The following is a 57671-nucleotide window of genomic DNA, read 5'->3' as shown; positions in this document are numbered from 1 at the left end:
TCGGCGTCTCGACCGGGGATGGCCGGGCGGTGTCCCAGGCTTGCCAGAGGGTTGGCCGAGCACACCCCATAGGGTATTGGTAAGGAGAACAAACAAATAAGCCGCCGCCATCACCCAAGGGGCCGCACCATGGCGCAGCAGTTCACTCCCACCTCGCAGGACAAGTTCACCTTCGGCCTGTGGACCGTCGGCTGGCAGGGGCGCGACCCCTTCGGCGACGCCACCCGCCCGGCGCTCGACCCGGTCGAGTCCGTCGAGCGCCTGGCCGAGCTGGGTGCGTACGGTGTGACATTCCACGATGACGACCTGATCCCCTCCGGCTCCTCGGACGCCGAGCGCGAGGCGGTCGTCAGGCGTTTCAGGGCCGCGCTGGAGCGCACGGGTCTCAAGGTGCCCATGGCGACCACCAACCTCTTCACGCACCCCGTCTTCAAGGACGGCGGCTTCACCGCCAACGACCGTGACGTGCGCCGCTACGCGCTGCGCAAGACCATCCGCAACATCGACCTCGCCGTCGAGCTGGGCGCCACCACCTATGTCGCCTGGGGCGGCCGGGAGGGCGCGGAGTCCGGCGGCGCCAAGGACGTGCGGGTCGCGCTCGACCGGATGAAGGAGGCTTTCGACCTGCTCGGCGAGTACGTCACCGAGCAGGGCTACGACCTGCGCTTCGCCATCGAGCCCAAGCCCAACGAGCCCCGCGGCGACATCCTCCTGCCGACCATCGGCCATGCCCTGGCCTTCATCGAGCGCCTGGAGCGCCCCGAGCTGGTCGGCGTCAACCCGGAGACCGGCCATGAGCAGATGGCGGGCCTGAACTTCCCGCACGGCATCGCGCAGGCACTGTGGGCGGGCAAGCTCTACCACATCGACCTCAACGGTCAGTCCGGCGTCAAGTACGACCAGGACTTCCGCTTCGGCGCGGGCGACCTGCGCCAGGCGTTCTGGCTCGTCGACCTCCTGGAGACCGCCGGCTACGAGGGTCCGCGGCACTTCGACTTCAAGCCGGTGCGTACCGACGGCTTCGACGGGGTGTGGGAGTCCGCGAAGAACTGCATGCGCAACTACCTGATCCTCAAGGAGCGCGCCGCCGCCTTCAGGTCCGACCCAGAGGTCCAGGAGGCGCTGGTCGCGTCCCGGCTGGACGAGCTCGCCCTGCCCACCGCCGCCGACGGCCTCAAGGGCCTGCTCGCCGACACCTCCGCCTACGAGGACTTCGACGTGCAGGCCGCCGCCGAGCGTTCCATGTCCTTCGAGCGCCTCGACCAGCTCGCCTTGGAGCACCTGCTCGGCGTGCGCTGACCAGGTCGACCGGGAAGCGGTGCCCCGAGGGGTCACGGACGTCGTCCATGATGCGTACGTCGCACAAGATGTGTACGCCGCATGATGCGTACGTCGCACATGAGACGGAGCTGTCCTGTCGGGGACAGGTAGGGAGTGAGTACGTGTCACAGAGCGCCGCCGCCGCAGCGGCCGGCCCACCAGGGCCGGCCCCTGTCGACCTGGCGGCGATGCGCCGCGTCAACCTCGGCCGCGTCCTGGCCGAGGTCCGCTCGGCGGGCCCGCTGTCCCGGGCGACGGTCGCCCGGCACACGGGCCTGACCCGTGCCACGGTCTCCAGTCTCGTCGCGGAGCTGATCGAGCGCCGGCTGCTGCGGGAGACCGACTACCAGCAGGACGGCACCGTCGGCCGCCCCGGACGGCGTCTGGAGATCGACGGACGGTCGGTGGCAGCACTGGGCCTCGAGGTCAACTCCCGTTACCTGGCTGCCTGGTCGATGGACCTCGCGGGCCGGCAACTGCAGGAGCGGCGCCTCGTGCACGATGCGGCACACGAGGATGCCGAGGACACGATCCGTACGCTCGCCGCGCTGGCCACCGAGCTGATGGAAGCCGCCCGCCGGGCCGGGGTCCACACAGCGGGTGTGGGCGTGGCCGTCCCCGGCCCCGTGGACATCGCCACCGGTCGCGTGTGCTCCGCGCCGAACCTGCACTGGCGGGACGTTCCGGTCGCCGGGCTGCTGCGCGATCTGCTGGGCGTGCCGGACGACGTCAGCGTCGCCGTCGACAACGAGGCCAACCTGGCCGCCCTGGCCGAACGCGGTCACGCCCGGTCCAGGGCCGCCGACCTGGTCTACGTGACCGGGGAAGCGGGCATCGGTGCGGGCATCGTCGCGGGCGGCACGCTGCTGCGCGGCGCCGGCGGCTTCACCGGCGAGCTGGGGCACCTCCAGGTCGATCCCGCGGGCGAGAGGTGTGCCTGCGGGCGCACCGGCTGTCTGGAGACCAAGGTCGGCCTCTCCGCCGCGATCCGCACCACTGCTCCCGACCTGGCGGGAGAGGAGGCGTCCGGCGCCGCGTCCCACGACCCCGAGGAGCAGGCCCAGGAATTGCTCCGCCGTGCCACAGCAGGAGACCCACGGGCGCTGGCCGGCCTGGACGAGATCGGCCGCTGGCTCGGCATAGGCCTGTCGATCCCGGTGAACCTCCTCAATCCTGAGGTGATCGTGCTCGGCGGCTACTTCGCGACAGTCGCCCCCTATCTCGTGCCCGCCGCCATGCGCGAGCTGCGCGAACGGGCCGTGGCGGGCGATCCGGCGGTCTGCCGGGTGACCGGCTCGGCCCTGGGCTTCACCGCGGCGGTACGCGGGGCCGCGGGCATCATCGTGGAGGAGATCTTCGCCGACCCGGGCCGGGTGGCTGTGCGCGAGGGCACCCCTGACCCGTGAGGACCGGCTGACGTACGCCGTCGCCCCACGCGCCGCCGCCCCATGGCCGGGTGGACTGTCGTACACCGGGGTCCGGCTGGCTGCGCCGTGCAGGAGTTCACATGCGCCTCCCAGGCCGGGTCGGGCGGAAAGCATCCGTCCGCGCTCCGCATCTGGCCGTTCGCAGCGCACTACGCGGGCATGACCGCCTGGATCCGGGACAAGGTGAAAACCCGGTCGTCCTCGCGCAGATGGCAGTACGCGTAGAGGTGCGGCGGGTCGAAATCGATGCCGCTCACCGTGCGGACGGTCCGGCCGCCCGAGGCCGCGACGTACTCGATCGTGATGGGCTCCTCCTCGTTGATGGCGTGGGCGAGTTGCCGGATGTCCGTCAGAGTGAGGGCCGTCGCGTAACCGGCGACGATCTCCTCGGTGTCGGACGCGAAGGGGATGCCGCGCTCCGGGTCGGGGTGCGGTTCCCGGTCCGGGGCCAGGAGCAGACGGCCGGCCAGTCCGCCGGCCGAACCGTCGGCCGGTCCGTCGGCCGGTCCGCCGGGCTGGGCGCCCTGCCGCGGGCGGGGGAACGGCCGCGCCGCGCGGGGCCGCTCGGGCCGCTCGACACGGACCGAGCCGTCGTCCGCCTCTGCCACGGGGGCGTACCCCTCGGCACGCAGGGCCTCCAGTGCCTCGGGCAGCGGTGTCCGGCAGAGCAGCACGGTCGGGGCGAGCCTGCGCAGGCCCAGGTGTGCCAGTGCGCGATGGGCGGCGATCTCGGCGAGACAAGCCGTGTCCTCGCTGTGGATCACACAGGCCGCCGGCGCGAGGCGCACCCGTCCGTGCCGGCGAGCGGTGTCATGGATCAGATACGTGAGGGCCTGGGGCAGCAGGCCGTCCGCGGCAGCATCGACCAGGTCCGCCTCGATGTCGTCCGGTGTACGGCCCGCGTCCAGCGCGCGTCGCAGGGACGACGGGCCGAACCGCCAGACGGAGGCGGCGCCATGGGCCTCCCGTTCGGCGAGTGAGTCCAGCAGCCCGGCGAGCCGGGCGGTGGGCGTACCGGTCACCACGGCGGTGAGGTCCGCACCGATTCGGGCCGTTGCGGAGGCTCCCGGCAGCAGGCGCCCGGCGTGCTCGTGCAGCAGCACGGAATCGTCGTGCAACAGCGCCTCGCCGAGCGGGGACAGCGCGCCGCGCGCGAGGACGCCCAGCAGCTCGGCCTCCCGGATCAGCGTGGCGAACGGTGAGCTGTCCTGCGGGAGCTCATCGGCGAAGGGCCGGTGCCAGGCCACGAGGGGGCCGAGGTCGGCCGTGCTCCGTACGCCGTGGAAAGGGGGCAGGGCCGCCGCGGCGGCCAGCAGACCCTGACGGGCCGCCAGACAGCCGGAACAGGGCGGCCTCCGGACCGCGGCGGCCAAGGCCTTGCCCTCGTCGTCGCGAGCGGCGGAGGGCGTCGAGCCGAGCCGCCACCACGTCCGGAGCAGCCCGCTGTACCGGTCGGCGGGTTCTTGCCCCGCCCAGTCGTCGTAGGCCTCGGTGACGAGCAGGGACCGGCCTTCGTACGCGAGCAGCCCGGCGGTGCAGGCGCACTCCAGCACCAGGCGCACCACCGGCTCCTCGCACTGAACCGCTTTGCCGATACGGGACAGTTCGCGCACACCGATGCCACCGGACTTCAGGGCGGCCGGAGGGCGGGCCGCGCACTCGGCGAGCAGCGCGGCCGCCTGCCCGGCGAAGGCGGTGGCCGCGGCGGAGGCCTCGCGCTCCACGTCGGCGGCGGTGAGCGCCACGAGCGCGGGACCGGGCGGCGCCGGGTCGTACGGCGCGTGCCAGTTGGGACCGCGCAACGCGCGGGTGACCTCGGCGGGTACGAGCGCGGGCTCGGGCGACCAGGCACGGTCCACCAGCAACGCCCGGTCGAGCAACCAGCGTTCGTCAGGGCTGGAGGTGACCGAGCCGAACATGATGAACGGCTGATCCGGGCCATCCGGGCCGGTACGGCGCTCCAGCAGATCCCGGGCGCCCGGCGGCGCGGAGGCGATCAGCACCTCTAGCCGGTCCGGGTCCGTGTGATGGCCGAGTACGGCTTCGAGGCGCTGCTGCTTCGTCGTGCCAGGCGTCAGGCCGAGAGCCCTCACGATCTTGCGGAGTTCCTCGGACGTCATACCGGGCAGCAGTTCGTCCAGCCCAGGACCCAGCCCGAGCGGGGCCTCCCAGGCGCTCCGCAGAGCCGCCGCCATGTACAGGTCGCCGGCAGGACCGGCCGACCAGACCAGCGCGTGGTCGCCCAGGGCACGGAGCACGGGGTCGAGACCGGCCGCGTCCGTGCCGAGAAGGCTCTCCAGTTCCGTACGGGAGATGGGCGTGCCGGGCGTGCCCAGTGCGGCGAGCGCCTCGGTGGCCTGGAGACAGGGCAGTGACAGCCGGGTCAGGGCCTGTGCGACCGATCCAGGCCGTTGCAACCGGTCGGCGAGCTCCCCGAGGGTGCGCGGCTCCGGCGGGCGAGCACTGTCCGGGCGTGCGTCGAGCACGCGGCGCAGCCGGTCGGCGTCGAGGGTGCGGAGCCAACGGGTCAGCGTCGAACCGCGGGAGCTGCCGATGGGAATCACCTGTTCCGACAAGCTGGTCACTGAACTCGCGGACCACCGTAGCGGTGCTCCCGCCCCCCATCGACCGGACTTGACAACTGTCCGTATCGCCCCGTACGCGCACGGTACGTGCCTCCTGCTGAGGAGCTCTTCGTCGCCGTCCTCAACGGCGGCCCGGTGTGCTCCCCGCACCGGTCACGGCTCCCGGTGCCGGGCGTGCTGTGCGGCCGCGCAGGCGGAACCGGTGCCGCGAGCCTACGGTGGTCTGAGAGCGCCAACGAGCGGCGCGGTGACCGGTCGGCCTGGAGGAGGCCTGATGAAGGAGCACTTCGTCTGGATGACAACGCGCCGCATCAAGCCGGGCATGCTGGCGGAGTTCGAAGGGGCGTGGCGGCCGGAGTCCCACCCGCAGGGCATGGTCCGTGCCTTCGCGTACTGGTCCGAGGACGGGGAGGAAGTGATCGGAGTTTCGCTCTGGGAGTCCAGGGAGGCGTGCGATGCCTGGCGCGGCTCCGAGGCAGAGACGCGTCGGCGTGAGGTGATGGCTCCCTACGTCGTCGAGGAGCGAGAAGCGTTCTATCGCGGCCGCGAACTCGTCATCCCCGAGCGATCGTAGATGGTGTCGTCCTGGAGCTTGGTGCGCTCGGTCGTGCTGGGGCGTGGGCGTGGGCGTGAGCTGTGAGTTCCTGTGAACCGGGGTCAGGCCGCTTGGGCGGCGGCGTACGAGACGAAACCGGACCAGGCGGTGGGGGAGAGGGCGAGCTGGGGGCCCTGCTTGTCCTTGGAGTCCCGGACGTGGACGGTGGTGGGGCAGGTGGCGACCTCGACGCAGTCGCCGTCGCCGCCGCTGCTGTAGCTGGATTTGCGCCAGGAGAGGGCGACTTCGACGCAGCTGTCGCCGGAGCTGCCGCTGTAGCTGCTCTTGAACCAGGCCAGTTCTGTGGTGCTCATACCGCTCCTCGCATCCGCCGCAACAGGCTCACGGACTCTTCCGGGGAGAGAGCCTGTGACCGCATCCTGGCATAACGCATCTGGAGCGTGCTGACCACTTTGCGGTCAGCGATGAGTTGACCGCTTTCCTGCCCCTCGCAGTAGCCGAACAACTTGTTCTCCGGGGTCTCCAGCAACTGCATGGGCCCGTCCACACCAGCGTGGCTCTCCCGCACCAGTGGCATGACCTGGATCTCGATGTTCCGGAGCTCCGCTAGTTCGAGAACGTGATCGATGAGGTCGATGGTGACCTGCAAGCCGCCCGTGCGCCGTTTGAACAAATGCTCTTCGACGATGAAGCTGTACGCGGTGTTCGGCCGCTCCCGCAGCAGCCGCTGCCGTTCCGCCCGCGCCGCCAGCTGGGCTTCGATCTCCTCGTCTCGCAGCGGCGGGAGCCGGTCGGCGAACAGCGTCCGCGCGTACGCCTCCGTCTGTAACAAGCCAGGAATCAGACGGCATTCGTACGTGTACAACGTGATCGCCGTCGTCTCCATCCGCGCCCACTTCCGGAACCACGACGCCAACCCCGGTTGCCGCGACAGATGCTGCGCCGCCCTCCGCAGCGCCCCCGTATTGCCCAGCGCCGCCTCCGCCAGCTCCACGAACTCGTCGTCCGGCATGCGCCGCCCCAGCTCGACCGATGTCACCGTGTGCTTGGAGAACCGCACCAGCGACGCGAACTCCTCCCGGCTGAGCCCCGCGTGCTCGCGCAGGGCCTGGACCACCGCGCCGAACGTCCTCAGACTGTCCGAGGACTCCGGTTCCACACCGTCCGTCATGTCCGGCCACCTCCCGCGCACCGCGCAACCGCCCCGCTGCCCACTCCCAACCGGCCCATCGTCACGCCCAGTTACGCGTACTGTCCACTCGGCGTGCATGTACGCTGACGCCGCGTACACGGCTCCTGCCTGGAGAAACGGGTCCGGTGAACGCCACATTGGGCCCATGGCCTCCCCCGGCACCCACCAACAGCCCGTCACCGTACGTGTGTTCACCCAGCGCTTCAGCTCCACCCCGCGCGGCGCCCGGCTCGCCCGGCACCTCGCGCTCCACCAGCTGGACAGCTGGGGCATCCGGCACGGGACCCAGGTGTCCGACGCGGCCGCGGTACTCGTCGCCGAGCTGGCAGCGAACGCCGTGACGCACGGCCGCGTACCGGGCAGGGACTTCGAGCTGCGGCTCGCCCACACCCCGCCCACGCTCCGCATCGAGGTCTCCGACACCCGCGGCGAGCGCCGCCCGCCCGGCCCCGGGGAGGTCGGCGAGCCGCCGACCGGTTCGGAGGGCGGCCGGGGACTGGTGCTGGTGGCCGCGCTCGCCGACCGGTGGACGGTGCTCGACCGCGTACCCATCGGGAAGACCGTCCGCGCGGAACTGGACCTGCCGTGCTGAACGCGCCCGCGCGTGTACGTCAGGCTCGGATCCGGCCGGGTCCGAGGCGGGCGCGGGCGAGGGCGAGGCGTACGAACCTCGGCAGGCGCGAAGAAGAAGGTGTGGGGGCCGGCTCCCTCACGGACGCCGGAGACGGCGCGAAGGCCAGCGAGGACAGGAAGGACAGGGACGTCAGCGAGGACAGGGAGACCCGCTCGGGCAGGAGGGGCAACCCCCGCATCAGCCGTGTCATCGCGGTCCCATAGGCGATGCCGAAGAGCAGCGAGACGAGCAGCGCCAGGTGCTTCGAGAACCCGTCGATGAGCGGGTAGATCTGCCAGTGCGTCAGATAGATGTACATCGAGCTGGTCGCCACGAGCCCGGCCACCTGGTTGACGCGCTCCCGGCTGGGGAGTGCGGGCACCCACACCAGCAGCGTGAATCCGGCGACGACGATCGCCTCGCGCCCGGGCTCGCCGGGGAAGAACCCCGGCACGGTGGCGATCGCCGCGGCGGTGACCAGCAGCCGCTGCGGCACGGTGCGGGACTTCGCCGCCGCCCAGCCGAGCGCGAACAGCCAGAAGACGGTCACCGCGTCCGTCATCTGTGAGCGGCTCGGGAGGCCGACGAGTTCGTAGCGGGTGAGCAGCCCGAGGCCCGCGAGCGTCACCGGCAGGCCGTACGGGAAGCGCCGCTCCGCACGGTCCACGGCGGGGACACAGAGGACGGCGACGACGGCGATGAGGATGTAGACCAGGGCCTCGATGAACCAGGTGTGGATGCCCGCCCCCATGTCCTGCGGCTTCAGAGCGTTGTGCAGGAGGAACAGATTGGTCAGCGTGTAGTCGTCGCTGATGAGGAGGGCGAATGCGATCCAGGCCATGCTCGGCAGGGCGATGCGGGTGATGCTGCGGCGGACTCGGCGGACGCGTTCGCGCCGTGCGGCGTCGGTGAGGTGGAAGCGGGCGAAGTTGTATCCGGCGACCGCGAGCAACAGATGGGCTCCACCCCTGATCGTGAAGACGCCGATGTGCGAGCCGACGATGCAGAAGATCGCCGCGGCGCGCAGGGCGACGCCGGTCTCCAGCGTGCGTCTTCGGAAGCGGGAGAAGCGGGAGAAGCGGGAGGGTCGGCGCGAGCGGGGCTTCCGCTCGGGCGGCGCGACGAGGTCGCGGATCGGCGTCGTGTGCCAGTCGTGCGGCAGATGGCCGAGCCGGTCCTCGAGGTGGATCGACATCTCCACGTACGACAGCGAGTCGCCCCCGAGGCCGACGAAGGTGCTGTCCTCCGTCACGTCCGTCCGGTCGAGGATCTGCGCGTAGAGCTCGCACAGGGCTTCGGCGCCGTCGCCGGGGGAGAGCCCGGGTGCGACCGGGGTCTCCTCCGAGTCCGGGCGGGTGAGCGCGAGTACCGCCCGGTAGTCGGGCTTGCCGGTGGGCAGACGGGGGAGCTCGTCCACGACCTGGACGCGGACGGCACGGGCAGGCAGGTCGCACTCGTCCGCGACGAGCCGTCTTATCCGCCGTGCGTCGGAGTCGCTGGAGTCGCCGGAGTTGCTGGAGTTGCTGGAGTTGCTGAAGCCGTCGGAGCCGATGGCGGCGACGGCGAGTGCTGCGTCGTCGCCGGTGCAGAGCGCGGTGACGCCGTGCCGTTCGAGCATCTGCTCGACACGCTGCGGGTCGATCCGCAGGCCGAGGATCTTCACGAACCGGCTGCGCCGCCCGACGATCTCGTAGAGCCCCTCGGGGGTGCGCCGCGCGATGTCGCCGGTGCGCAGCTCGTCGACGGTCCGGCCGAGCGCGAGGTCGGCCGGCGTGCGGGCGTAGCCCAGCATGACGTTAGGCCCGGAGTACACGAGCTCCCCGAGCTCCCCGGTCTTCCCGAGCTCCTCGGTCTTCCCGAGCTCCTCGGTCTTCCCGAGCTCCTCGGTCTTCCCGAACTCCCCGGTCTGCGCTCGGGCGTGGTCCCCGACCGGTTCGAGGCGGAACGAGCCGCCGGGGACCGGCACTCCGATCGACGCGGGGTGCGCGGCAGCGAGATCAGGCGGCAGATAGGCCATCCGGGCGGTCGCCTCGGTCTGGCCGTACATGACGACCAGGTCCCAGCCGCGCCGTGCGCCCAGCGCGGCGTAGTGCGCCACCCGGTCGGGCGCCAGCCGGCCGCCGGCCTGCGTGACGTACCGCAGATGGGGCAGGTCCATGTCGGCGAAACCGACCCGGTCGAGCAGGTCGAAGGTGTACGGGACGCCCGCTAGGGACGTACCGCGGGCCCGGCGGAAGAGGTCCCAGAAGCAGGAGTCCGCCACCGACAGCCCGGTGAGGACGAGGCCCGCCCCGCGCAGCAGATGGCTGTGGATGACGGAGAGCCCGTAGCAGTAGTGCATCGGCAGGGTCGTCGCGGCCCGGTCGGTGTCGCGGATGCCGAGATATGTGGCGATCGAGGCGGCGTTCGACTGGAGGTTGTCGTGCGAGAGGCGGACCAGCTTCGGCGACCCGGTCGAGCCGGACGTGCTGAGCAGCAGGGCGAGGTCCGGGTGCATGTCATGGGCGGAGACCGTGCGCCTCTCCTCGATCTCCCACTCCCCCGGCGCCGGCCGCACGACGACATCGGGGTCGTATGCCGCGGTCAGCGACTCCACGGCTTCCGGGTGGTCACCCGGGACCAGGAGCACGGGATGTCCCGCCGAAAGGGCGGCGAGATGAACGACCAGGGCCTCGGCGGTGTTGGCGCCGGGCAGCAGCACGAGCCGCCGCTCGGTTCCCAGGCGCAGGGCGGTGTCGGCGACCCGTGCGGCGAGTTCACGGTAGGACATCTCGCCGTCAGCGGTGATGAGGGCGGTGCGGTCGCCGTGGGTCACGAGGCCGTGGGCGAGGGGCAGCGTTATGCCGCCGATGGGCGGTGCGGGGTGGAGCGTCACGGGGCGCATCGTAGGTAAGCCTTCCCTTATCGGGAAGGGGGTCCGTCGGCTCTCGCAGGGGCGACGGGGGTGGGCGCCCTCCCTGGCGCCCTTCAACTGCCCATGCCTGCACGGACGATGGGCTGTGGGTGCGCCGGTGGCCCTTTCCGCCCTCTGTGCCCGTGGCCAAGCCGTTATGTACGACGCTATTGACTCTTAGGTGAGGTTTACCTTACCAATGCTCCTGTTTGCAGGTTCCTCTCCCCGGCACCGGTCCCGCGCCCCACGCGGCATCTCCCGCGTGACGGCGGTGAGCACGTCAGGAAGGCACTGCCCCTCATGCGACGCCCCTTGGCCCGCAGTCTCGCCGCGTTCGCCGCGGCAGCCCTGTTCCTGCCCACCGTCACCGGCTGCAGCGACGAGCCGGCCGGGCTCGTCATCTACTCCGGCCGGAACGAGAACCTCGTGGCGCCGCTCATCGAGAAGCTGGAGGAGCACCTCGGCACCAATGTCGAGGTCCGCTACGGCACCAGCGCCGAACTCTCGGCGCAGCTCCTCGAGGAGGGCGACAAGGCCGAGGCGGGCCTCTTCCTGTCCCAGGACGCGGGGGCCCTCGGCGCGCTGTCCAAGGAGGGCCGCCTGGCGCCGCTCCCGCAGACCACGCTCGACAAGGTCGCACCGACCTACCGCAGCGCCGCCGGCGACTGGGTCGGCGTCAGCGGACGGGTCCGTGTCATCGCCTACAACTCCCAGAAGGTGACCACGCCCCCGGACAGCGTGCACGACCTGGTGAAGCCCGAGTGGAAGGGCAAGATCGGCTACGCCCCGACCAACGCGTCCTTCCAGGCGTTCGTCACCGGCATGCGCATCCTGGAGGGCGACGACGCCACTCGCACCTGGCTCGAGGGCCTGAAGGCCAACATGCCGAAGGCGTACGAGAGCAACCTCAACGTCCTCGACGCCGTCGACTCCGGCGAGGTCTCCCTCGGCCTGCTCAACCACTACTACTGGTACGAGAAGGCGGCCGAAGAGGGCGCGGACAAGCTCAAGGCCAAGGTGCACTACCTGCCCAAGGGCGACCCGGGCGGTCTGGTCAACGTGGCCGGAGTCGGCCTGATGAAGGGCGCCGGCAAACAGCAGAGCGCGTACGCGCAGAAGGCCGCCGACTTCCTGCTGTCCGCCGAGTCGCAGCGCTACTTCGCCGAGAAGACCAAGGAGTACCCGCTGGCCGCGGGCATCAAGCAGGCCGAGGGCGTGCCGCCGCTGGACTCCCTGCAGCCGCCGAAGATCGACCTGGGCAGGCTCGACTCGCTGAAGGCGACGCTGGCCATGCTCCAGGACGTCGGAATGGTCTGACCGTGACCACACCGGATTCCTCCGTCCGGACGCGCCACGACCCCCGCCCGGCAGGCGCCCCCGCGCCCGCCGGGCGGCGGCGCGCCGTGGCCCGGCCGTCCTGGCTCCTGCTCCTGCCCGCCTGCGTGGCCGCGGCGCTCGCCGTGCTGCCGCTGGGCTACCTGGCCGTGCGGGCACTGGAGCGCGGCCCCGCATTCGCCTGGGACGTCGTCGCCGACGAGCGGACCGGGCTGCTCCTCCTGCGCAGCCTCGGACTCGCCGCCGTGGTCGTCGCGGCCTGTCTGGTGCTCGGCGTGTCCCTGGCCTGGCTGACTGTGCGCACGACGCTGCCCGGCGCCCGCGCCTGGTCGGTGCTCGTCACGCTGCCGCTGGCCGTGCCCAGCTATGTCGCGGCGTTCGCCTGGCTGTCCGCGGCGCCCTGGCTCGCCGGGTTCAGCGGGGCCGCACTGGCGCTGAGCCTGGTCAGCTTCCCGTACGTGTACCTGCCCGTCGCCGCCGCGCTGCGCGGCATCGACCCCGCGCAGGAGGAGGTCTCCCGCTCGCTCGGGCACGGCCCCCTGCGTACGTTCCTGCGCGTCACGCTCCCACAGCTGCGTCCGGCCGCGGCCGGTGGCGGGCTGCTGGTGGCGCTGTACGTCCTGTCGGACTTCGGTGCGGTGTCGCTGATGCGGTACGACACCTTCACCCGCGGCATCTACACCTCGTACCGGGCCAGTTTCGACCGGACTCCGGCTGCCGCGCTCAGCGCCGTACTGGTGATCATGACCGTGGCGCTGGTGGCGGCCGAGGCCCGCACCAGGGGCCGCGCCGGGCACGCCAGGACGGGCAGAGGCACCGCACGCCCGGCGGTGCCCGTCGCCCTCGGCCGCCTGCGGCTGCCCGCACTCGCCTGGTGCGGAGCCGTCGTCACCGCCGCCGTCGGCTTCCCGCTGGGCGTGCTCGGCTACTGGCTGGCCGTCGGTTCCTCCGCCACCTGGGAACCCGCCACACTCACCGACACCGCGCTCACCACCCTCGGCGTCGCCGCTGCCGGCGCCGGGCTCACCACCCTGCTCGCCCTGCCGGTCGGCGTGATCGCGGCCCGCCACCGCGGCCGGACCGCGCGTCTACTGGAGCAGGCCGCGTACGCGGGGCACGCCCTGCCCGGCATCACCGTCGCCCTCGCGATGGTGTTCTTCGCCGTCCGCTACGCCCGCCCGCTCTACCAGGAACTGCCGCTGCTGGTCTGCGCCTACGCGGTGCTGTTCCTGCCGGTCGCGGTGGCCGCCACCCGGGCGGCCGTCCTCCAGGCCCCGCCCGTGCTGGAGGACGTCGCCCGCTCGCTCGGCCGCTCGCCCCTGAGGGTGCTGCGCGAGGTCACCTTGCCGCTCGCCGCGCCCGGTGTCGCCGCAGGAGCCGCCCTGACCTTCGTGGTCTGCATGAAGGAACTCCCCGCCACCCTGCTGCTGCGCCCCACCGGCATGGACACCCTGGCCACCCGCTTGTGGACGGAGACCGGCGCCGGCTCGTTCGCAGCCGCGGCCCCCTACGCGGCCGCGCTGATCCTCCTCGCCGCCGTCCCGTCCTACCTGCTCGGAAGGCACCGAACATGACCGACCTTCAGATCTCGGGACTGGCCAAGGCGTACGGCCCCGGCGCCACGGTTCTCGAAGACCTCCACCTGACGGTCCCCGGCGGCGCGCTGGCCGCCGTCCTCGGCCCCTCCGGCTGCGGCAAGACCACCCTGCTGCGCATCGTCGCCGGCTTCCTGCGCGCCGACACCGGCACCGTCACGCTCGGCGGACGCACCCTCAGCGCCCCCGGCGTGCATCTGTCGCCGGAGCGCCGACGCATCGGCATCGTCCCCCAGGAAGGCGCCCTGTTCCCGCACCTCAGCGTGGCCCGCAACGTTGCGTTCGGCCTGACCGGCCTGGACCGGGGCGGGCGTGGTCGCCGCGTCGGGGAGATGCTGGAGCTGGTCGGGCTCGGCGGCTACGGCGACCGTATGCCGCACGAACTCTCCGGCGGCCAGCAACAGCGCGTCGCCCTCGCCCGCGCCCTGGCTCCCGAACCCCAACTGGTGCTTCTCGACGAGCCGTTCAACGCCCTGGACAGCGCCCTGCGCGCAGGGGTACGGGCCGATGTGCGCGCCGCCCTGCGGGCCACCGGCGCCACCGCTGTCCTGGTCACCCACGACCAGCAGGAGGCCCTCTCCACGGCGGATCTCGTCGCGGTCGTCCGGGACGGCCGCGTGGCCCAGTGCGCCGCCCCCCAGGAGCTGTATCACCGACCCGCCGATCCCTGGGTGGCCGCGTTCGTCGGCGACGCGGTCCTCGTCACCGGCGCCGCGGAGAACGGCACAGCGACCACCCCCCTGGGCCGCATCGCCCTGGCCGGCCGGCCCGGCGGGCTGCGCGAGGGCCTGGTGCTGCTCCGTCCGGAACAGCTCCAGCTGACGGATACCGCCTCGGCGGACATCCGGGGCACGGTGACCGCTGTCCGCTTCTACGGCCACGACGCCATGGTCAGCGTCGACGTCGACGGCATGGACGGGCCGGTCGACGTCCGGGTCCCCGGCCCGGTGCCCGTGCGCACGGGCGGGCAGACCGGTATCCGCGTGACGGGAGAGGCGACACTCCACCCGGCGACCGGTTGACGGGGGCGGGCCGGCGGGCAGGCGGGCAGGCGGCTGTTCCTTGACGTGGCGCCGACTGCCTGGCGGGGTGACCGTTGGCCGACCGGCTGGCTGGCGGGGTGACCTGTGGGCCGACCGGCTGGCGGGCCGCCGCCTTTCGACGTGGCCGACCGGCCGACGAGGGCGCCGCGTGCGGGGCCGGACCCTGGTGGTCCGAGCTCTCGCGGGCGGATCGTTTCACACGTCGCGACCGCGCTGCCGCGGCAGCCGCGCCAGCGCCCACTTCGCCTCCTGCGCCAGCGGCCCGAGCGCCTTGCGGGACGGCTCGGCGATCTCCTTGAGCAACGTCCTGCCGTGGGACATGGCCTCGCGGGCGAGGCTCGCGTCCCCCGATTCGGCGGCGGCGAGGGCGAGGAGGAGGTACTCCTCGGTGATCAGTCCGCCGAACCGGCGTCGGCGCCGCCAGTCCGGCACGGCGTCCCGGTCCTCGGCGGTGGGCGATTGGAGACCGAGGTCCAGCTCAAGCTGATCAGGACCGGGACCGGGACCCGGAACCGGGCCGTGATCGGAGGCGGAGGCAGAGGCAGAGGCGGAGGCGGTGGCGGCCGGGGCGGGCTCCAGGGCGCCGACGACGCGTTCCAGCGCCCGGCAGGCCCCGGAAAGGTTTCCCGCGCTCCGCTCGTACGTGGCCAGCACCAGGCCCGCCGAGGCCCGGTCCCATGCCGTGTCCTGCAACGATGTGACGTTGTACTGTGCACGCGCGGCCTGGCCGAACTCGCCGAGCAGCGCCAGCTCCGCCGCTGTCCCGCGTAGCCGAGGCGCGTCAGGACCGGTGTCGTCCAGGATCCGGATCAGGGCGACGCGCGCATGGTCGGTACGGCCCTGGCGGCGGGCCAGCGCCACCCACGTCAACTCCGGTGCGGCGGACGGGTCCTCGCCGAAACGCTCCGCGTCGAGCTCGCGCGCCCACTCGGCCAGGGCCGCCGGTTCCTCAGGGAGCCCCAGCAGCGCCCCGCGCAGCAGCGGAACGTCGTCGGCCGACCCGTACCTGCCGACCAGCACTGCCGCGAGGCGAAGCTCGTCGCCGTACCCCGTGTCGGTCGCCTCGCGCTCCAGCAAGTGCCGCAGCAGCGGGAGATCGCTGTCCTGGCGGTCGTACTGGGCGGCCCGCAGCACCGTCGCCCGGCGGACGGCATCAGAGGCCACCTCGTCCCAGGCGCCGCGGTCCGCCGCCCGCATCCGCGCCAGGTCAGCGCGGCCCGGGGCGAGGACCGTTTCCCGGAGCGGGGTCCGCGGATGCGGGTCGAGCAGCTCGTACGCGAGCAACTCGTCGGCATTCAGGAGCAGATGCTCCGGCTCGGTCCGCAGCAGTGCGCGGTGGAACATGGTGAACAGCTCCAGGGCGGGGCGCTCGGGGAGACCAAGGGCCGCGCGCAGCTCGGTCCGGCGGTCGTCCAGATCCGTCATGAACGCCTGGAGTTCGTTCTCGCTCGCCGCGACGGCGGCAAGAATCGCCTCCTCGCCGTCCGCCGGGGACAGCCCCGTGTGGTCGCGCCAGTCCGGCAGTCCGATCACAATCTCCAGGGCCTCACTCACGCTGTCCCCGATCAGCCCGGCAGCCCCCTCCGACGACGCGTACAGCACCGGTCCGTCGGCTCCGCCGCACACGAAGTACGTGCCACCGGCGCCGTCCCCGGCCACCGGCTCCAGCGACGCACCCGAGGCCAGACACACCGCCTCCCCGTGCTCCGCGCGGTCCAGGTCGAACTCGAAGGGATACGCGGCGGCCATCTCGGCGAGGCGAGGTTCCTCGCGGAGCAGCCGGAGCACGGGGTCGGTCATGGCCCGTACGTTACGCGGGCCGCAGCGGCCGGCTTCCGGCCTGCCCGCACAATCCATCCGGAGCAAGCGATCAGCGGGGAGCGGCAAGCTGGCGCTGGTACCGGATGCCGGGGCGCCCGTCGATCCTGATGTCCGCCACGGCCGCGAATCCGTTGCGTGCGAGCACGGTCATGGACGCCTGATTGTCGAGGGTGGTGACCGCCCTGAGAGCGGAGAGGCGGTAGGACGTGGCAGCGAGGCGGCACACCTCCGCGACGGCGGCGGTCGCGACGCCCTGGCCCGAGGCCCGCTCGCCGATCCGATAGCCGACTTCAGCGGCGCCTGCTTCGACATCCACGAGATTGACGCGGCCGACCAGGTCCCCCTGTTCGTCGATGACGACATGGAAGTGACACAGACCGGCGTCCTGCTCGGCGAGCAGGGCACGGTGACGGGAGGCGAACTCGACGAAGTACGCCTCCCCCCGATCCGGCACGGATCGCGCGAAGTACTCCCGGTTCTCCTGCTCGAAAGCCAGCAGGGCGAGCGCGTGGTCACTCCGGAGCCGCTCCAACGTCACCATGCGCGGCAGCTTACGCAGCGATGATCGCGCCCGGCCCACGGCCGGAGTTGGCGCCCCACCAAGTCCGACGCCGAGCGGACCGTCGAATCCGGTGGCCGTGCGTCACGCCGGCTGCAGCAGATCCCAGCGGTTCCCGTACAGGTCCTCGAAGACGGCCACCGTGCCGTACGGCTCATGGCGCGGCTCCTCCAGGAAGCGCACTCCCGCCGCTGTCATGCGCGCGTGATCGCGGGCGAAGTCGTCGGTGTGCAGGAAGAACCCGACCCGGCCACCCGTCTGCGCGCCCACGCTCGCTTCCTGCTGCTCGCCCTTGGCGCGGGCGAGCAGCAGATCGGTACCGCTGTCGGCGCCGCCGGGGCGGACGACCACCCATCTCGACCCATCGCCCCGGTCCGTGTCCTCGACGAGCGTGAAGCCGAGCGCGTCCCTGTAGAAGGCGATGGCCTCGTCGTAGTCGCGCACGACCAGCGCGATCAGGGCGATACGGGGCAGGGGCGCGGCGGACATCGGTTCTCCTTGCTGGCGGGCGCGCCCAGTATCGCCGACGCCGTGCACAATGCCTCGCGTGGACCCGTCGATCGAGCAGCTCACCGACCGTGCCCGGCGCCTCGCCCAGGCCGGTACGCGCCGGATCCTCGGGATCGCGGGGGCGCCCGGCGCGGGCAAGTCCACCCTCGCCGAGGAGCTGGTGACGCGTCTCGGCGGGCGCGCCGTCCTCGTACCCATGGACGGGTTCCACCTCGCCCAGGCCGAGCTGGAACGGCTCGGACGGGCGGACCGCAAGGGTGCTCCCGACACGTTCGACGCGGCCGGGTTCGCGGCGCTGCTCGCCCGGCTGCGCGCGCCCGAGGCGGGGACGACGGTGTACGCGCCCGCTTTCGACCGCGGGCTGGAGGAGCCGGTCGCGGGCAGCATCGCCGTCGCTCCGGACGTCCCACTGGTCGTCACCGAGGGGAACTATCTGCTGCACGACGAGGGGCCCTGGGCGGGGCTTCGCGCGCTTCTCGACGAGGTGTGGTTCCTGCGGCTGGACGACGAGCTGCGGGTGCCCCGGCTCGTCGACCGTCATGTGCGCTTCGGCAAGGAACGTGCGTACGCCGAGCGGTGGGTCAGGGACTCCGACGAGGCCAACGCCCGCCTGGTGGACCGCGGCCGGCACCGCGCCCACCTCACCATCCGGATGGACCCCGACTAGCTGGTTCTCCTACGGGCAGACCTGCTGATGCGTCTGCTCAACAGTCGCCGACCTGATCCGCGTAGCAACACGTCTTTGACCGGCTGTTCTCGACCGGATCGGCCTATGGCCCGCGTTCCGCGAGCTTCTTCAGCGTGAGCAGCTGCTTTCGCATCATCACGAGATCGCCCCAGGCCAGAAGTCTGCGCTGCACCCGATGGATCAGCTTGCGCCGTTTCTCGACATTGACCGCGACAACCAACCGGCAGCCCTGTGCCGTCGGTTCGACAACGTAGGTGACCGCCATGCGTCCGTACCGACGTGCGGGATCCTCCGGGAGCACCACAGTGATGTGCCGGTTGTTCACGAACTGGGCAATGTGGAACACCAGGAAGGGCTGCCCGACCTCGAGGGGTGCAGCGTTCTCCGGCAACCGGTCGGGGCTCTTGCGGCCTCGGAAGTCGATCCAGTCGTAGCTGTAGGGCGCTTCCCGCAGTTGCTCCAGCCACCGAAAGGCGAGGTCGGCCGGAGCGGCCACGTCCACGGCTCGGGCCCAGCGCTCGTACGGAGCGCTCATCAGGTCGTCACAGGGGTAGGCTGCCTGCTTCTCCTGTGCGGTGGCACCCCACACTTTTCCGGTCAGCTCCATACGTGGAGCCTATGACGTGCTCAGGCGCCCGCCGCTTCCGGCCTGTCCGGCGCCTGCTCACGGAGCGGGTGCCGGCCGCGACGGCAGGCCTCCCTGTAACGTCTGCCCGATGGGGGACACGTTGGGCACGGTCGAGCGGATCTGGCGCTATCCGATCAAATCGACGGGCGGTGAGCGGCTGGAGCGAGCGGACGTCGACGTCCGGGGCATGGTCGGCGACCGCCTGTACGCGGTGTTGCGCTCCCGCTACGCCGACGGGGGCGAGGAGCCCGAGCTGCTGGACCCGCAGGGCGCGGCCGTGCCGGATCCCACCGCCTACCTGCGCCACTACCTCGGCCGCGACGATGTCGAAGTCGCCCGGGAGGGAACGGTCTCCCACTTCGACCAGCTCCCTCTCAGCATCCTGACGACCGCCACCCTCGACTGGGTACGCGCGGCCGTCCCCGGCGTTCCGGTCGACGAGCGCCGCTTCCGGCCGAACCTGCTGGTGCGGACCCCGCCGGGCACACGTCCGTTCGTCGAGGACGAGTGGTTCGGGAGCAAGGCCCGGATCGGCGACGTTCTGTGCGTGGAGTTCGTACGCTCCAGCGAGCGATGCGTGATGACCAACCAGGCTCAGCAGGATCTGCCCCACTCTCCGCTGGTGCTGCGGGCCATCGCGCAAGCGCATGACACCCGCCTGGACGCACTGGCCACGGTCGCGGCGCCGGGACCGGTGCGGCTCGGGGACGCCGTCACTCTGATCCAGCCAATAGCTAGTCGGTCTCGGTGACCGCCAGCACGGCGATCCGTGTCCGGCTGGGGTCGAGGACGGCGAACGCGCAGTCCGTGAGGTCGCCGTGGAACCAGTTGCTGGCCCGGCGCGCTGCGGCGAAGCGCAGCCAGCGGTGCTCGTAGGCCCTGCGTACGGCGTCGTGGTGCGAGACATCGGGGTCGAGGTCCATGAGTGCGTACAGACTGCGCCACGTGAGCAGTCTGCTGTACGCGCCTTCGTGGCCCTCGCCCCACAGCCCGCCCGAGAACGCGGCGACGAAGAGATCGCCGGCGACGTCATCGGCGGTGGTGTGCACGGCGGTGAGGGTGTCCCGGGTGAGGTTGTGCAGGCAGGGCGCGTCGAGTTCCGCGAGCAGCGCGGAGTTGAAGTCGGCGGGGTCGAGTGGCTGCGGCAGGGTGTGGAACACGGCCTCGGACTGTGCCAGTTCGGCGAACGGGCCGGTCGCCGCCTCGGCGCGCAGGGCGTCCGGGGACTCCCGGGCGGTGCGGCCGGCGCGGGCGCCGGACTCGGTCGGGGGTATCTCCGGGAACCGGGCCCGCAGTTCGGCCGGGCTCATGGAGCCGAGGATGCTGCCCTGCATCACCGCACCGCTGCGCATGGCGTTTTCGAAGTGCAGAGAGGTGAGCGGCAGCCAGGCGAGGGGATGCCCGAGGTCACGCAGGCGCGCTCCGTACGACACGCAGGGCTCGTCGTCGAGTCCCCAGAGTCCCCAGCGCAGGGCCATCTCGTGCAGCAGACAGGCACGGAATTCCGTCGCCGGGTCGTCCAGGTCCGTGGGCGGCTGCGCGAAGTGAGGCTTGAGGGCCACCGTGCTCGGGCGCTGCACCAGCTGCCACGCGATCCGCCGCATCAACCCGCGCCCGCCCTCCGGGCCTTCGGCGCCCGCCAGGTGCTCCGCGAGGCGGACCGCCCGGTCCGTGGCGGCCTGCGAGTGGTGCTCGGTCAGTACCGTGGCGAGCTTCTCGATGGTGCCGGTGCCCTCGGCGGCCCGGGCCGGATCGGTGGCCAGGTCGTAGAGGCGCTCGGGGTCGGTGACGGCATAGACCTTGAGCGTGGCGTCATTGGGGAGTCCAGGCGGTACCGGCATACGGGCACCTTATGCGGTGCCCCGGCACGTATCGGCGGGCGTCCGGCAGACCCCGGTCCCATGCCGCCCGGACTCGGCGACCGGTGCACGTCCTGCCGCCTGCGTCGCCGACCCGGTGATCGCGAGTCCCGCCAGCAACAGCGCCGGTCCCGACATTTCGTCCCCGGTGCGAGCGGTTGCCGCCCCGACGAGACAGGACCACATCGCGTAACGCGTCTTCATGCGGATCACGTTACGCAGGTAACTCAAAACTGCCCCACATGCGTTACATGCAGTACATTGCCCTTGTGCAGCCCTCGAACGACGACTGGTCGACCCGGCATTCGGTGCTGGCCACCGCCCGGCGCACTGCCGCCCTCATCAATGTCCTGACCGGTGAGAACACGGAAACCGAAGCGGTCGTGGCGGTGCTGCGCGAACACGGCGAGCTCGGCTCCGTCAAACTCTCCGCGAGCGATGTCGCAGAGATGCGCGCCGCCGCACTACTGCTGCGTGAGGTCTTCGCCGCCGATCACGTCGACCTCGCCGCGTCCTGTCTGAACCGCCTCCTGCTGGAGAGCGCAGTGCCGGTCCGCCTCTCCTCGCACGGAGGTCGCACCCCCTGGCACCCGCACCTCGACAGTGACGACGACGCGCCGTGGGGTGAGTGGTTCCTCGCCTCGTCCTGCATGGCACTGACCGTCCTGATCTGGGATCGCCAGCGCCCGCCCGGCGGGCTCTGTGCATCGCCCAGCTGCCGGAACGTCTACCTCACGCAGGGCAGCGGCCCGGCACGCCGCTACTGTTCCCGCCGCTGCGCGACACGGGAAAGAGTGGCGGCCCACCGGCGTTCTCGTCCGTGAGCCCGGCTCCTTCGTCGGGCACCTCCTTCGCCGCAGGCCTCCCGGCCCGGGCAGCCGTCGAACCACTCCCGGGCCTGAAGAGCGCGGCCGGCGGGGAGCTCGGTAGGCTCGAAACCTGAGCGCACACAGGATGAGCGGGGGCTGACGTGGGGCTGTTCCGGCGAGGGCCGAAGCGTGACGGGGACGACGCGCCCCGGGACGCGGAGTTCGCCTTCCTCTCGGTGGGCGAAGGCGCACGCTTCCGCGGGCAGGTCCGGGAAGCGTTCGCCGAGCAGGGACTGGAAGTCACCGTCTACGCCGACGTCGTCACCGACAGCTCCGGACGGCAGTTCGGACTTGGCAACCTCGCCGCGGTCTGCCACAACGACGAGCGCGGCCCCCGGGTGTGGCCCGACGTCATTCGCCAGCATGTCGGCATGGTGCTGCGCACCATGGATGCCCCGTCCGCGCTGGACACCCTCCCGCCCGACCAGATCCGTGCCCAGCTCTACCCCCGGGTGATCGGCTCGGACGGCCTCGACCGGATGACGTTCAGCTACGCCAGGACACTCGCCCCGGGACTCAGCGAGGTGCTCGCCCTCGACCTGCCCGAGAGCGTCATGATGCTCACCGACGAGGCCCTGGAGCCGCTCGGCGACGTACCCGGGCTGCGGGAGCGCGCCCTGGACAATCTGCGGGGACTGCCCGTCGAGGCCCACGAGACCGTCAAGGACGCCGGGGGCATGTGCTTCGAGGTGGTCGTCGGCGACTCCTTCTACACCGCCAGCCGGGTCCTCGTGCTGGACGCACTCGTCCGCCAGGTCACCGGGCAGCACATCACCGCGGACGGGGCGCTGGTCGCGCTGCCGTTCCGGCACCAGCTCGCCTTCCACGTCATCCGCGACACCAGTGTCATCCCGTCCCTCAACGCCCTGGCCGCGTTCGCCGCGTCCGGCTACGCGGACACGCCCGGGGCGATCACCCCGTACGTCTACTGGTGGCGGGCCGGGACGCTGACCCAGCTCAGCGACCGTGACGAGGACGGCGACGGGCTGCGGATCGTCGTCGGCGAGGACTTCCAGGACCTGCTGGAACGGCTCATCGCCGAGAAGCCGGACCAGGACTGACCACCGACCAGGCCCCGGGGCCGACCGGGCGGAGCGCCCGCTCGCGCCCTCCAGGCGGCCCGGGCACCATGAATTGTGCTGAGGAGGACGGACCCATGCCCACACCGCCCGCGGCTGTACCGCCCGAACCCTTCACCGCCGACGACTACCGTGCCCGGATGGCCCGGGCCGCCCGGTCCGCCGCCGGGGCCGGGCTCTCCGGCCTCCTCGTGGCACCCGGCCCCGACCTCGTCCATCTCACCGGCTACCAGCCCGCGGTCACGGAACGGCTCACCGTCCTGGTGCTCGTCGAGGGCCAGGACCCCGTGCTGGTCGTACCGACCCTGGAGGCCCCCGACGCCCAGCACGCTGCCGGCGCGCCCGCGCTCACGCTCCGCCCGTGGACCGACGGCAAGGACCCGTACGCCGTCACCGCGGCGCTGCTCGAGGGCCGCGGCCGCTTCGGGGTCAGCGACAACGCCTGGGCGATGCATCTGCTGGGCATGCAACGCGAACTCCCCGGCACGTCGTACGTCTCCCTGACGGACGCCCTGCCCATGCTCCGCGCGGTGAAGGACGCGTCCGAGCTGGCCCGGCTGGAGGCGGCGGGCGCGGCCGCCGACGAGGCGTACCGCGAGATCCTCAAGGTCCGCTTCTCCGGCCGCAAGGAGACCGAGGTCGCGGCGGACCTCGCCGCTCTGCTCCTGCGGTTCGGCCACTCCCAGGTGGACTTCACGGTCGTCGGCTCCGGCCCGAACGGAGCCAACCCGCACCACGAAGCGGGCGACCGCACCATCGCCCGGGGCGACATGGTCGTCCTCGACTTCGGAGGCCTGAAGCACGGCTACGGCTCCGACACCACCCGCACCGTCCATGTCGGTGAGCCGTCCGCCGAGGAACAGCGCGTCCACGACGTCGTACGCGAGGCCCAGCAGGCCGGATTCGACGCGGTGCGGCCGGGCGCCGCCTGCCAGGACGTCGACCGCGCGGCACGCGCGGTGATCACCGACGCCGGATACGGTGCGTACTTCATCCACCGCACCGGCCACGGCATCGGCGTCACCACCCATGAACCGCCCTACATGATCGAGGGCGAGGAGCAGCCTCTCGTCCCGGGCATGTGCTTCTCCGTCGAGCCCGGGATCTATCTCCCCGGCCGGTTCGGTGTCCGTATCGAGGACATCGTGACGGTCACGGAGACGGGCGGCCGCCGCTTCAACAACACACCGCGCGAGATGGCGATCGTGGAGTAGGCGCCGGCCGTTTCCCCTCCCAGGGGCTTGCTTTCAAGCCCCTCCGGCGATCGAGGAGCGGGGTCCGGGGCGGAGCCCCGGCGGGGTCCGGGGCGGAGCCCCCGCCGCGCAGCGCACGTCAGCCGTCGGTCAGCACCACGCACGACTCGCCCGGCAGCTCCAGCACCCCGTCCGCGCCGGGCGGCCGGACGTGGTCCCATGCCGCCAGCACCCGGCTCCCGCCGCCCAGCGGGACCGTGGCGGGCTCCTCGCCGAGGTTGACGGCGACCCTCAGGTCGCCCCGGCGGAAGACGAACCAGCGGGCGGTCTCGTCGTAGGCGACGTGGACCGCCGCCAGGTCCGGGTCGGACAGATCCGGCTGGTCGCGGCGCAGGGCGATCAGCGCGCGGTGCCAGGCCAGCAGGCGGGCATGGGGCTCGCGTTCGCGCTCACTGCGGTCCAGACAGGAGCGTTCGCGGGTGGCCGGGTCCTGCGGGTCGGGGATGTCGTCCGCCGCCCACCCGGACGCGGCGAACTCGCGCCGTCTGCCCTGACGTACGGCCTCCGCGAGCTCGGGATCGGTGTGGTCGGTGAAGTACTGCCACGGGGTACCGGCACCCCACTCCTCGCCCATGAACAGCATCGGGGTGAACGGCCCGGTCAGTACGACCGCGGCGGCGCAGGCCAGCAGCCCGGGGGAGAGCCGGGCGGACAGCCGGTCGCCGAGGGCGCGGTTGCCGATCTGGTCGTGGGTCTGGGCGTAGCCGAGGAAACGTCCCGCGGGTGTCCGGACCAGGTCGACGGGCCGTCCGTGCGTGCGGCCCCGGAACGTCGAATACGTACCGTCGTGGAAGAAGACATGGCCGAAGGTCTTCGCGAGCGCGGCGAGCGGGGCGCGCGCGAAGTCGGCGTAGTAGCCGTGGGATTCGCCCGTCAGCGCCGTGTGCAGGGCGTGATGGAAGTCGTCGTTCCACTGCGCGTGCACACCGAGCCCGCCCTCCTCGCGCGGAGTCGTCGTCCGGGGATCGCACCGGTCCGACTCGGCGATCAGGAACAACGGCCGGCGGACGTCCGCCGCGAAACCGTCGACCGCCGCCGACAGCTCCTCCAGGAACGTCAGCGCACGGCTGTCCGCGAGCGCGTGGATCGCGTCCAGCCGCAGCCCGTCCACGCGGTAGTCGCGCAGCCAGGCCAGCGCACTGCCGATCAGATACGCGCGCACCTCGTCGGAGCCCGGAGCGTCGAGATTGATCGCCGCGCCCCATGGCGTGTGGTGGGTCTCGGTCAAGTACGGCCCGAAGGCCGGCAGATGGTTCCCCGACGGCCCGAGGTGGTTGTGGACGACGTCCAGGACGACTCCGAGGCCGAGACCGTGTGCTGTGTCGACAAAGCGCTTCAGTGCCTCGGGTCCGCCGTACGGCTCGTGCACGGCCCACGGCGCCACCCCGTCGTACCCCCAGCCGTGCGTCCCCGGGAAGGGGCAGACGGGCATCAGTTCCACATGGGTGACCCCCAGTTCGGCCAGCTCACCGAGGTGCCCGGACGCGGCGTCCAGGGTGCCCTCGCGCGTGTACGTGCCGACGTGCAGTTCGTAGAGGACCGCGCCCGGGAGCTCCCGGCCGTCCCAGTCGTCGCTGCGCCAGACGTACGCGTCCGGCGCGACCACCGCGCTCGGCCCGTCCGGCCCCTCCGGCTGGCGGCGCGAGCGCGGATCGGGCAGCAGCGGGCCGCCGTCGAGGAGAAAGCCGTACCGCGCCCCGTCGTCCGCCTCCGCCTCGGCCGTCCACCACCCGGCCCGCTCCGCGTCGCGCTCCATCGCTTGTTCGGTGCCCTCCAGCCACAGCGCGACCCGGTCCCGCGTATACGGTGCCCATACCTCGAACAGCACTGGTGATCGATCCCCTGTCGTGTCGGCGGCACTCGTACCCATCCTGGCAACTCCGGGGTCTTCAGGCGCTGTACTCGCCGGTACTAGTGTCCCGGTCATGACATCGCCCTCCGCGACATCGCTGCCTGTTTTCCCTCCCGGTTTCCTGTGGGGCGCCTCCGCGTCCGCGTTCCAGACCGAAGGCGCCGCCGACACGGACGGCAAGGGCCCCTCCGGCTGGGACGCCTTCGCCGCCGAGCCCGGCCGTGTCAAGGACGGCGCGGACGCCTCCCGCGGCACCGGCTTCCACGAGCGCTACCGCGAGGACGTCGCCCTGCTCGCCGGACTCGGCGCCGGAGCCTTCCGGTTCTCCGTCAGCTGGCCCCGGGTGATCCCCGGCGGCAGCGGCCCCGTCAACCCCGCCGGGCTCGGCTTCTACGACCGTCTCGTCGACGAACTGTGCGCCCGGGGCATCACCCCCGCCCCGACGCTCTACCACTGGGACACCCCGCTGCCCCTGGAAGAGGCCGGCGGCTGGCTGAACCGCGACACCGCCGCCCGGTTCGCCGAGTACGCCGCCGCCGTCGCCGAACGCCTCGCCGACCGCGTCCCCATGTGGATCACCATCAACGAACCCGCCGAAGTCACCCTGCTCGGCTACGCCCTCGGCGAGCACGCCCCCGGCAAGAAGCTCCTCTTCGACGCCCTGCCCGCCGCCCACCACCAGCTGCTCGCCCACGGCCTCGCCGTCCAGGCCCTGCGCGCCGCGGGCGCCGGCAACATCGGCCTGGCCGTCTCCCACTCGCCGGTACGCGCCGCGAGCGACAGCGACGAGGACCGCTCGGGCGCCGAGATCTACGACACCCTCACCAACTGGCTCTTCTCCGACCCGCTCCTCACCGGCCGCTACCCCGAGGGCTTCGACGCCCTGATGCCGGGACCGGTCGCCGACGACCTCGCCGTGATCTCCGAGCCCCTCGACTGGTACGGCGTGAACTACTACAGCCCCATGCTCGTCGGCGCGCCCGCCCCGGACGCCCTCGACTCGTACGCGGGTCTCGGCATGCCCGCCGGACTCCCCTTCGGGCTGCGGGAGATCGAGGACGCCGAACGCACCCACTTCGGCTGGCCCGTCGTCCCCGACGGGCTCCGCGAACTCCTCGTCACCCTCAAGGAGCGCTACGGAGACCGCCTCCCGCCCGTCCACATCACCGAGAACGGCTGCTCGTACGACGACTTCCCCGACCTCGCCGACACACGCCGTATCGCCTACCTGGACGGCCATCTGCGGGCGCTGCACCGTGCCGTCGAGGAAGGGGTGGACGTACGCGGCTACTTCGTCTGGTCGCTGACCGACAACATCGAATGGGTGGAGGGTGCCTCGCAGCGCTTCGGGCTCGTCCACGTCGACTACGAGACGCTGGAGCGGACGCCCAAGGCGTCGTACGCCTGGTACCGGGACGCCATACGGGCCCAGCGGGTCGCACGGTCAGGGGACTGAGCGGATCCGCCACACCAGTATCCCGCCGGCGACCGTCACCACCGTGGAGGTGAGGTAGAGACCGGCGTAGCCGCCCGCGTACGCCACGATCGGCGCCGCGAGCGCCGGACCGAGGACCTGGGGAGCCGAGTTGGCGATGTTGATGACCCCCAGGTCCTTGGCCCGGTCACCGGCGCTCGGCAGCACCTGTGTGATAAGGGCCTGGTCCACCGCGATGTACGCCCCGAAGCCGAGTCCCAGCAGCAGCGCCGCGCCCATCGCCACCGGCCAGGTGTGCCAGAACGTCAGCAGCAGCGACGCCACGGCCATCACCACCGAGCTCACCGACACCAGCACCTTGCGCCGCCCCGACCGGTCCGAGACGACCCCGCCGCCGACCGCCGTCACGACCACCCCCGCCGTGTAGAGCAGCGTCAGGATCAGCACGCCCTCGTCCGGATTCGCGTAGTGCACCGCGTCCTTGAGGAAATACAGCAGGTACAGCGTGCCGATGGCGTTGCCGAGCATCACCAGGAAGCGGGTCAGCCAGGCCCAGCCGAAGTCCGGGTACGCCCGCGGGCTCACCCAGAAGCCGGCGAGCCGCACCGGCTGCCGGGCCTCGCGCGGCACCTGGGGATCACGGGTGAGGAGCACGAACGGCAGCGCCGACAGCACCACCAGGACCGCCAGCAGCAGATAGCCCGCCGCGGTCCCCGTCACGACCGTCGTCACCAGCAGTGCGCCCACGACCAGGCCCAGCGTCTGCGGGACGCCGATCCAGCCGGAGACCGCGGCCCGCTGCCCCACCGGCACCTGATCGGGGACGACGGCATTGGTGCCGGCGAGCATCGCGTTCAGCCCGAGCTGCGCCAGACACCAGCCGAGTGTCACCCCCACGATCGTGGTCTGCGCCGACGTGACCGCGAGTCCGGCCGCACCGGCCACCGCCCCGCCCAGGATCCAGGGGTGGCGGCGGCCGAAGCGGCCGCCCGTACGGTCGGAGAGCGCACCCGCCAGCGGATTGGCCACGACGGCGACGAGCGCGCCCACGCCGGTGACCCAGCCGAGCGCGACCTCCTTCCCCGACGGGTCGACCGCGTCGATCTGTTCGGCCAGCAGTACCTGAATCGGGGTCAGGAAGGCCATGTACAGGCCGAGGCCGGCCAGCACCAGCCCGGATATCCAGCCGCCGCCGACGCGGGTCTGCGGCTCCGTACGGGGATCGTCCATCACCATGGGCCGCTCGCCATCAGCTCGGGGGTGCCCGGAGCCTACGGACACCCCCGACCCCGATCAATACGCCGGATGCCTCGGACTCGCACGATTCGGACTCACACGAGATGGATGCGTTCCTGAACGACCGGATGCCCGGCCTTCGTGAAGTTCGCCGCCATCGGGAAGTTGCCCTGGTCCGTCGCGCCGGCGATGAACTCCGCACCCTGCTCGGCCAGGAAGTGCGTGCACTCGGCGAGCAGGTCGTACGCGTAGCCCCGGCCGCGCTGCTCCGGTACGACCCCGATGTAGCCGATGCACGGCCCCGACGGGTTGTGCGCCGGGATGTGCAGACCGGCGAGCTCGCCCTCCGGCGTGAACGCCAGCCGCCACCACTCGCGCGGCGACGGGCACCAGTGGAAGAAGTCCAGCTCCTCCTGGGCGGCCTGGTCCAGGCCGCCCTCGGCGATCGCGCGCAGGGCGTGTGCGTCCAGCGTCGCCGAGTGCACGCGACGCAGGACGTCGAGGATCACCTCGTCGTCGGGCTCCGGCCGGAACTCCAGCCGCCCGGGCCGCTCCGGCAGCCCGCACTCCGGCGTCCACCGGTACTGGAACCGTTCCACGAGCACCTTCATCCCGGCCGCCTCCGCGGCACGCAGCCGCGCCTCGCCCGCGGCCCGGAGCACCGGGTCCGCGCGCCAGCCGGCGGGCAGGATCAGCTCGTACTCCACCCGGAACGGGGAGGTGCGCAGCAGTTCGGCGCCCGCCTCCTCCTCGCCCTCGGCGACGTCGAACCAGTTGAGGTTGACGGGTGACGTGTCGTCGGGTCCGCCCCACCAGGCGGCCCGGGCTACGACCTTGCCGTCGCGCAGGGCGACCCGCTTCCACTCGGGGCGGTGCGTGGCACGGGCCAGCGCGCGGCCCACACCGAGCGGGTCGGGCAGTGCGTCGAAGAGATGTGCGTCGCTCTCGGAGAGCGCGCGGATGACCGGACCGGTCACAGCGGTCATGAGGAAGTCCTCCGGGAAGGGATGTGTGTGAAACGCTCCCGGTCAGACGGTGAACGCCGGGCGGACGGGGCGGGAGCGCGGGAATCGTGCGGTCTGCACTGCACTCGCCTCCTTCCGTCGGTCACGGGCGTCGTGATCACGCTAGACGGCACCCGGCGGGACGTCCAGTGCTTTTCGCGCGTACGTGCGGAGGGGCGATGGAAGTGATCTTGACCGGTCCTTCTGGACACCCGGGCCACGCAGCCCGACAATCACGTTTGTGACGTCCTCCTTCGAGTTCCAGACGTACCCCGCTCGGCCCTCCGACGCCGAGCGGGACCGCGTGCTCGGAATCCTCAGAGAGGGCGCGGCCGAGGGCAAGTTGTCGCACGACACGTTCGTGCGGCGCATGGAGCTCGCCCTGTCCGCCCGCGGGCCCGACGAACTGCGGGCGCTCACCGCGGACCTGCACAGCGAAGGCCGCCTGTCGAAGAAGCTGTTCGGGGCGGTCGGCAAGGTGTCCGCGTTCTCCGTGCGGCTCGGCCGCGCCTGGAAGGCCGAGCGGCTGCCCCCGCTGCTGCTGCCCGAGCCCGGACCGTATCCGCTGCGCATCGGCCGCGACCCGTCCAACGGGCTGCGGCTCAGCCATGACACGGTTTCGCGCCTGCACGCCGAACTGACCCTGCGCGGCGGGCTCTGGGTGCTGCGCGACCTCGGCTCGACCAACGGCACCACGGTCAACGGCCGCCGTGTGACGGGCTCGGTCGTGGTCCGGGCCGGCGACATGGTGAGCTTCGGACGGATGAGTTTCCGGCTCGACGCACGCTGAACGTCCGGCCGCGCGCGCCGTGTTCGTCACTGCCGGTGCAGCCCCGGACCGCCCGCGCCGCGTTCGTCACTGCTGGTGCAGCCCCCGGCCGGCCAGCGTCAGGAACGTCTCGCCGACCGCTTCCGAGAGCGTCGGGTGGGCGTGCACGTGCCGGGCCACATCGGCCGGCTCCGCGTCCCATCCGACGATCAGCTGGCTCTCGGCGATCATCTCCGAGACGTTCGGGCCGACGAGATGGACGCCGAGGACCTGCCCGCCGCCCTCCTGCGCGACGACCTTCACGACGCCGCCCTGGCCATGCACCATGCCCTTGGCCACGGCCGTCAGCGGCATGGAGTTGACCGTGACGTCATGGCCGCGGCTGCGTGCCTCCGCCTCGCTCAGCCCGACGGACGCGGTCTGCGGCGAGGAGTACGTGACACGGGGGACGGCGGCGTAGTCGACGGGCGCGGACGGCACACCGGCCAGGGTCTCGGCCACCAGCAGGCCCTCCGCGAAGGAGGCGTGGGCCAGCCCGAGTGACGGCGGCGGCAGCAGATCGCCCACGACATGAACGCCGGGCACCGCGGTCTCCAGCCGTGACCAGTCGGCGGGCGCGACGAAGCCCCGCTCGTCGGTGGTCAGCCCGGCCGCTTCCAGACCGAGCCCGTCGGTCACCGGCGCGCGGCCGACCGCGACCAGCAGCTGCTCCGCCTCAACCGTCCGCGTCTCGCCGCGCGCCGTGCGGACCGTTGCCCGTACGCCGTCGTCCAGCAGCTCCGTCTGCTGCAACAGGGCCCCCGCGAGCACCTCGATGCCCCGCTTCTTCAGGCCCCTGGTCAGATGGCGGGACACATCGACGTCCTCGAGCGGTACGAGCCTGTCGAGCGCCTCGACGAGCGTCACCTGCGCGCCCATCGAGCGGTGGAACGAGGCGTACTCGACCCCGATCGCGCCGCCGCCCACGACCAGCACGGACGCCGGAAGGGCGGATACGAACAGGGCGTCGTCGCTGGTGACGACGCGACGGCCGTCGGAGGCCAGACCCGGCAGCATCCGCGGCCGTGACCCGGTCGCCAGGACGATGCCGCGCCGGGCCATCACCTGCCCGTACCTCTCGACCGTCGCCGAACGCGGGCCGGTCAGCCGTGCGCTGCCGCGGACGGTCTCGACACCCGCGTGTGCCAGATGGCCCTCGACGCCCTTGTGGTTGCGGGACACGATGTCATCACGCGTCGCCACGAGCGCGGACCAGTCGACCGATTCGAGGGTCGCCCTCACACCCCACCTCTCATGCCCCTCCGCGATGCCGTCGACCAGCTCGGCGGCGTGCAGCATCGCCTTGCTGGGGATGCATCCGCGGTGCAGGCACGTGCCGCCGACCTTGTCGCGCTCGGCGAGCACGACCCGCAGGCCGAGCGCGGCGGCGCGCAGGGCGGTGGAGTAGCCGCCGGTGCCGCCACCGATCACGATCACATCGGTCTCATGAATGTGTGTCATGGGATCAGCCTCCGACGGACCTTGCCATGAGTCCAAGGCAATGTTCTTGTGGATGCGATGCACAGCCTTTATCGGGGGACGGGGCACATGAGCAGTCTGCGGCAGATGGAGTACTTCGTCACGGTGGCCGAGGAGTCGTCGTTCACCCGCGCCGCCGAACTGCTGCACGTCACCCAGCCCGCCCTCTCGCACCAGATCAAGGCGCTGGAGAAGTCCGTCGGCGGTCAGCTGCTGGAGCGGATGCCGCGCGGCGTCCGGCTCACCGCGATGGGCCGCGCCTTCCTGCCCCATGCCGAGCTCGCCGTAAGCAGCGCCGCGCAGGGCCGGCGGGCGGCGCGGGCGGCGGCCGGAGCGGAGGGCGGCGAACTGCACATCGCGACCGTGCACTCGATCGCGGTCGGCGTGCTCCCCGAGGTGTTCGCCCGCTGGCACCGGGCACACCCGGGGGTCGCGCTCGTCCTGCACGAGTACGCCACCACCGAGGCGCTTCAGGAGGCGCTGGAGCGCGGCACCGCCGATCTCGCCGTCGGGCCGCCGCCGCGGCACTGGCAGGGCCCCGTCCTCCCGGTCGGCGAGGAGGAGATCGTCCTCGTCGTCCCGTTCGACGACCCGCTCGCGGGCCGGCCGACGGTCCGGCTGGCGGAGCTCCGCGACCACACGTGGATCCGCTGCGCCATGGAGCCCGTCGTCGAGGGGCAGCCCTTCCTGGACTGGGCCTGCGGGAAAGCCGGCTTCTCGCCCCGTACGGCCGTGCGGACGGAACACACCTCCACGGCGGTCCGGATGGCGGCGGCCGGGGTCGGTGTCGCCACGGCGCCCGCGCACGTCGTACGCGGCGCGATCGGCGAGGACTGTGTGCTGCTGCGGGTCGAACCGCCGTGGCGGCGGCCCCTCACGGTGTTCTCCCGGGTCGGGCTCACGGGCGCGGCGGAGACGTTCACCGGGCTGCTGGGGCGTTGCGCCGACGCACCGTGATCCCGTACGCGACGCGCGCGAGCGGAACTTCACGGTGATGATGTCGTCAATCACGTAATTTTTTGCGAACGATACGTTTTTGACCAGGCGTCCGCGTGTGCGGATGCCCGTGACGGCCCCCTTTCGGCCCCCTTCGCACCAGCCCTCAGACAAGGAGGAGCAGCATGTCCGGACTCATCGCTGTCGGAGTGGACGGCTCCGAGGCAAGCCTGGCAGCAGTGGACTGGGCCGCGGACGAGGCCGCACTGCGCGACACCGGGCTGCGGCTGGTGAACGCCACGCGGTGGGCGGAGCACCAGCTGCAGGCCGTGAAGGTGTCGCACGAGGACCGTGCCGGGCAGGCGGAGCGCCTGCTCGGTGTGACGGAGGAGCGCGTCCGCGCGCGCAGGCCGGACCTCGCCCTGACCGCGGAGGAGATCGAGGACTCTCCCACAAGCGTGCTGCTGGCCGCCGCCGGAGAGGCGGAGCTACTGGTCATGGGGTCGCACGGGCTCGGCAGCGTGGGCGGCTTCATCATCGGCTCGGTGGGGCAGGAGGTCGTCGCGGACGCGAAGCGTCCTGTGGTGCTGGTCCGGCCGGGGTACGGGGAGGACGGCGGCGGCGCCTCCGGCGGCAGCGGCCCCCGGAAGGTGGTCCTCGGTCTCGATGTGAGCGACGTGAAGGACGAGCTCCTCGAGTTCGCGTTCGACTTCGCGGCACGGCACGGCGTCCCGTTGCACATCGTGCACAGCTGGCACGTCCCGTTCTTCCACCACCACGGCGAGGCCGACACGGGGACACAGGCGGAGATGGCGTCGGCGCTGTCGGGCGCGGTGCGCCCCTTCAGGGAAAAGTTCCCGGCCGTGGAGGTCTCCGAGGTGTCCGCTCCCGGGCGGGCGGCCGGCCACCTCGTCGAGGCGGCGTCGGACGCGCGACTCGTGGTCGTCGGCCGGCGCCGCGCGGCATCCGGTTCGCACATCGGATCGGTCACCCACGCGGCGATCCACCATGCCGCCTGCCCCGTGGCCGTCGTGCCGCACAGCTGACGGAGGGCATCCGCGGCGGGCTCAAGGCTGCGGCGGGCTCTCACCCGCGGCAGGCTTTCACCCGGGGCGGGTGAGGCCGGCCGGCGCGTGCTGCGGGCACGATGCGAGCAGGACCGCCAACGCTGCCGGGCCGCGGAGCGTGGTGCTGCCCGCCGCGCGAGGCGCACCCGTCCGCCGGACCTGGCTGAACCTGCCGAGATCGGGGAACGCTCATGACCGACCTGGACACGCTGTCGGTGAACACCATCCGTGGTCTGTGCATGGACGCCGTCCAGAAGGCCGAGTCCGGGCATCCCGGTACCCCCATGGGCATCGCACCCGTCGCCTACACGCTCTGGCAGAGGTTCCTGCGGTTCGATCCCCAGGACCCGATCTGGCCGAACCGCGACCGCTTCGTCCTCTCCGAGGGGCACGCCTCGGTGCTGCTGTGGTCCCTGCTGCACCTGACCGGTGTCCGTGCGGTCGACCCCGACTACGAGGTCCTGGGACGCCCGTCGGTGACCCTCGACGACCTGAAGTCCTTCCGCCAGCTCGACTCCCGCTGCCCCGGCCACCCCGAGTACCGCTGGACGAGCGGCGTCGAGACCACGACCGGGCCGCTCGGCCAGGGGGTTGCCACCTCCGTGGGGATGGCGATGGCGGGCAGGTGGCTCGCCGGCCGGTACAACCGGGACGACTTCCCGCTCTTCGACTTCGACGTGTACGCGCTCGCCGGCGACGGCTGCATGATGGAAGGCGTCTCCTCGGAGGCCGCCTCACTCGCCGGCCACCACCGGCTGTCGAACCTGTGCTGGATCTACGACTCCAACCGGGTCACCATCGAGGGCCACACCGACATCACCTTCACCGAGGACGTCGCCGCCCGCTTCCTCGCCTACGGCTGGAACGTGACCACGGTCGCCGACGCCAACGACCTCGACGCGGCCGCGCGTGCCTTCCACACCTTCCGGGCCGAGACCGAGCGCCCCACCCTGATCCTGGTGCACAGCCACATCGGCTACGGCTCGCCCGTCGAGGACTCGCCGAAGGCCCACGGTGCGCCGTTCGGAGCCGACGGCGTACGGGCGACCAAGCGCTTCCTCGGTCTGCCCGAGAACGAGCAGTTCTGGGTGCCCGACGGCGTCCGGGACGGGTTCGGCGAGGGCATCGGTGCCCGTGGCGCGGAACTGCGCACGGCCTGGCAGAAGCAGTTCGACGCCTACCGCGAGGCCTGGCCCGAGCTCGCCGACGAACTGGAGCGCATGCAGCGCCGCGAACTCCCCGGCGACTGGGACGGCGCGCTCCCCGACTTCCCCGCCGACCCCAAGGGCCTCGCCACCAGGGACTCGTCCGGACAGGTCCTCAACGCCCTCGCGCAGCGCGTGCCCTGGCTCCTCGGCGGCTCGGCCGACCTCTCGCCGTCGACGAAGACCCGGCTCACGTTCGGCGGTGCCGGGGACTTCCAGCCCGACGACCCGTCCGGGCGCAATCTCCACCTGGGCATCCGGGAGCACGCCTCGGCGGCCGTCGCCAACGGCATGGGCCTGACCAAGCTGCGGCCGTACTGGTCGGGCTTCCTCATCTTCTCCGACTACGCCAAGGCGGCCGTCCGGCTGTCCGCGCTGATGGAGATCCCGGTCGTGCACATCTTCACCCACGACTCCATCGGGGTCGGCGAGGACGGGCCCACCCACCAGCCCGTCGAACAGCTCGCCGGCCTGCGCGCGCTGCCGGGACTGCTGGTGTTCCGGCCGGCCGACGCGGGCGAGGTCGTCGAGACCTGGCGGGTGGTCGCCGCGCTCCGCCACGAGCCGGCGGCGCTGGTCCTCTCCCGCCAGGCGCTTCCCACCCTCGACCGTTCCCGGCTCGCCCCCGCCTCGGGAGTCGCACGCGGCGCCTACGTCCTGGCCGACGCGGACTCCGGCGAGCCGCAGGTGATTCTGCTCGCCACCGGATCCGAGGTGTCCCTGGCGCTGTCCGCCCGCGACGAACTGGCCGCGCAGGGCATCAGGGCCCGGGTGGTGAGCATGCCGTGCTGGGAGCTGTTCGACCGTCAGCCGCGGGAGTACCGCGACGAGGTCCTGCCACCGTCGGTGACCGCCCGCGTGGGCATCGAGCAGGCGTCGACCTTCGGGTGGGACCGGTACGTGGGAGACGGCGGCGCCCTCATCGGCATGCACACCTTCGGTGCCTCGGCGCCCCTGAAGCAGCTGCTCACGAAGTTCGGGTTCACGCCGCAACGGGTGGCCCAGGTCGCGCGCGACCTGGTGACAGCACCCGCCGGTACCACGCACTGAAGACGGGAAGGCCGGCCATGACCACTGACACACCCATGCAGCTCGGCATGATCGGGCTCGGCCGGATGGGGGCCAACCTCGTGCGCCGGCTGATGCGTGACGGCCACCGCTGCGTCGTCTTCGACCTCGACCGTGACGCCGTACAGGAACTGGAGAACGAGGGGGCGACAGCGGCCTCCTCCCTCCACGACTTCGTCGACAAGCTGGAGCAGCCCCGGAACCTCTGGCTGATGCTGCCCGCCGGTGTCGTGCAGCCGACCCTCGACCAGCTGGCCGCCCTGCTGGACGCCGGCGACACGGTCATCGACGGCGGCAACTCGTACTACCGGGACGACATGGCCCGCGCCAAGGAGCTCGTCCCCCGCCGTATCCACTACGTCGACTGCGGCACCTCGGGCGGTGTCTGGGGCCTCGAACGGGGCTACTGCCTGATGATCGGCGGCGAGGAGGAGGCGGTGAAACGCCTGGACCCGGTCTTCCGCACCATCGCCCCCGGCACCGGAGACGCCGAGCCCACCCCGGGCCGTACCAGGACCGGCGGGACCGCGCCCGAGGGCTATCTGCACTGCGGGCCGAGCGGTGCCGGCCACTTCGTGAAGATGGTCCACAACGGGGTCGAGTACGGGATGATGGCCGCCATCGCCGAGGGCCTCAGCGTCATCAAGCACGCGGACGCGGGCCTGCGCAGGCGGACCGTCGACGCCGAGACCGCTCCGCTGCGCGAACCCGAGGCGTACCAGTACGAGATCGACGTGGCCGAGGTCGCCGAGGTGTGGCGCCGTGGCTCGGTCGTAGGCTCCTGGCTGGTCGACCTCGTGGCCGACGCCCTGGCCCGCTCGCCCGGGCTCGACCGTTTCACCGGCCGGGTCTCGGACTCCGGGGAGGGCCGGTGGACGGTCCTCGCGGCGGTCGACGAGAGCGTGCCCGCACCCGTCATCAGTGCCGCCCTGGTCCAGCGGTACGAATCCCGCGGGCTCGGCGAGTTCACCGACAAGGTGCTGTCCGCGATGCGCGGCGAATTCGGCGGTCACGCCGAGAAGGCGGGGTGAACCGTGGCCGGCACCTCCCAGCCCGAAGACCGCGGGCCGGTTCCCGAGAACCATGTCATCGTGCTGTTCGGCGCGACCGGGGACCTCGCCCGGCGCAAGCTCCTGCCAGGGCTCTTCCACCTCTCCAAGGCCGGGCTGCTGCCGGCCCGCTACCGCATCGTCGGATCGGCGCCGTCCCGGGCCGCGCTCAGCGACGACGACTTCCGCAAGCGGGCCCGGGAGGCGGTCGCCGAATTCGGCAGATCGAAGCCCGAGGGCAGCGCCTGGCAGGAGTTCGAGGACGCGCTGTCCTTCGGCGCGGCCGACTCCGACGATCCCGGGCCGCTTCTCGCGGCCGTACGGGACGCCGAGCAGGCCGTCGGCGGGAGCCCGCGGCGCCTGTTCCACCTCGCCGTGCCACCGGCGGCGTTCGCCTCCGTCGTCGAGATGCTCGGCGTGACCGGTCTCGCCGAGAACGCCCGGCTGATCGTGGAGAAGCCGTTCGGCACGGACCTCGCCTCGGCCCAGGCCCTCAACGCGACCGTCCACGCCGTCTTCGACGAGTCCCGGGTCTTCCGTATCGACCACTTCCTGGGCAAGGAGTCCGTCGACAACATCCTCGCCCTCCGGTTCGCCAACGGCCTCCTGGAGCCGGTCTGGAACCGGGACCACATCAGCCATGTGCAGATCGACGTGCCGGAGAAGATCGGCATCGAAGGCCGCGCCCAGTTCTTCGAAGGCACCGGGACCTTCCGGGACATGATCGTCACTCACCTCTTCCAGCTCCTCGGATTCGTGGCGATGGAACCCCCGACCGCGCTCAGGGCGAAGCCCCTGCGGGACGAGAAGGAGAAGGTCTTCGAGAGCATGCGGCCGCTGGATCCGGCACACGTCGTCCGCGGCCAGTACGAGGGGTACCGCGACGAGCCGGGCGTCGATCCCCGCTCCGACACCGAGACGTTCGTCGCGCTGCGCGTCGAACTGGACAACTGGCGCTGGGCCGGTGTGCCCTTCTACCTCCGCTCGGGCAAGTCGCTCGGGCAGGGACGGCACGTCGTGACGCTCGGTTTCCGGGAACCGGCCCTGCGCATGTTCCCGCTGGCCGTGCAGGACGTCCCCGAGGCCCGGAACAACGGGCTGGTGATCGACTTCGACGACCCCGGCCGGATCGCCGCCCGTTTCCTGGTGAAGGACCCCGGCCCCGCGATGCGCCTGAGCGAGGCCGAGATGGTCTTCGACTACGCCGATTCCTTCAACGAGATGTACGCGCTCGAGGGATACGAGCGACTCATCCTGGACGCGATGCTCGGCGACCAGTCCCTGTTCACCCGCTCCGACGGGATCGAGCGCCTCTGGGAGGCGTCCACCCCACTGCTGGAGAACCCGCCGCCGGTCGAGCTCTACGCGCCGGGTTCCTGGGGCCCCGAGTCGATCGACCGGCTCATCGCCCCGTACCGCTGGAGCCTGCCGGAGCGTCACTGACCCGCCCGGTGGGGGTGGGGACGGGTCAGTGACCCCGGCTGCTCCGGATGGCACCCGGGCGTCATCCCCACGGGGTACGCGCGGCGCGGCGAGCGGCGCCCGACGCCGCCGCGGGCCGCCGCCCCCTCCTAGCCTCGACGGCATGCTGGGTCTTCCGGAACACGTCCGCACCTGCCTCTTCGACCTCGACGGCGTCCTCACGCGTACCGCGAAGGTCCACGCGGCCGCGTGGAAGGAGATGTTCGACGACTACCTGCGACAGCGCGCCGAACGTGAGGGCACGCCCTTCGTGCCGTTCGACGCCGTGCGCGACTACGACGAGTGCGTGGACGGCCGCCCCCGCGAGGACGGGGTCCGCACCTTCCTCGCCTCGCGCGGCATCGAACTGCCCGAGGGCGCGCCCGACGACGGGCCGGGCGCGGAGACCGTGAACGGCCTGGGCACCCGCAAGAACGAACTGGTGCTCCGCAAGATCCGCGAGGAGGGCGTGGAGGCGTACGAGGGGTCGGTGGCCTATGTGCGCGCCGCCAGGGACGCCGGTCTGCGGCGCGCCGTGGTCTCCTCGAGCGCCAACTGCCGTGACGTGCTGGCCGCCGCCGGTATCGAGGATCTCTTCGACGAGCGCATCGACGGGATCGTCGCCAAGGACCTGCGGCTGCGGGGCAAACCCGCACCGGACACCTATCTCGCCGCCGCCCGCGCCCTGGGCGCCGAACCGGGCGAGGCGGCGGTGTTCGAGGACGCGCTGGCCGGAGTGGAGGCCGGGCGCGCGGGCCGGTTCGGCATCGTGGTGGGCATCGACCGGACCGGGCAGGCCGCGGAGCTGCGGCAGCACGGCGCCGACGTCGTCGTGAACGACCTCGCCGAACTGATGGAGTCACGATGATCACCCATCCCAGCTATGTGGTCGAGCCCTGGCGCCTGCGCGAGACCGAGCTGAACCTCGACGTCCTCGCCCAGAGCGAGTCCGTGTTCGCCCTGGCCAACGGCCATATCGGGTGGCGCGGCAATCTCGACGAGGGCGAGCCGCACGGACTGCCCGGCGCCTACCTCAACGGTGTCCACGAGCTGCACCCACTGCCGTACGCCGAGGCCGGCTACGGCTATCCGGAGTCCGGTCAGACGCTGATCAACGTCACCGACGGGAAGATCATCAGGCTTCTCGTGGACGATCACCCCTGCGACCTGCGCTACGGCGAACTGACGGCACACGAACGGGTACTGGATTTCCGTACGGGAGTCCTGAGCCGCACCGCGGAATGGACCTCCCCGGCCGGCCTCGCCGTGCGCATCACCTCGCACCGCCTGGTGTCGTTCACCCAGCGGGCCATCGCCGCGATCGCGTACGAGGTGGAGCCGCTGGACGGCCGGGCCACCGTGGCCGTCCAGTCGGAACTGGTCGCGAACGAGCAGATGCCGCACGACGCCGGCGACCCGCGGGTCGCGGCAGCGATCGACTCCCCCCTCGAACCGGAGGAGGACTTCGCCCAGGACACCCGGCTGCGCCTGGTGCACCGCACCAGGAAGAGCGGCCAGCGGGTCGCGGCCGCGGCCGACCACATCGTCGAGGGCCCGGCGGGGACGACCTGGTCGGCCGAGAGCGAGCCGGACGTCAGCAGACTCACGGTCACCGCCGCACTGGCACCCGGCGAGCGGCTGCGGCTGGTGAAGTTCGTGGGGTACGGCTGGTCCGCCGAAAGGTCGCTGCCCGCCCTCCACGACCAGGTCGACGGCGCGGTCGCCGCCGCCCGGAGCACCGGCTGGGAGGGGCTCCTCGCCGAGCAGCGGGCCTATCTCGACAACTTCTGGTCCTGCGCGGACGTCGAAGTGGACGGTGACGCGGAGATCCAGCAGGCCGTGCGCTTCGCGCTCTTCCACGTCCTCCAGGCGGCGGCCCGCGGGGAGGAGCGGGCGATCCCCGCCAAGGGCCTGACGGGGACGGGCTACGACGGACACTCGTTCTGGGACGTGGAGACCTTCGTCCTGCCCGTGCTCACCTACACGGCGCCCCAGGCCGTCGGCCCGGTCCTGCGCTGGCGGCACGCGACCCTGCCCGCGGCGCGGGACCGGGCCCATCAGCTCGGGCTGGCCGGAGCGGCGTTCCCGTGGCGGACCATCAGCGGCGCGGAGTGCTCCGCATACTGGCCGGCGGGCACGGCCGCCTTCCACGTCAACGCCGACATCGCCGACGCGGTGCTGCGGTACGTGATCGCCACCGGGGACGAGACGTTCGAGCGGGGCCCGGGTCTGGAGCTGCTGGTGCACACTGCGCGGCTCTGGCACTCGCTCGGCCATCACGACGCGGAGGGCGTCTTCCACATCGACGGCGTCACCGGCCCCGACGAGTACAGCGCCGTCGCCCGCGACAACCTCTACACCAATCTGATGGCGCGACGGAACCTGGTGGCCGCCGCGGAGACGGCGGCGCGCCACGCCGACCGGGCGGAGGAACTGGGAGTCGACGACGAGGAGACCGCGGCCTGGCGGGACGCCGCCGCCCGGATCGCCGTGCCGTACAACGAGGCGCTCGGCGTGCACGAGCAGTCGGCCGGGTTCACCGCGTTCCAGCACTGGGACTTCGACGCCACCTCACCGGAGCAGTACCCGCTGCTGCTGCACTTCCCCTACTTCGACCTCTACCGCAAACAGGTCGTCAAACAGGCGGACCTGGTCCTCGCCATGGTGATGTGCCCGGACGCCTTCACGCCCGAGGAGAAGGCCCGCAACTTCGCCTACTACGAGCCGCTGACCGTGCGGGACTCCTCGCTCTCGGCGTGCTGCCAGGCGATCATGGCCGCGGAGACCGGGCACCTCCGGCTGGCCTACGCCTACCTGGGTGAGGCAGCCCTGATGGACCTGGAGAACCTGGAGCACAACACCCGCGACGGGCTGCACATCGCCTCCCTCGCGGGCACATGGCTGGCCCTGGTGGCCGGGCTCGGCGGAATGCGCCGGCACGAAGGCGAGGACGCGGCGCACAGCCGTCTGGGTTTCGCTCCCAGGCTGCCCGAGCGCCTGTCCGGCCTGAAGTTCACCGTGCTGGTGCGGGGGCGCAGACTGCGGGTGGACATCCGCCGCACCACGGCCCGTTACACGCTGATGGAGGGTGACCCGCTGACCGTCCTGCACCACGGCGAGCCGCTCGCCCTCACGGTGTCCGAGCCGGTGGAGCGACCCCTGCCGACGATGCCCGCGCAGCCCGAACCGCAGCAGCCCAAGGGGCGCCGCCCCGCCGAACGCACGGGCGTCGCGGTGCCCGACGCCGCTGAGGCGCCCGACTGAATCCTGTCGTCCGGATCAGGCCGAGCCCGGCAGGATCCGGAAGGCAGGCCCTGAGCCTCACCCCCGGTGGCGGGGCGCCCCCTGCCTCCCCGCCGCCCTCTCCAGCAGCGCCACCGGCTGCTCGGCGAAGAGCTCCGCCAGCGGCAACCGCCCACCCCGGAACTCCCGTTCCGGCGCCAGCACATCGCTCCACCGCCCCTCGGGGAGCTCCAGCGACGTCTCGCCCCAGCCGCCCGACTGGTCGAGCCTCAGCGAGAGCCGGGTCACCGCCGTCACGACCTCGCCCGAGCGGCAGAAGGCCAGACAGTGCGCGGCCGCCGGCCCGTCCGCCGCCAGGCTCCGGTACGTACCCGACTCGCCGAACACCTCCGGGCGCCGGCGGCGCAGTCGCAGCGCGGCCCGCGTGAGCCGGGTCTTCTCGTCCGCGGAGCTCTCCCGGAACGGTCGGCGGTTGTCCGGGTCGACCAGCGCCAGGTAGATGTGCTCGGTGCCCTGGTACAGCTCGGGCACCCCCGGCATCGTCAGCTGCACCAGCGCCGCACCCAGCACATTGGCCATCCAGTACGGGTCGAGTTCCCGCGCCAGCAGGACCACCGTGTGCAGCGGCGGCCCGGCCGGTCCCGCGTCCACGAAATCGTTGACGGCCCGCTCGTACGCGGCATCGGGCTCGGTCCAGCTGGTGTGCAGTCCGGCTTCCCGTACCGACTTGAGCAGGGCGGGACCGATCCGCTGCGGATACGGCATCGCGAAACCGAATGCCGTCTGCCACGCCACCCATGCGAGATGGTGATCGGGCGCCGGCGTGAAGGCCAGGCCCGTCAGCAGCCGCTCCCACCGCTCGGGGCACTCCGACAGCAGCGCGATCCTGGCCCGGACATCCGCGCTGCGCTTGGTGTCGTGCGTGGACAGCACCGTGCCGGTGGCCGGCCAGTCCCGGGCCAGCCGGGCACAGTACGCATGGAACTCCTCGGGACTCACCCCCGGGCACCCCGGATCACCGCCCACCTCGTTCGCCGAGATCAGGGGGGTGTAGCGGTAGTAGGCCGTGTCCTCGACGGACTTGGCACGCAGCGCCGACGACGTCTGCGCGAAGCGGGCCCGGAAGGCCGTCTGCTCCGGGCCGTCACCGATCCGGCCGAGCGCCAGGTCCCGGATCACATCGACCGCCTCGGCCTCCTCGGCGACGGCGAAGGCCGCCTTCGCCCGCAGCGCCGCGTCCGCCGTCAGGACCGCCTCGCCCCCGGCGCGGTAGGGCCGGTAGACGGGCACCCGCACCAGCAGCTCCCGGATCGCGGTGCGCAGCGCCCAGGGCGCGTGGTCGTGCAGCGCCGGGTCCGCCGCGCACACCCGTTCGGCCAGGCGGGCGAGCGCCTCGGTCTCCGCGACCAGCTGGTGCGTCACCACCTTGAACGCGGCGCGGCGCACCGTCGCACCCCAGAAGCCGCCCCGGTCGCCGCCGGGCGACGCGTAGTTCTGATACCCGCGGAGCAGTTCCTCGGCGCCCTCGGGGTCGGTGAAGAGCCCGTCGATCCGGTGCAGCGCGTCGTAGCCCGTCGTGCCGGCGACCGGCCAGTCGGCCGGCAGATGCTCGTCCCGGGTGAGGATCTTCTCCACGACCGTCCAGCAGCCGCCGGTGGCCTCGTGCAGCCGGTGCAGGTACTCCTCGGGGTCGGCCAGCCCGTCGGGATGGTCGATCCGCAGGCCCTCGACGACACCGTCCCGTACCAGTTCGAGGATCTTGGCGTGGGTGGCGGCGAAGACCTCCGGGTCCTCCACCCGTACTCCGATCAGCTCCGAAATGGTGAAGAAGCGCCGGTAGTTGAGTTCGGTCCTGGCCAGCCGCCACCAGCCGAGCCGGTACCACTGGGCGTCCAGCAGCTCCGGCAGGGGCAGCTCCTCGGTGCCCTCCCGCACTGGGAACGTGTGTTCGCCGTAGTGCAGGACCCGCCCCTCCATCCGCAGCGCGCCGAGCTCGTCCCCGAGCCGGCTGCCCAGCACGGGCATCAGAACCCTGCCGCCGCCCGCGTCCCAGTCGATGTCGAACCACCGCGCGTAGGGCGACCCGGGGCCTTCCCGCAGCACCTCCCACAGCGCCTTGTTGTGGCGCGGCACGGCGGCCATGTGGTTGGGCACGATGTCGAGCACCAGTCCGAGTCCGTGCTCGCGAGACGTGCGGGCGAGGGACCGCAGCCCCTCCTCGCCGCCGAGTTCCTCCCGTACCCGGTCGTGGTCCACGACGTCATAGCCGTGCGTCGAACCGGGCATCGCCTCCAGCACCGGTGACAGATGCAGATGCGAGATCCCCAGTCCGGCGAGGTACGGAACCGCCGCCTCGGCGGCCCGGAAGGGAAAGTCCGGCTGGAGCTGGAGACGGTAGGTGGCGGTGGGCGTCATGCGAACGTACGTACCCGCATCGCGGGCTTCTGTGTCATCGGCTCGTGCGCCGACTGGGATTACCGCGCGACGTTCACCTGATATGACGAACGCCGGACCGTCAGGCCGGCCTCCTCAGTACCGTCAGACTCCGGCCGATCATCCTGATCCGGTCGCCCGCCGCCACCTTCGGGCCCTGACCCGGTGGAACGCCCTCCGGTCGTGCCGTGTCCACCACCACCTGCCACTGGCGACCATGGTTCACCGGCACCGCGAAGTCCCGGTCCTCGGCGCTCGCGTTGAACATCAGCAGGAACGAGTCGTCGGAGATCCGCTCGCCGCGCGGGCCGGGCTCCGAGATCGCATGGCCGTTCAGGAACACCGTCAGGGCCCTGGCGTGGGCGGCCTGCCAGTCCCGGGCCGTCATCTCCCCGCCCTCGGGGGTGAACCAGGCGATGTCCGAGAGCTCGTCGTGTGTGCCCTCCACCGGCCGGCCGTGGAAGAAGCGCCTGCGCCGGAACACCTGGTGATCGCGGCGCAGCCAGACCATCGCCCGGGTGAAGGCCAGCAGCGAGCCCTGCTCCTCCTCGGTCGACGCCGGCCACTGCACCCAGGACAGTTCACCGTCCTGGCAGTACGCGTTGTTGTTGCCGTGCTGAGTGCGGGCGAACTCGTCGCCGTGGCTGAGCATCGGCACGCCCTGGGACAGCATCAGCGTCGCGATGAAGTTGCGCATCTGGCGGCCCCGCAGCTCCTGCACCCCGGGATCGTCGGTGTCGCCCTCCGCCCCGCAGTTCCACGACCGGTTGTGGCTCTCCCCGTCCCGGTTGCCTTCCCCGTTGGCCTCGTTGTGCTTCTCGTTGTACGAGACCAGGTCATGCAGGGTGAAGCCGTCGTGGCAGGTCACGAAGTTGACCGAGGCGAGCGGCCGGCGCCCGTCGTCCTGGTAGAGGTCCGACGATCCGGTCAGCCGGGAGGCGAACTCCGCCAGCGTGCGCGGCTCGCCGCGCCACAAGTCCCGCACCGTGTCGCGGTACTTGCCGTTCCACTCGGTCCACAGCGGCGGGAAGTTCCCCACCTGGTAGCCGCCCTCGCCGACGTCCCACGGCTCGGCGATCAGCTTCACCTGGCTGACCACCGGATCCTGCTGCACCAGGTCGAAGAACGACGACAGCCGGTCCACCTCGTGGAACTGCCGGGCCAGCGTCGCCGCCAGATCGAAGCGGAAGCCGTCGACATGCATCTCGGTGACCCAGTAGCGCAGCGAGTCCATGATCAGCTGGAGCACGTGCGGGGAGCGCATCAGCAGCGAATTGCCGGTGCCGGTGGTGTCCGTGTAGTAGCGGCGGTCCTCGGACAGCCGGTAGTACGAGACGTTGTCCAGACCCCGGAAGGAGAGCGTGGGGCCGAGATGATTGCCCTCCGCCGTGTGGTTGTAGACGACGTCGAGGATCACCTCGATGCCCGCCTGGTGCAGCGCCCGTACCGCCGATTTGAACTCCAGCACCTGCTGGCCCCGGTCGCCCCAGGACGCGTAGCGGTTGTGCGGGGCGAAGAACCCGATCGTGTTGTAGCCCCAGTAGTTGTTCAGCCCCGCGTCGACCAGCCGGTGGTCGTTCACGAACTGGTGCACCGGCATCAATTCCAGGGCGGTGACGCCCAGTTCCGTCAGATGCGAGATCACCTCGGGATGCGCGAGTCCCGCGTACGTCCCGCGCAGCTCCTCCGGCAGTGCCGGATGCAGCATCGTCAGGCCCTTCACATGGGCCTCGTAGATCACCGTGCGGTGGTAGTCGGTGCGGGGCGGCCGGTCGTCGCCCCAGTCGAAGTACGGATTGACCACCACGGAGGCCATCGTGTGCGGGGCGGAGTCGAGGTCGTTGCGCGAGTCCGGTCTGCCGAAGTGGTACCCGTAGACCGCCTCACCCCAGGCGATACGTCCGCTCATGGCCCGCGCGTACGGGTCGAGGAGCAGCTTCGCCGAGTTGCACCGCTGCCCGCGCTCCGGCGTGTACGGGCCGTGCACCCGGAATCCGTACCGCTGTCCCGGCATCACGCCCGGCAGATACGCATGGCGCACGAACGCATCGGTTTCGCGCAGCTCGACGGCCGTCTCCGAGCCGTCGTCGTGCAGCAGACACAGCTCGATACGGTGCGCGGCCTCGGAGAAGACCGCGAAATTGGTGCCGGCGCCGTCGTACGTGGCGCCGAGTGGATACGCCTGTCCCGGCCAGACCTGCATAGATAAGACTCTTCCACTTCTGATCCGGGTGCTGGGGACCTCTTTGGCCAGATCCTCCCCGAAAGAAGGGCAACCTCCTAGGACTTACCACCGTCCTACCGGGTGACCACAGGGAAGAGGGGGGAAATGTGCGCAATCTAGTGCGCCGCCACCTGGGGAAGGTGGTGGCGGGCGCGGCCATTGCGGTGACGGGTACCGCTGTGATGGTCGCCATCACCCTGCCGGGCACGGCAGGAGCGGAAGGCGGTCCCGGCAATCGGTCCGCCGCATCCGGGGGGCGGGGCCCGGGCGCGCAGGGGCAGGGCACCGGAGCCTCGGCACCCGAACCCGGCGTCGTCGCGGCGGCCCCCGAAGAGGGCGAGAAGGGCTTCGGCCGCGATCCGCTCACCGACGACGAGCTGAAGCGGGCGGAACAGCTGGCGGCGGCGCCGGCCGCGCGCACCGGCGAGAACGTGACGGGCGGCCGCGGCCCGCAGCTCCTCACCACCGATCTGGCCGAGCAGGAGCCGTCCGAGGCAGCCCTCGCCACACCGCCGCGCCGCGCCGTCGTGTCGTACTACGACTACAAGACCGACCAGCTCGTCACGGCGACGGTCAATCTCACCACCGGGAAGGTGGACCGCGCCGCGCAGCAGGGCGTGCAGCCCTCCCCGCACCGCGAGGAACTGAGGGAGGCCGTCGAGCTGATTCTGGCGAACCCGCTCGGCGCCGGGCTGAAGGCGGACTACAAGGACGCCACCGGCAGCGCGCTCACCTCCCCGCAGCCGCTCACCCTGAGCGGCTTCGTCTACCGCAAGGACCGGGAGGCGCGGATCCCGCAGCAGCTCAGCTCCTGCGGAGTGCACCGCTGCGTGCGCGTCATCACCAAGATCACCAACGGGCCGTGGATCGACACCAGGGACCTGGTCGTCGATCTGAGCGCCCGCACCGTCGTCCGTACGCCTTCCGCCTGAGGGGTTCCGCTTCGCATGGACAAGAGCAGATTCTCGCGTGCCCGCACACCGGTCCGGGCCGCCCGCAAGCCGGCCTCGGTGGCCGCCGCAGCAGCCGTCCTGCTGGGCGGCGCGCTGACGGCCGCGGGCCCCACGGCACAGGCCGCCCCCCAGGGCCCCACGCCGCCGCCGTCACCGGGCTGCAGCGCGCCGTACCGGATCAGCCAGACCCTCGCCGGCGGCACCACCTGGCGCATGTGCTGGCACTACGACTCCTCCGCCGGACTGGTCCTGGACAAGGTCAGCTACCAGCCCAGGAGCGAGCCCAAGCCGATCCAGGTGCTGAGCAGCGCCAAGCTGGCGCAGGTCCATGTGCCCTACGACGACGGGCAGGCCGAGTACGACGACCTCACCGGCTTCGGGTTCGGCTACGGCCTGCAGAACCTCAAGGCCACGGAGTGCCCCGGCGGCACCATCCAGTCGGTCAAGGTCCCCGACATCGGCCAGGTCAACGGCCTGTGCATGACCACACGATCGCGTGGCCACGCCTACCGCATGGCCAACGACGAGGGCACCAAGGTCTGGCAGGAGGAAGGCAAGGACCTGCTCCTCTACACCGTCAACAAGGTGTCCTGGTACGAGTACATCACCGAGTGGCGCTTCTCCTCCGACGGGACGATATCCGCCAACGTCGGGGCCACCGGCAGCCTCTCACCGGGCGACTACAACGCGGGCGACGGGCGCGGCTGGCCCATCGGCAAGGGCGCCAAGGACTACTCCACCAGCCACAGCCACAATGTCTTCTGGAGGCTGAACTTCGGCCTCGACGGCAGCACGAAGGACCGGATCGAGCAGTACGACTCGGCGGTCACCCCGCCCGTCGGCACCGGCAGCCCGACGACGAAGACCACCCGTACGCCCGTCACCAAGGAGCTCGCCGGGGACGCGAAGGCGATGCGCTGGTGGCGCGTGGTGAGCGAGACCGGCAAGAACAAGGACGGCCACGCCCGCAGTTACGAGATCGTGCCGGGGCCGTCCGCCAAGCACGCCGGCCGTCCCTTCACCCAGCACGACGTGTACTTCACCCAGAACCGCGCCTGTGAGCAGTTCGCCAGCAACAACACGCTCAACTGCGGGCGAGGCGCGCCCGACAACGTGGAGAAGTGGGTCAACGGCGAAGCCCTGACCAACCCGGCCGTCTGGGTCAACATCGGTTTCCACCACATCGCCCGGGACGAGGACCAGCAGCCGATGCCGGTCCACTGGCAGGGCTTCCAGCTCGCGCCCAGGGACGTAACCGCTATGAATCCGCTCACTCCGGCAGATCTCGCCGACCAGAACGGAGCACCCGACTTCAGGAGTTGAGAAAGGAGCCTGTGGATCCGGCTGCACCGCCTCCCGCTCGCGGAGTACCCTTCCTTGATCGTTGAAGACGGGCGTCCGGGAACAGAAGGCGGTGCGCGGGTGAGCTCGGGAGGGCTGGAGCTACCCCCCGGTGACGCAGGTCACGAGGGGGACTCCGATGACGTCCCGCCCGGGGCGGTGTCCCTCGCCCGGCCGGTGGAGTTGGGGTCGCAGATCGGGCCCGAACTGGACTGGGGCGCGGACGCCTGGAGCGAGGTGCGTACGCGCGCTCAACGGGCCGGGCGGGCCTACGTCTGGCTGAATCTGGTCGAGCAGCGGCTGCGGGCCGTCGTGGCCGCCGTGCTCCGTCCCATCTACGAACCCGTGCACGGCGAGGACTGGGTCGTCGCCGCCGCGGGTCCCGCCGGACAGGAGTGGGTGCAGCGTGCCGTCGCCGTGCGCGAGGTCTCCCGCCGCAAGGGCTATCTCCTCGACCCGGCCGACGACAACGTGCTCAGCTTCCTCACCCTCCCGCAGCTGAGGGAGCTGATGGTCCAGCACTGGCCCTGCTTCGAGCCGTACTTCGACGACCGGCGCGAGGTGGAGCTGGCTCTGGACGAGCTGGAGGTCGCACGCAATGTGGTCTCCCGCAACCGCGCGCTGAGCGAGACCGTGCTCGCCCAGGCCGAACGGGCCTCGGCCCGGCTGCTGGAGATCCTCGGCAACGGGGCCGGGGTACCGTCCGCGGACCGGCTGCCGGTCGACGCGGTCGAGGACCTGGTGGGGGACCGGTACGCGGACGTGGTGTCCGTCCATCCCGACCGGGTGCGGCTGCAGCGGCAGCTGCCGGCCGAGGACCTCTTCGGGGGTGCGCGGCGACTCGACGCCATCGGCATAGGCCTGAACCTGCTCGTGCAGAACTTCTCGGGGCGCCGGCTGGTCCGGCTCGCCGAGTCCGGTGCCCGGGTGCGGCTGCTCTTCCTCAACCCGGCGAGCAGCGCGGTCAAGCGGCGCGAGCGCGAACTGGGCCTGAAGAAGGGTGAGTTGAGCCGCTCGGTGGAGATGAACATCCTCCATATGCGACGGGTGCGGTCCAAGCTGCGCGACCCGGGCGCCTTCGAGATCCATGTCTTCGACGAGACGCCCCGGTTCACGGCGTATCTCGTCGACGGGGACGGTCCCGACGGGCTCGCCGTCGTGCAGTCGTATCTGCGGCGGGCGCGTGGCATGGAGGCGCCGGTGCTGGTGCTGCGGGGCGCGGGCCGGTCGGTGGTGCGGTCGGGTCAGGACAGCGAGCACGGTCTCTTCCAGACGTACCGGGAGGAGTTCGAGTCCGTGTGGACCGACTCGCGGCCGGTGTCCTGAGGGTCCGGCCCCTGAGGGGTTCGGCTTCTGACGGCCGGTGTCCTGAAGGTTCGGGACCTGACGGCCAGTGCCCGGACGGTCGGTGCCCGGACAGCCGGTGTCCTGACTGCGGGTCTCCTGACTTTCCGTACGGTCGTCGTCGTCCTGACCGCCGGTGACCCGGCTGCCCCGTGGCCCGGCTGTCAGTGCCACGTGCGAGAGTTTCGCCAGTACCACTGAAAGAGGGGGGCGTGATCATGACCTGGCACCGCGAGCCGCTGGCCGGTTTCGACCTGGAGACGACCGGCACCGACCCGCTGGACGCACGCATCGTGACGGCGGCGGTCGTCGTCGTGCGGGACGGCGAGACGACCGGGCGGCGGACGTGGCTGGCCGATCCGGGGATCCGGATCCCGGCGCAGGCGTCGGCGATCCACGGCATCAGCAGCGAGCGGGCGGCGGCGGAGGGCCGGCCGGCGCGCGAAGTGGCGGACCAGATCGCCGAGACGCTGACGGAGCACTGGACACAGGGCGTCCCGGTCGTCGCGTACAACGCGGCCTTCGACCTCACGCTGCTCTCGGCGGAGCTGGCCCGTCACGGGCTGGCGTCCCTGTCCGAGCGGCTCGGCGGCACGGACATCGGCCCGGTCATCGATCCGTACACGATCGACCGCGCGGTCGACCGCTACCGGCGCGGCAAGCGCACGCTGGAAGCGGTCTGCGGGGAGTACGGAGTGGTCCTCGACGGCGCCCACGAGGCGCTCGCGGACGCGCTGGCGGCGGTGCGGGTGGCCGGCGCGATAGCGGGCCGCCACCCGTCGGTGGCGGCCCTCGCACCGGCCGAGCTGCACACCCGCCAGGTGCGCTGGTACGCGGAGTGGGCGGCGGACTTCCAGGACTTCCTCCGCCGCAAGGGCGACGCGGACGCGGTGGTGGACGGCTCCTGGCCGCTGCGCGAGCCGGTCGCCAGCACACGCTGACGGACGGGTACGGTCAGCCGGCGGCCGCGCTCCTGGTCGCCACATCGCCGATGAAGTCGAGCAGAGTTGCGTTGATCCGGTCCGGGGCGTCCAGCTGGAGCCAGTGCCCGGCCCCTTCGACCCGCTCGTAGCGCCACGAGCCGGCCACATGCTTCTCCGTGCCGGTCATCGACCGCTCGGTGAGAAAGCGGTCGCCCGTGCTCCACAATCCCAGCACGGGCCCGGGGAGCGGCGGCAGCGGCAGCTCGGGGCCGAACATCACCTCGGGCGGGAGACCCGCGCGGTACACCGACAGGGCGGCGGTGAGCGCACCGGGCTCGCGCATACCGGCGACGATCCCGTTGCGGTCGGGGTGCTCGCCGAGCGCCTCGCGCAAGTGGGCGAAGTCGTCGCGGGAGAGCCACTCCTCGGCGATGCCCGGAAGCTGGAACAGCAGCATGTACCAGGACCTCTGCCGCTGCTCCCAGCCGGCGTCCCGCAGCGCGGCGAGGTGCCCCACGGACAGAATGCTTAGGCTCGCCACCCGCTCCGGAGCGTTCACGGCCAGCTGCTGGACGATGCCCGAGCCCCAGTCGTGGCCGACGAGATGGGCCTGCTCGACCTCCAGCCGGTCGAGCAACTCCAGCAGGTCGGCGACGGACCGGGCCGGGGCGTAGGCGTCGGTGCCCTCCGGGCGGTCCGAGCCGCCGAAGCCGCGGAGATCGGGGGCGATGGTGCGGTAGCCGGCGGCCTCCAGTGCTGCCACCTGGTGGCGCCAGCAGTCGTGGGTGTCCGGGAAGCCGTGCACCAGGAGCACGGCCGGCCCGGCGCCGCCCGTGCGGACCTCGAGGGTCACCTCGCTGAGTTCGACACGCATGACAACACTCCGATCATTCACGTCGTTCGTGGACGGTCATTCATGAAAGGGAGTCGAGCCAGGGCGGGTTTCCCGGATTCCCAGGACCACGATGTCAGAACGGATACCAGCGCACCTCGGTGTCGTCGTCACGCAACGAGGCCACGCGGCGGCGGAATTCGGCCAGCGCCTTCGGATTCGAAGGGGCGTGCTGGGCCACCCAGGCACAGCTCGCCGTCTCGCGGGCGCCGCGGAGCACCGCGCAGCCGTCCCAGCGGCGGACGTCCCAGCCGTAGTCGTCCGTGAAGGCGTCGTAGGCGGCCGGGTCGAGCCCGTACCGGTCGCGGGAGAGGGCGAGGACCACCAGGTCGTGCTCGCGCAGGTCCGAGGAGAAGGTCTCCAGGTCGACCAGGACCGGCCCGTCCGGGCCGATGTGCACGTTGCGGGGGAGGGCGTCACCATGGATCGGTCCCGGCACGAGGTGCGGGACGAGCGCTGCCGCCGCCGCGGCGAAACCGTCCCGCCGCTCCCGCAGATACGCCGCGTCCGCCGGATCGATCGCGTCCCCCGCCAGCCGCAGCCAGCGCTCCACACCGCCGAGCAGCTCCCGGCGGGGCAGCGCGAACGGCGCGGCGGGCAGCGCGTGCACCTGCCGCAGCAGTGGGGCGAGATCGCGCGGCTCGGCGGGACGTACGGCCTCGGGCAGCCGGTGCCAGACCGTCACCGGATGCCCCTCCACCAGGCGGGTCTTCGGCTCCGCGGCCCGTACCGCCGGCACGCCCGCCTCCTCCAGCCACCCGGCCACCGCCAGCTCGCGCTCCGCACGCTCCAGCAGCTCCGCGCTCCGCCCGACCTTCACCACCACGTCGCCGCTCGTGAACACCGCGTTCTCGCCTAGTGCCAGCAGCCGGCCGTTCCCCGCCAGCCCGGCCGCCGTCAGCACCTCGCGCGCGCGTGTCTCGTCCATGGCGCGAATTCTCGCATTCACGCAGGCCGGGTTGACGAACCGACGGTCCGTCAGCACGATGACGAGGGCCGGTTCAACTTCATAAAGGGGTCGAATCCGTGACATTGGCGACTGCAACGGAACGGTCCGGCAGAGCGAGCCCGAAACCGCGACCCGGAGCGCGTCGCCCCGGTACCGACTTCGGAGCCTGGTTCCTCGTCCTCCCCGCCCTGATCCCGATCCTCGTGCTGAGCGTGGGCCCGCTGCTCTACGGCGTCGCACTCTCCTTCACCGACGCCCAGTCCGGCCGCACCCAGGCCACCCAGTGGACCGGCACGCTCAACTTCCAGGACCTGCTCCACGACACCCTGTTCTGGGACTCGTTCCGGATCGGGCTGCTGTGGGCGGTCGGGGTGACCGTCCCGCAGTTCGTGCTCGCCCTCGGCCTCGCGCTGCTGCTCAACCAGAACCTCCGCTTCCGCTGGCTGGCCCGGGCCTTCGCGATCATTCCCTGGGCGATGCCCGAGGTCGTCGTCGGCATCATGTGGCGCCTCGTCTACCACCCCGACGCCGGCATCCTCAACGAGACCATCCGCGATCTCGGCCTCGGCGACGGCCGCGACTGGCTGACCGGCCTCGCCACCGCACTCCCCGCCGTGATCGTCGTCGGCGTCTGGTCCGGTATGCCGCAGACCACCGTCGCCCTCCTGGCCGGACTCCAGAACACCCCCCAGGAGCTCCACGAGGCCGCGGCCCTCGACGGCGCCGGCGCCTGGCGACGGTTCCGTACCGTCACCTGGCCCGCCCTCAGGCCCGTCGCCCTCGCCGTCACCGCGCTCAACTTCATCTGGAACTTCAACTCCTTCGCGCTGGTCTACGTGCTGACCGGCGGCGGACCCGGCGGCCGTACCCGCCTCCCCATGCTCTTCGCCTACGAAGAGGCCTTCCGCTACGGCCAGTTCGGCTACGCCGCAGCCATGGGCTGCGTCATGGTCGCGGTGATATCGGTGATGCTCGCCCTCTACCTGGTGGGCCGGCTGAGGGGTGGTGACACGAAGTGAGCATGCGCACCAGCCGAGCCGGACGCGCCGGCCAGTACCTCGCACTCCTCGCCTATCTGGTCTTCCTCGCCTTTCCCTTCCTGTGGCTGGTCTCCACCGCCTTCAAGCCGCCCCGCGAACTCGGCTCGCTCCACCCCACCTGGATCCCGGAAGACCCCACGCTCGCCAGCTTCCGGCAGGCCTTCGACGAGCAGCCGCTCCTCCAGGCGGCCGTGAACAGCCTGATCGTCGCCCTGAGCGCGGCGGCCGTCGCGGTCGTCATCGCGACGCCGATGGCCTATGTGATGGCCCGTCACCGCACCCGGCTCGCAAAGGCCGCCACCGGCTGGGTCGTCGTCAGCCAGGCGTTCCCGTTCGTCCTGCTGATCATCCCGCTGTTCCTGATCCTCAAGAACCTCCAGCTGATCAACACCCTGGCCGGTCTGGTCCTGGTGTACGTCGTGTGGTCGCTGCCGTTCGCGCTCTGGATGCTCACGGGATACGTACGGGCCGTGCCGGCCGAACTGGAGGAGGCCGCGACGGTCGACGGCGCGGGCCGGACCCGTACGCTCGTCTCGGTCACCGCGCCGCTGCTCGCGCCCGGGATCGTGGCCACCGCGATGTTCGCGTTCATCACCGCGTGGAACGAGTTCTTCTTCGCGCTCGTCCTGCTCAAGACCCCGCAGAAGCAGACCTTGCCGGTCGTCCTCACCCACTTCCTCGGCGCGGAGGGCGTCGCCGACCTCGGGCCGCTCGCCGCGGCCGCGTTCCTCGCGACGGTCCCCTCCCTGGTGATCTTCGCGGTCATCCAGAGACGGATCACGGGCGGCATGCCGGCCGGGGCGGTGAAGAGCTGATGCACGGATCGATGCACGGATCGATGCGCGGATCGATGCGCGGATCGATGCGCCGAGCGGTGCACGGGCCGGTGTGCGTGCGGGGACGGATGCTGGCCGCTGTGGCCACCGCACTGGCGCTGTTGCTGACCGGCTGCTCCCCGGGCGGCGGCACCGACGGGAAGATCACGCTCCGCTTCCAGTCCCTGGCCTGGCAGGAGGAGTCCGTCGCCGCCAACGAGGAGCTGGTGAAGGAGTGGAACGCGACGCATCCCGATGTCCGGGTCGAGTACGTCCAGGGCAGCTGGGACAGCGTCCACGACCAATTGCTCACCTCCTTCGAGGGCGGCGAGGCGCCGGACATCATCCATGACGCCTCCGACGATCTCGCGGACTTCGCCTACGGCGGCTACCTCGCCGATCTGCGCGAACTGCTGCCGGCCCGCCTCACCACCGACATCCCGGAGCAGAGCTGGGACACGACGACGTTCGGGGACGGCGTATACGGCGTCCCGTTCCTCCAGGAGCCCCGCGTCCTCATCGCCAACAAGACACTCCTCGACGCGTCCGGCGTCCGCATCCCGACCCCCGAGAAGCCCTGGAGCTGGGCGGAGTTCCGGGAAATCGGCAAGAAGATGACCGCGTGGCTCGGTCATGAGAAGTACGCGGTCGCCTGGCCGTTCAAGGACCCGGTTTCGGCCACGCTCAACCTCGGTCTCTCGGCGGGCGGGCGGATGTTCCAGCGCGCTGAGGACGGGCGGGTGCGCATCGAGTTCACGGACGCCGACGCGGTGGTCCCCGAAACCGTCCACGACCAGGTCCACGTGGACTCGTCCGCGTCCGGCACGGCGCTCGGCGGGGGCGGCTCCGACGCACTGCCCGGCTTCTTCGGCGGCAAGTACGCGATGGTCCCGCTCGGCTTCTCGTACCGGCAGCAGATCGTGCAGCAGGCACCCAAGGGATTCGCGTGGACGGTGCTGCCCGCGCCCGCCGGCCGCGAGGGGCTCGCGCAGGGCGTCAGCCCCCAGACCCTGTCGGTCGCGGAGGACAGCCCGCACAAGAAGGAAGCGGTGGAGTTCATCGACTTCCTGCTGCAGCCACGGAACATGGTGCGGCTGGCGAAGGGCGACTGGATGCTCCCGACGGGCACGCAGGCGCTCGCCGACCCCGCGCTGCACACCTCGAAGGACGGCTGGGCGACGGGCGCGGCGCTCGCGAAGCACCTTCGTCCGGCGCCCGCGCAGTCGGTGCGGGGCTATCCCGAGTGGAAGGACAAGGTGGCGACGCCGGCGCTCCAGGAGTACTACTCGGGCGGCATCGACCGCGCCGAGCTGGAGCAACGCCTCGTCGAGGACGGCAATCTGGTGCTGGCCCGCTACCAGCGCCAGTAGACCGGCACACCTGGCGGGATCCAGCCGGGCCGGACGACTCCGGCGGGTCGTCGTCCGCGGGTTCGTACTTGCACGAGACGTCTCGTCTCGCATAGCTTTGTGGGTATGACCGAACCGAAGCGTGCTCACATCGCCATGTTCTCCATCGCCGCACACGGGCACGTGAACCCGAGTCTCGAAGTGATCCGGGAGCTCGTGGCCCGCGGGCATCGCGTCAGTTACGCGATCCCGCCGTCCTTTGCCGAGAAGGTCGCCGTCACCGGTGCGCAGCCGGTGATCTACACCTCCACGCTCCCGACCGAGGACGAGCCGGAGGACTGGGGTATGGAGCTGATCGACAACATCGAGCCGTTCCTGAACGACGCGATCCAGGTGCTGCCGCAGCTGGCGGAGGCGTTCTCGGGGAACGAGCCCGACCTCGTCCTGCACGACATCACCTCGTACCCGGCGCCCGTGCTCGCCCGTCGCTGGGGCGTGCCCGCCATGTCGCTCTCGCCGAACCTCGTCGCCTGGGAGGGGTACGAGGAGGAGGTCGCCGAGCCGATGACCGCCGAGCTCAAGGCGTCGCAGCGCGGCAAGGCGTACTACGCGCGCTTCGAGTCGTGGCTCGCCGAGAACGGCATCGACACCCACCCGGATCCGTTCGTCGGCCGCCCGCGGCGGTCCATCGTCCTGATCCCCAGGGCGCTTCAGCCGAACGCCGACCGGGTCGACGAGTCCGTCCACTCCTTCGTCGGCGCCTGCCAGGGCGACCGCAGGGAGCAAGGGGAATGGCGGCGGCCGGCGGACGCGGAGAAGGTGCTGCTGGTCTCTCTCGGGTCGGCCTTCACCAAGCAGCCGGACTTCTACCGTGAGTGCGTGAAGGCCTTCGGTGACCTTCCCGGGTGGCATGTGGTGCTGCAGATCGGCAAGTTCGTCGACGCCGCCGAGCTGGGTGAGGTTCCGGGGAACATCGAAGTGCACCCATGGGTACCGCAGTTGGCGATCCTGAAGCAGGCGGACGCGTTCATCACCCATGCAGGCGCCGGCGGCAGCCAGGAGGGCCTCGCCACCGGCACCCCGATGGTCGCGGTCCCGCAGGCCGTCGACCAGTTCGGCAACGCGGACATGCTCGCCGCGCTGGGAGTGGCCCGTCATGTCCCGATGGCGGAAGCCACCGCCGGCAGCCTCCGCGAGGCGGTCCTCGCCCTGACCGGCGACCCGGACGTCGCCCGCCGCCTCCGCGAGATCAAGCTCTCGATGGCGGGCGAGGGCGGCACGAAGCGCGCGGCGGATCTGATCGAGGCCGAACTGCCGCACGGCTGACCCGCGAAACCCGGGCGGGGGGAGCGGTCGGGATGCCGGCAATGGGGGACCGGCAATCGGGAGACCGGCAATCGGGAGACCGGTCCGCAAGGGCTGGTCTCCCTTTTATGTGCCGGAATTCTGGCGGGGTTTGTGAAGACCTCAAGCCCCTTATGTGTAAGGGGACTTGAGTGTGAAGTCCGACTTGTGCGGCGCTGGTCGATTTCATATTACGAAGACTTGTTGAGTATGTCACAGCTGTATGAAGGACTTGATCTGAGCCCGTCAATCGGTCAGTGTTTCGAGTCAGGCCCCGGAGATTTTCCTTCCGGAAGCCAATCCCCCCACAAATGATGACGAGGAGACCCCTCTTCATGGCAACTCACAAGCGCGCGAGCAGGATCAAGCTCACCGCGGCGATAACCGCCGTGGCCG

45 protein-coding genes and 1 pseudogene are annotated in these 57671 nt (G+C 71.5%); 29 read left to right on the top strand and 17 right to left on the bottom strand.

Annotation, left to right across the window (positions count from 1 at the left end; translation table 11 throughout):
* Window positions 1-129: 129 nt before the first annotated feature.
* Window positions 130-1299: a xylose isomerase gene (xylA, locus tag AC0699_RS29905; RefSeq protein ID WP_478666442.1), complete on the top strand. Its 1170-nt coding sequence runs from the start codon at window positions 130-132 to the stop codon at window positions 1297-1299.
* A gap of 143 nt (window positions 1300-1442) precedes the next feature.
* Window positions 1443-2726, top strand: a complete 1284-nt coding sequence (locus AC0699_RS29900; RefSeq protein ID WP_478666438.1) for an ROK family protein — start codon at window positions 1443-1445, stop codon at window positions 2724-2726.
* A gap of 170 nt (window positions 2727-2896) precedes the next feature.
* Here the strand turns inward: AC0699_RS29900 and AC0699_RS29895 are convergent, their stop codons facing one another.
* Window positions 2897-5323, bottom strand: coding sequence for a helicase C-terminal domain-containing protein (locus AC0699_RS29895; protein ID WP_478666435.1), 2427 nt, complete (start codon window positions 5321-5323; stop codon window positions 2897-2899).
* A gap of 283 nt (window positions 5324-5606) precedes the next feature.
* Here AC0699_RS29895 and AC0699_RS29890 point away from each other — a divergent pair, with 283 nt between their 5' ends.
* A complete protein-coding gene (locus AC0699_RS29890) occupies window positions 5607-5906 on the top strand; it encodes an antibiotic biosynthesis monooxygenase (RefSeq protein WP_478666431.1) in 300 nt (99 codons plus the stop codon).
* An 83-nt stretch (window positions 5907-5989) separates the two neighbouring features.
* Here AC0699_RS29890 and AC0699_RS29885 read toward each other — a convergent pair whose 3' ends face one another.
* A complete protein-coding gene (locus AC0699_RS29885; RefSeq protein ID WP_478666428.1) occupies window positions 5990-6241 on the bottom strand; it encodes a DUF397 domain-containing protein in 252 nt (83 codons plus the stop codon).
* Window positions 6238-7059, bottom strand: a complete 822-nt coding sequence (locus tag AC0699_RS29880; RefSeq protein WP_478666425.1) for a helix-turn-helix domain-containing protein — start codon at window positions 7057-7059, stop codon at window positions 6238-6240. The genes AC0699_RS29885 and AC0699_RS29880 overlap by 4 nt, the downstream gene beginning before the upstream one ends.
* A gap of 166 nt (window positions 7060-7225) precedes the next feature.
* Between AC0699_RS29880 and AC0699_RS29875 the strand changes: the two genes are divergently transcribed.
* Complete coding sequence (locus tag AC0699_RS29875) at window positions 7226-7672, top strand: ATP-binding protein (RefSeq protein WP_478666423.1); 447 nt, start codon at window positions 7226-7228, stop codon at window positions 7670-7672.
* A gap of 19 nt (window positions 7673-7691) precedes the next feature.
* On the opposite strand, the gene AC0699_RS29870 is transcribed toward AC0699_RS29875, so the two are convergent.
* The gene (locus tag AC0699_RS29870; protein ID WP_478666421.1) at window positions 7692-10568 is read right to left on the bottom strand and encodes an AMP-binding protein; all 2877 of its coding nucleotides are present in this window, start codon (window positions 10566-10568) and stop codon (window positions 7692-7694) included.
* A gap of 318 nt (window positions 10569-10886) precedes the next feature.
* Between AC0699_RS29870 and AC0699_RS29865 the strand changes: the two genes are divergently transcribed.
* Genes AC0699_RS29865 through AC0699_RS29855 form a run of 3 tightly spaced genes read left to right on the top strand, consistent with a single transcriptional unit; the run spans window position 10887 to window position 14538 of the window.
* Entirely contained in the window at window positions 10887-11903 is a 1017-nt protein-coding gene (locus AC0699_RS29865; RefSeq protein WP_478666418.1) for an iron ABC transporter substrate-binding protein, read from the top strand.
* A 2-nt stretch (window positions 11904-11905) separates the two neighbouring features.
* Entirely contained in the window at window positions 11906-13495 is a 1590-nt protein-coding gene (locus AC0699_RS29860) for an ABC transporter permease (protein WP_478666415.1), read from the top strand.
* Complete coding sequence (locus AC0699_RS29855; RefSeq protein WP_478666409.1) at window positions 13492-14538, top strand: ABC transporter ATP-binding protein; 1047 nt, start codon at window positions 13492-13494, stop codon at window positions 14536-14538. Before AC0699_RS29860 ends, AC0699_RS29855 begins: the two co-directional genes overlap by 4 nt.
* Window positions 14539-14754: 216 nt before the next feature.
* Here AC0699_RS29855 and AC0699_RS29850 read toward each other — a convergent pair whose 3' ends face one another.
* The 3 genes from AC0699_RS29850 to AC0699_RS29840 all read right to left on the bottom strand — a co-directional run bounded on the left by AC0699_RS29850 (window position 14755) and on the right by AC0699_RS29840 (window position 17428).
* A complete protein-coding gene (locus AC0699_RS29850; RefSeq protein WP_478666408.1) occupies window positions 14755-16359 on the bottom strand; it encodes a hypothetical protein in 1605 nt (534 codons plus the stop codon).
* Window positions 16360-16429: 70 nt separating this feature from the next.
* Window positions 16430-16921 carry a GNAT family N-acetyltransferase gene (locus AC0699_RS29845; protein ID WP_478666406.1) on the bottom strand — a complete coding sequence of 164 codons (492 nt, stop codon included), beginning with the start codon at window positions 16919-16921 and terminating at the stop codon, window positions 16430-16432.
* A gap of 102 nt (window positions 16922-17023) precedes the next feature.
* Complete coding sequence (locus AC0699_RS29840) at window positions 17024-17428, bottom strand: VOC family protein (protein WP_478666404.1); 405 nt, start codon at window positions 17426-17428, stop codon at window positions 17024-17026.
* A gap of 49 nt (window positions 17429-17477) precedes the next feature.
* Here AC0699_RS29840 and AC0699_RS29835 point away from each other — a divergent pair, with 49 nt between their 5' ends.
* The gene (locus AC0699_RS29835) at window positions 17478-18116 is read left to right on the top strand and encodes a nucleoside/nucleotide kinase family protein (protein ID WP_478666402.1); all 639 of its coding nucleotides are present in this window, start codon (window positions 17478-17480) and stop codon (window positions 18114-18116) included.
* 103 nt (window positions 18117-18219) lie between these two features.
* On the opposite strand, the gene AC0699_RS29830 is transcribed toward AC0699_RS29835, so the two are convergent.
* The gene (locus tag AC0699_RS29830) at window positions 18220-18744 is read right to left on the bottom strand and encodes a hypothetical protein (RefSeq protein WP_478666400.1); all 525 of its coding nucleotides are present in this window, start codon (window positions 18742-18744) and stop codon (window positions 18220-18222) included.
* Window positions 18745-18853: 109 nt separating this feature from the next.
* On the opposite strand from AC0699_RS29830, the gene AC0699_RS29825 reads away from it, so the two are divergent.
* Complete coding sequence (locus AC0699_RS29825; protein WP_478666396.1) at window positions 18854-19516, top strand: MOSC domain-containing protein; 663 nt, start codon at window positions 18854-18856, stop codon at window positions 19514-19516.
* Here the strand turns inward: AC0699_RS29825 and AC0699_RS29820 are convergent.
* Complete coding sequence (locus AC0699_RS29820) at window positions 19500-20606, bottom strand: DUF6183 family protein (RefSeq protein ID WP_478666393.1); 1107 nt, start codon at window positions 20604-20606, stop codon at window positions 19500-19502. The two genes, AC0699_RS29825 and AC0699_RS29820, sit on opposite strands and share 17 nt — an antisense overlap.
* A 260-nt stretch (window positions 20607-20866) precedes the next feature.
* On the opposite strand from AC0699_RS29820, the gene AC0699_RS29815 reads away from it, so the two are divergent.
* The 3 genes from AC0699_RS29815 to AC0699_RS29805 all read left to right on the top strand — a co-directional run bounded on the left by AC0699_RS29815 (window position 20867) and on the right by AC0699_RS29805 (window position 23786).
* Complete coding sequence (locus AC0699_RS29815) at window positions 20867-21448, top strand: CGNR zinc finger domain-containing protein (RefSeq protein WP_478666389.1); 582 nt, start codon at window positions 20867-20869, stop codon at window positions 21446-21448.
* A gap of 146 nt (window positions 21449-21594) precedes the next feature.
* Window positions 21595-22554 carry a DUF1444 domain-containing protein gene (locus AC0699_RS29810; protein ID WP_469772267.1) on the top strand — a complete coding sequence of 320 codons (960 nt, stop codon included), beginning with the start codon at window positions 21595-21597 and terminating at the stop codon, window positions 22552-22554.
* Window positions 22555-22649: 95 nt separating this feature from the next.
* Window positions 22650-23786, top strand: a complete 1137-nt coding sequence (locus AC0699_RS29805) for an aminopeptidase P family protein (RefSeq protein ID WP_478666384.1) — start codon at window positions 22650-22652, stop codon at window positions 23784-23786.
* A gap of 118 nt (window positions 23787-23904) precedes the next feature.
* Here AC0699_RS29805 and treZ read toward each other — a convergent pair whose 3' ends face one another.
* Complete coding sequence (gene treZ, locus AC0699_RS29800) at window positions 23905-25653, bottom strand: malto-oligosyltrehalose trehalohydrolase (RefSeq protein ID WP_478666383.1); 1749 nt, start codon at window positions 25651-25653, stop codon at window positions 23905-23907.
* A gap of 97 nt (window positions 25654-25750) precedes the next feature.
* Here treZ and AC0699_RS29795 point away from each other — a divergent pair, with 97 nt between their 5' ends.
* Entirely contained in the window at window positions 25751-27133 is a 1383-nt protein-coding gene (locus AC0699_RS29795; protein ID WP_478666381.1) for a GH1 family beta-glucosidase, read from the top strand.
* On the opposite strand, the gene AC0699_RS29790 is transcribed toward AC0699_RS29795, so the two are convergent.
* A complete protein-coding gene (locus AC0699_RS29790) occupies window positions 27122-28348 on the bottom strand; it encodes an MFS transporter (protein WP_478666376.1) in 1227 nt (408 codons plus the stop codon). The genes AC0699_RS29795 and AC0699_RS29790 overlap by 12 nt on opposite strands.
* A 95-nt stretch (window positions 28349-28443) precedes the next feature.
* The gene (locus tag AC0699_RS29785; RefSeq protein ID WP_478666543.1) at window positions 28444-29325 is read right to left on the bottom strand and encodes a GNAT family N-acetyltransferase; all 882 of its coding nucleotides are present in this window, start codon (window positions 29323-29325) and stop codon (window positions 28444-28446) included.
* 268 nt (window positions 29326-29593) lie between these two features.
* Here AC0699_RS29785 and AC0699_RS29780 point away from each other — a divergent pair, with 268 nt between their 5' ends.
* Window positions 29594-30142: an FHA domain-containing protein gene (locus AC0699_RS29780; RefSeq protein ID WP_478666373.1), complete on the top strand. Its 549-nt coding sequence runs from the start codon at window positions 29594-29596 to the stop codon at window positions 30140-30142.
* Window positions 30143-30208: 66 nt separating this feature from the next.
* Here AC0699_RS29780 and lpdA read toward each other — a convergent pair whose 3' ends face one another.
* Window positions 30209-31621, bottom strand: a complete 1413-nt coding sequence (gene lpdA, locus AC0699_RS29775; protein WP_478666370.1) for a dihydrolipoyl dehydrogenase — start codon at window positions 31619-31621, stop codon at window positions 30209-30211.
* Between the two features lie 105 nt (window positions 31622-31726).
* Here lpdA and AC0699_RS29770 point away from each other — a divergent pair, with 105 nt between their 5' ends.
* The 7 genes from AC0699_RS29770 to AC0699_RS29740 all read left to right on the top strand — a co-directional run bounded on the left by AC0699_RS29770 (window position 31727) and on the right by AC0699_RS29740 (window position 41689).
* Window positions 31727-32596 (top strand): LysR family transcriptional regulator, encoded by an 870-nt coding sequence (locus AC0699_RS29770; RefSeq protein ID WP_478666540.1) that lies wholly within the window; start codon window positions 31727-31729, stop codon window positions 32594-32596.
* Window positions 32597-32760: 164 nt separating this feature from the next.
* Entirely contained in the window at window positions 32761-33621 is an 861-nt protein-coding gene (locus tag AC0699_RS29765; protein WP_478666368.1) for a universal stress protein, read from the top strand.
* Window positions 33622-33833: 212 nt separating this feature from the next.
* Window positions 33834-35897: a transketolase gene (tkt, locus tag AC0699_RS29760; protein WP_478666366.1), complete on the top strand. Its 2064-nt coding sequence runs from the start codon at window positions 33834-33836 to the stop codon at window positions 35895-35897.
* A gap of 17 nt (window positions 35898-35914) precedes the next feature.
* Entirely contained in the window at window positions 35915-36946 is a 1032-nt protein-coding gene (gnd, locus tag AC0699_RS29755) for a phosphogluconate dehydrogenase (NAD(+)-dependent, decarboxylating) (RefSeq protein WP_478666362.1), read from the top strand.
* A 3-nt stretch (window positions 36947-36949) separates the two neighbouring features.
* Window positions 36950-38407 carry a glucose-6-phosphate dehydrogenase gene (zwf, locus tag AC0699_RS29750; RefSeq protein WP_478666360.1) on the top strand — a complete coding sequence of 486 codons (1458 nt, stop codon included), beginning with the start codon at window positions 36950-36952 and terminating at the stop codon, window positions 38405-38407.
* 142 nt (window positions 38408-38549) lie between these two features.
* Window positions 38550-39293, top strand: a complete 744-nt coding sequence (locus tag AC0699_RS29745) for an HAD family hydrolase (RefSeq protein ID WP_478666358.1) — start codon at window positions 38550-38552, stop codon at window positions 39291-39293.
* Complete coding sequence (locus AC0699_RS29740; RefSeq protein ID WP_478666356.1) at window positions 39290-41689, top strand: glycoside hydrolase family 65 protein; 2400 nt, start codon at window positions 39290-39292, stop codon at window positions 41687-41689. The genes AC0699_RS29745 and AC0699_RS29740 overlap by 4 nt, the downstream gene beginning before the upstream one ends.
* Window positions 41690-41746: 57 nt before the next feature.
* On the opposite strand, the gene treY is transcribed toward AC0699_RS29740, so the two are convergent.
* Together treY and glgX are read right to left on the bottom strand one after the other, a co-directional pair.
* Window positions 41747-44083, bottom strand: a complete 2337-nt coding sequence (gene treY / locus AC0699_RS29735) for a malto-oligosyltrehalose synthase (RefSeq protein ID WP_478666353.1) — start codon at window positions 44081-44083, stop codon at window positions 41747-41749.
* A gap of 100 nt (window positions 44084-44183) precedes the next feature.
* Window positions 44184-46304 carry a glycogen debranching protein GlgX gene (glgX, locus tag AC0699_RS29730; RefSeq protein ID WP_478666351.1) on the bottom strand — a complete coding sequence of 707 codons (2121 nt, stop codon included), beginning with the start codon at window positions 46302-46304 and terminating at the stop codon, window positions 44184-44186.
* Between the two features lie 128 nt (window positions 46305-46432).
* On the opposite strand from glgX, the gene AC0699_RS29725 reads away from it, so the two are divergent.
* The 4 genes from AC0699_RS29725 to AC0699_RS29710 all read left to right on the top strand — a co-directional run bounded on the left by AC0699_RS29725 (window position 46433) and on the right by AC0699_RS29710 (window position 50904).
* Window positions 46433-47257, top strand: a complete 825-nt coding sequence (locus tag AC0699_RS29725; protein WP_478666348.1) for a Tat pathway signal sequence domain protein — start codon at window positions 46433-46435, stop codon at window positions 47255-47257.
* A gap of 15 nt (window positions 47258-47272) precedes the next feature.
* Window positions 47273-48601 carry a copper amine oxidase gene (locus tag AC0699_RS29720; RefSeq protein ID WP_478666346.1) on the top strand — a complete coding sequence of 443 codons (1329 nt, stop codon included), beginning with the start codon at window positions 47273-47275 and terminating at the stop codon, window positions 48599-48601.
* A 99-nt stretch (window positions 48602-48700) separates the two neighbouring features.
* A complete protein-coding gene (locus tag AC0699_RS29715) occupies window positions 48701-49945 on the top strand; it encodes an SAV2148 family HEPN domain-containing protein (RefSeq protein ID WP_478666344.1) in 1245 nt (414 codons plus the stop codon).
* A 236-nt stretch (window positions 49946-50181) separates the two neighbouring features.
* Window positions 50182-50904 (top strand): exonuclease domain-containing protein, encoded by a 723-nt coding sequence (locus tag AC0699_RS29710; RefSeq protein WP_478666537.1) that lies wholly within the window; start codon window positions 50182-50184, stop codon window positions 50902-50904.
* A gap of 13 nt (window positions 50905-50917) precedes the next feature.
* On the opposite strand, the gene AC0699_RS29705 is transcribed toward AC0699_RS29710, so the two are convergent.
* Together AC0699_RS29705 and AC0699_RS29700 are read right to left on the bottom strand one after the other, a co-directional pair.
* The gene (locus tag AC0699_RS29705; protein WP_478666343.1) at window positions 50918-51760 is read right to left on the bottom strand and encodes an alpha/beta fold hydrolase; all 843 of its coding nucleotides are present in this window, start codon (window positions 51758-51760) and stop codon (window positions 50918-50920) included.
* A gap of 94 nt (window positions 51761-51854) precedes the next feature.
* The gene (locus tag AC0699_RS29700; RefSeq protein ID WP_478666340.1) at window positions 51855-52706 is read right to left on the bottom strand and encodes a phosphotransferase enzyme family protein; all 852 of its coding nucleotides are present in this window, start codon (window positions 52704-52706) and stop codon (window positions 51855-51857) included.
* A gap of 104 nt (window positions 52707-52810) precedes the next feature.
* Here AC0699_RS29700 and AC0699_RS29695 point away from each other — a divergent pair, with 104 nt between their 5' ends.
* The 4 genes and pseudogenes from AC0699_RS29695 (at window position 52811) to mgt (ending at window position 57257) form a co-directional block, all read left to right on the top strand.
* The gene (locus tag AC0699_RS29695) at window positions 52811-53746 is read left to right on the top strand and encodes a carbohydrate ABC transporter permease (protein ID WP_478666534.1); all 936 of its coding nucleotides are present in this window, start codon (window positions 52811-52813) and stop codon (window positions 53744-53746) included.
* A 2-nt stretch (window positions 53747-53748) separates the two neighbouring features.
* Window positions 53749-54582: a carbohydrate ABC transporter permease gene (locus tag AC0699_RS29690; RefSeq protein WP_478666339.1), complete on the top strand. Its 834-nt coding sequence runs from the start codon at window positions 53749-53751 to the stop codon at window positions 54580-54582.
* Between the two features lie 89 nt (window positions 54583-54671).
* Window positions 54672-55952 (top strand): ABC transporter substrate-binding protein, encoded by a 1281-nt coding sequence (locus AC0699_RS29685; RefSeq protein WP_478666531.1) that lies wholly within the window; start codon window positions 54672-54674, stop codon window positions 55950-55952.
* A 68-nt stretch (window positions 55953-56020) separates the two neighbouring features.
* Window positions 56021-57257: pseudogene (gene mgt, locus AC0699_RS29680) on the top strand (macrolide-inactivating glycosyltransferase).
* Window positions 57258-57671: the final 414 nt, after the last annotated feature.

It is taken from the genome of Streptomyces sp. NPDC043870 (assembly GCF_056435785.1).
Note: the sequence above shows the minus strand (reverse complement) of the source record. Positions and strands in the feature narration are given on the sequence as shown.

What these genes read in the sequence shown, in the direction of transcription:
- tkt (WP_478666366.1), top strand. Translation starts at nt 33,834, where the DNA reads ATGACCGACCTGGACACGCTGTCGGTGAACACCATCCGTGGTCTGTGC.
- AC0699_RS29880 (WP_478666425.1), bottom strand. Translation starts at nt 7,059, where the DNA reads ATGACGGACGGTGTGGAACCGGAGTCCTCGGACAGTCTGAGGACGTTC.
- AC0699_RS29790 (WP_478666376.1), bottom strand. Translation starts at nt 28,348, where the DNA reads ATGGTGATGGACGATCCCCGTACGGAGCCGCAGACCCGCGTCGGCGGC.
- AC0699_RS29865 (WP_478666418.1), top strand. Translation starts at nt 10,887, where the DNA reads ATGCGACGCCCCTTGGCCCGCAGTCTCGCCGCGTTCGCCGCGGCAGCC.
- AC0699_RS29805 (WP_478666384.1), top strand. Translation starts at nt 22,650, where the DNA reads ATGCCCACACCGCCCGCGGCTGTACCGCCCGAACCCTTCACCGCCGAC.
- AC0699_RS29825 (WP_478666396.1), top strand. Translation starts at nt 18,854, where the DNA reads ATGGGGGACACGTTGGGCACGGTCGAGCGGATCTGGCGCTATCCGATC.
- AC0699_RS29875 (WP_478666423.1), top strand. Translation starts at nt 7,226, where the DNA reads ATGGCCTCCCCCGGCACCCACCAACAGCCCGTCACCGTACGTGTGTTC.
- AC0699_RS29745 (WP_478666358.1), top strand. Translation starts at nt 38,550, where the DNA reads ATGCTGGGTCTTCCGGAACACGTCCGCACCTGCCTCTTCGACCTCGAC.
- AC0699_RS29840 (WP_478666404.1), bottom strand. Translation starts at nt 17,428, where the DNA reads ATGTCCGCCGCGCCCCTGCCCCGTATCGCCCTGATCGCGCTGGTCGTG.
- AC0699_RS29885 (WP_478666428.1), bottom strand. Translation starts at nt 6,241, where the DNA reads ATGAGCACCACAGAACTGGCCTGGTTCAAGAGCAGCTACAGCGGCAGC.
- AC0699_RS29890 (WP_478666431.1), top strand. Translation starts at nt 5,607, where the DNA reads ATGAAGGAGCACTTCGTCTGGATGACAACGCGCCGCATCAAGCCGGGC.
- AC0699_RS29720 (WP_478666346.1), top strand. Translation starts at nt 47,273, where the DNA reads ATGGACAAGAGCAGATTCTCGCGTGCCCGCACACCGGTCCGGGCCGCC.
- lpdA (WP_478666370.1), bottom strand. Translation starts at nt 31,621, where the DNA reads ATGACACACATTCATGAGACCGATGTGATCGTGATCGGTGGCGGCACC.
- gnd (WP_478666362.1), top strand. Translation starts at nt 35,915, where the DNA reads ATGACCACTGACACACCCATGCAGCTCGGCATGATCGGGCTCGGCCGG.
- glgX (WP_478666351.1), bottom strand. Translation starts at nt 46,304, where the DNA reads ATGCAGGTCTGGCCGGGACAGGCGTATCCACTCGGCGCCACGTACGAC.
- AC0699_RS29850 (WP_478666408.1), bottom strand. Translation starts at nt 16,359, where the DNA reads ATGACCGACCCCGTGCTCCGGCTGCTCCGCGAGGAACCTCGCCTCGCC.
- AC0699_RS29700 (WP_478666340.1), bottom strand. Translation starts at nt 52,706, where the DNA reads ATGGACGAGACACGCGCGCGCGAGGTGCTGACGGCGGCCGGGCTGGCG.
- treY (WP_478666353.1), bottom strand. Translation starts at nt 44,083, where the DNA reads ATGACGCCCACCGCCACCTACCGTCTCCAGCTCCAGCCGGACTTTCCC.
- AC0699_RS29705 (WP_478666343.1), bottom strand. Translation starts at nt 51,760, where the DNA reads ATGCGTGTCGAACTCAGCGAGGTGACCCTCGAGGTCCGCACGGGCGGC.
- AC0699_RS29820 (WP_478666393.1), bottom strand. Translation starts at nt 20,606, where the DNA reads ATGCCGGTACCGCCTGGACTCCCCAATGACGCCACGCTCAAGGTCTAT.
- xylA (WP_478666442.1), top strand. Translation starts at nt 130, where the DNA reads ATGGCGCAGCAGTTCACTCCCACCTCGCAGGACAAGTTCACCTTCGGC.
- AC0699_RS29795 (WP_478666381.1), top strand. Translation starts at nt 25,751, where the DNA reads ATGACATCGCCCTCCGCGACATCGCTGCCTGTTTTCCCTCCCGGTTTC.
- AC0699_RS29845 (WP_478666406.1), bottom strand. Translation starts at nt 16,921, where the DNA reads ATGGTGACGTTGGAGCGGCTCCGGAGTGACCACGCGCTCGCCCTGCTG.
- AC0699_RS29770 (WP_478666540.1), top strand. Translation starts at nt 31,727, where the DNA reads ATGGAGTACTTCGTCACGGTGGCCGAGGAGTCGTCGTTCACCCGCGCC.
- AC0699_RS29830 (WP_478666400.1), bottom strand. Translation starts at nt 18,744, where the DNA reads ATGGAGCTGACCGGAAAAGTGTGGGGTGCCACCGCACAGGAGAAGCAG.
- AC0699_RS29690 (WP_478666339.1), top strand. Translation starts at nt 53,749, where the DNA reads ATGCGCACCAGCCGAGCCGGACGCGCCGGCCAGTACCTCGCACTCCTC.
- AC0699_RS29815 (WP_478666389.1), top strand. Translation starts at nt 20,867, where the DNA reads ATGCGTTACATGCAGTACATTGCCCTTGTGCAGCCCTCGAACGACGAC.
- AC0699_RS29835 (WP_478666402.1), top strand. Translation starts at nt 17,478, where the DNA reads ATGCCTCGCGTGGACCCGTCGATCGAGCAGCTCACCGACCGTGCCCGG.
- AC0699_RS29765 (WP_478666368.1), top strand. Translation starts at nt 32,761, where the DNA reads ATGTCCGGACTCATCGCTGTCGGAGTGGACGGCTCCGAGGCAAGCCTG.
- AC0699_RS29710 (WP_478666537.1), top strand. Translation starts at nt 50,182, where the DNA reads ATGACCTGGCACCGCGAGCCGCTGGCCGGTTTCGACCTGGAGACGACC.
- AC0699_RS29855 (WP_478666409.1), top strand. Translation starts at nt 13,492, where the DNA reads ATGACCGACCTTCAGATCTCGGGACTGGCCAAGGCGTACGGCCCCGGC.
- AC0699_RS29685 (WP_478666531.1), top strand. Translation starts at nt 54,672, where the DNA reads ATGCTGGCCGCTGTGGCCACCGCACTGGCGCTGTTGCTGACCGGCTGC.
- AC0699_RS29740 (WP_478666356.1), top strand. Translation starts at nt 39,290, where the DNA reads ATGATCACCCATCCCAGCTATGTGGTCGAGCCCTGGCGCCTGCGCGAG.